Below are 45,251 nucleotides of genomic sequence, written 5' to 3'. Positions count from 1 at the left end.
AAGCTGTCGCCCGTTCTCAAAGCTGAGCTCGATGCCGAAAGATTGCCCATAGGTCGGCGATCCCTTGCGGATATCGACAGCGACATCATAAAGCGCCCCCCGGCCCGCCCGAACCAATTTGCCCTGCGCATGCGGAGGCGCCTGAAAATGCAGGCCGCGCAATGTCCCCACCGCGGACGACAACGAATGGTTGTCCTGCACAAACTCCGGCAACACAACCCCAGCCTCTTCCAGCCGCGCCTTGTTCCAGCTTTCAGAAAAAAAACCCCGCAAATCCCCATGCCGCTGCGGGCGAATAACCAACACACCCGACAACCCCGTCCGCTCAATCTCCATAACACCTAACCTCAACCGTCTGTTGCCTGTGTTAGGCGAGTATTGTCAGGCTGGGTGTCAATGCAAGGGTGATGCGCGAATTGCTGCTCAGATGATCGCAGACGGAAATGGCGGTTCGTTGCTTTACTGATCCCTCAAACCGCTAGGTCGCCTGCTGGTTCAGCATCTCAAGCACGGCGTCGCGTTCCGACAGAACCAGCAGCAAGGCTAGATCGCCCGGTTCCACCTGTTTCAGGATCATCGCAGAGGCTTCGGACGGGGACGCGGCCCTTTGGATCTGGGTCTTGTCATATCCCTGTTCCAGGGCAGACTTTTCGATCAGGTCCGGTATCTCTCCCAATGAGCGGCCCCGTAGATACCCTTCCAGTTCAGCAGCAACGACCACGTCGGGTTGGAAATTCAACGCGGTTGCAGTGACGTCCCGAATGTCCTGATCCGAGCGGTCTCCGGCATGGCTGAGCATGATGAACCGCCGTTTTGCTGGCAGGGCCGACAGCGCATCGCACACGGCAGAAATCGAATGCGGGTTATGCGCGAAATCCACGAAAACCTGAGCGCCGTTGTATAGGAATTCGTTACAGCGACCCGGATTGTCCCTGGCATCCGGTTTGAACCCGGCCAACCCATGCCGCACCGCCTCAAGCGTCAGCTTCAAAGCCAGCGCAAGGCACATAGCCGCCAGAGCGTTCAGGATGTTGTATTTCGCGGCCCCGCCCATGGTCAGGGGCACGTCGGACACAGCTATGACCACCTGCTCGGACCGGCCGTCGAAAAAGACGATATTGCCCTGCGAAACATAAGCGCAGCATGTTCCCGCGTCCCGCGCCCGACGGATCAGATCACTCCCGGCATCCAGAGAAAACCACCAGATATTTGCCGTAGTGTTTTCAGCCTCGGCACGGACAAAAGGATCATCGGCATTCAGGGCCAGAACGCCGCCCTTGGTCAGTGTCCGGTGCACGGCGAATTTCGCCTGAGCCAGCTCGGGCACCGTGTTGACGCCGTATTGCCCCAGATGATCGTTCGCCACGTTGGTGACAGTGGCGGCCATGGCGGCACGTGTCGGCAGGCCGCGGCGCAGGATACCCCCACGGGCCACTTCGAGGCAGCCGATTTCAAGCCGCTTGTCGCGTAGCAACATCCGCCCTCCGCCGGGGCCGGAATAATCGCCGCGATCCAGAATATCATCACCCACCCGCACAAACTCGGTCGAGGTCAGTCCCGCGACCTTGCCCGAGGCGCGGGCGATGGCCTCCAGCAACCGGGTCGTCGTGGTCTTGCCATTTGTTCCGGTGATGAAGGCGACGGGGATGTTGTGAAGGGCGGGCCAGTCCACGTCATCCGGGGCGGGCAATGCGTCGACAGGCCAGGTTTGACTGCCGGTGCCATGCCCGATGGAAATTTCGTCATCGTCGCACAGGATATCCACGCCATGCGCCTCGGCTGCCGTGATCAGGGCGATCAGCGCAGGATTGGCCTCCTTCGCCATGACGCCTTTGACGTCCCGGATCATCTGATCAAAATCGCCCGGCGTCGTCGCCAACAACTCTGCCGCACAGAAATGCCAGGCGGTCTGCGCTGCAAAGATCGCGGAATAAAGCTGATCCATCGGTGCCGAGATTGCCAGATTGACACCACCGGTGAAGGTACGGTGGGTCAGTGCCTGATCCTGCCAGCCAAGCGCATCAAGAACGCGCCGGGCATGTTTTTCCCACAGTGCAATGACCTGCGCGGGGTCGATATCCGTGAAAAACACATCCATCACCGCGCCGGGGTGATCCCATAACAGGCCGGGGCCGGTCAGACGCCGCGCGTCATCCACCTGAATATGATCAGCGGTCGCGCATTCGATGGTCAGCGCGGTTTCAAGCTCTTCGATCCGGTCCATTCCGGTGCCCTCGCTCAATCCGCGTCTTCGCTGACTTCACGCGCCAGTCTTACGCCGCGTTCGTCCCGGATCAGGTTCTGGTCGCTGTCGAACATGTCCTCGAACGTGGTGTCGGCGGGGCTGGTCCTGGGTGCCGCCTCGGTTTCAGAGGTTTCGCCATCGGAATTGAAGTAGATGATCTGTTTCCAGCACCGTGTGGTGTCATCGCCAAAGATCACCAGCAGATCGCCCGGTGCCGCCATTTCCAGCGCGGCGGTCACGGCCTCAACCTCATCCGGGATGATCGTGATCGCCTCATCTGGCGTCCCGCAATCGATCAGGGCCTGCCGCATCATTTGCGGCACTTCGTCATGCCCGCGACCCCGGCGGCGGTCATCGGCCTTGCAGATGAAATGATCAAAATGCCCGGCGAGCGTTGCGGCTCCATCAACGATGTCTTCATCGCGGCGGTCGCCGGGCATCGCAACAACGCACAGCCTGCGGCCCTTGACGTCCAACTGATCGGCCAATGCGGCCATCGCTTTCAGCGCGGCTGGGTTGTGGCCGTAATCAAGAATCACTTTGAAGGGATGTTCATCATAGACGTTCATCCGCCCCGGCGCTTGGAAATAACTGGTGTCGAAAGTGCGCAGACCATGCCGGATATTGTCCAGATCGACCCCAAAACTATAGGCCATTGCCGCCGCGACCATGGCGTTTTGCACGTTGAAGATCGCCTTGCCCTCAAGGGTGGCGGGGATCAGATGCGACCACAGAACTGGGATGTGAAGCCCTTTGTCATAGATGGTCAGCATGTCGCCATTCATGCCTTTTTCCAGCACGATGGCTTTGCCCCCTGTCTTGATATGTTCCTTGACCAGACTGTGACCGGGGTTGGTCGTGACATAGAAGATCTGATCCGCCCCGGCATAATCGGCCATTTTCAGACAATTGATGTCGTCGGCGTTCAGCACGGCCGTATCGGTCGCGCTTTCCACCACCACCCGTTTGACGACGGCCAGCTCCTCTACCGTGTTGATCCCGCCCAGACCCAGATGATCTGCCGAGACGTTCAGACAGGCCGCCACGTTCGAGCGTTGATAGCCCAGACCCGAGCGCACCAGCCCGCCCCGCGCGGTTTCCATCACCGCAAAATCGACCATCGGATCACGCAGGACGATCTGTGCCGATTTCGGGCCGGTCATGTCCCCCTTGACGCTCAGCTTGCCATCCACATAGACGCCGTCGGTCGAGGTCATGCCAACGATCTTGCCGCTGGTTTTCATGATATGACCCAGCATCCGCGACGTGGTCGTCTTGCCGTTGGTGCCGGTTATGGCCGCAATCGGGATGCGGGTCTGTTCATTGGGGGGGAACAGCATGTCGATGACCTTGCCCGCCACATCGCGCGGCTGACCTTCGGACGGGGCCACATGCATCCGGAAACCGGGGGCGGCGTTTACTTCGACAATCGCGCCACCGATATCCTTGTAGGATTTGGTAATATCGTCGATCAGGAAATCGACACCGCCCACATCCAGCCCGACGGCCATGATGGCGCGTTCGGCCATGTCTCGGTTGTCGGGATGCACCACGTCGGTCAGGTCGATGGCGGTGCCACCCGTTGACAGGTTCGCGGTCGAGCGCAGATAGAAAACCTCGCCCTCGGGCAAGACAGTGTCTTCCGTCACGCCTGCATTCTCCATCAAGCGATTAGCCTGATTGTCCAGCTCGAGTCTGGTCAGTACTTTTTCGTGCCCGATGCCCCGACGCGGGTCTTGGTTCACGATGTCGACCAATTCGGCAATCGTATGGGTGCCGTCGCCTATTACATGGCCGGGGACGCGTTTGGCCACCGCAACCAGTTTGTCGTTCACGACCAGCATCCGGTGATCAAAGCCGGTGATGAAGCTTTCAACCAGAATGGCGCGGCTGCGTGAATGCTCCTTGGCCTCGGCAAAGCCCGCCTCGACCTCGGCATCGGAATTCAGATTGATCGACACGCCGCGCCCATGGTTGGCGTCCAACGGTTTGACCACCACCGGAAACCCGATCCGCGCTGCCGCACGCACGGCCTCGCGGGCCGAATAGACCATGCGTTGCTGCGGTACCGGCAGGCCAAGATCGTTCAGCAGATTATGGGTGTCTTCCTTGTCACAGGAAATCTCGACCGAGATATGCTTGGTCTCGGATGTAATTGTCGCCTGAATGCGTTTCTGAAACTTGCCGTGCCCAAATTGCACAAGCGAGCCGGAATTCAGCCTGATCCACGGAATGTCGCGTTCCTGCGCCGCCTTGACCAGCGATCCGGTCGACGGGCCAAATTCCTTGCGTTGCGCCCTCAGCACAAAGCTGCGCAGTTCTTCATCCCAGTTGAAGTCCGGGTCGAATTGGTAATCCACCTGATCTTTCAGGGATTGCGGCAGCAGGTGCATCAGCAACCGCATCGCCAAATTGCCCGCATCCAGACCGACGTCACGCTGGCGGTATTCATAGACCATATTGTACTGGCCCGGCTCACCTGTGCCGCGCGTACGGCCAAAGGTCACGTCGGACCCGGCCACGTTCTGCACTTCGATGGCGCAATGTTCCAGCACATGCCCCAACCAGGTGCCTTCATCCTCGCGCAGGCGGCGGATGAAGCCGCCGGGTTCGCGATAGGAGCAGCCATGTTCCGCCAGACCGGGAAGCGCCTTGATCAAGGCGTCAATAAACTCGGAACCAATTTTTGCCGAGGGCCACTCTTCCAGAACACCCAGATCGATGACGTGGCGAATGACCGGAAAACTTGCCCAGACATTTGGGCCGACAAAGACATTGGTCGAGATTATTTTCATGAGGCTCCCCGTTGGTTAGCTATTATTCCCCCCGCTGGCGGCCTCTTGACCGGACATGTCCGGCAATGTGCAGAACGCCATATGCTCATCCGGCGGAAAAGCCTGGCGAGCCGTCAGATCATAACGGCACCCTTCGCCCAGAACGTCAAGCCGAAGTCCAAGCAGGCTCAGTGCTTCACCGCGGCGCGCGTCCCACATCGACGAATGAGTCAGATGACTGGCGTCAACGACGGTAACCGATCCACTGCCCACGACTTCAAGGACATTATCGGGTCCGATGAAGGCTGCCGTGTCTTCGTCGATACCCAGTCCGATCAAAAAAGGGTTGAAAGATGAAGCAGTTAACAAACGTCCCAGCCGATTGCGCTGTGTGAAATGCTGGTCGATGATGACGGCGTTGGTCAAGCCCATGCCCGGAGCCAGCGTGATATTGCCCTCAGCCGGGGCCGAGTTGCTGCTGCCCCCGGCCACCATGTGTTCGGACATGATTGATGCCCCGGCTGAAGTGCCGGCAACCGGCACACCGGCCGCATTCCGACGGCGAATTTTCTGCGCAACAAGCGTGCCACCCAGAATCGCCGACAGTCGCAGCTGATTGCCACCGGTCATGAAAACCCCTGTGGCGCGGTCTAGCATCTCGGCATAATCGGGATTATCGCAATCGGCCCGACGTGAGATGGGCAGAAATTCGACCTTGCCCGCACCCAGTTCGGAAAAGATGCGATTGTAATCCGGTCCGGTCTCTTCCAGCATCGAGGCTGTCGGGATCACGACAATATCGGCATTCCCACCCCCTGAAAGCTCAACGAACTTGCGGTGAATCTGCATTTCCTTGACGCGGTCTTCGCCGCCGCCGATCGGGATGATGAACCCGCGCGGGGTCTCTGCATCAACGGGTGCAGGGCACATATCTTACTTACCTTCCGGTATAAAAGCAGCCAGCCATCGGGGCCACTCGGACGCTTAATCTGTTCATACATGCCGTGTCGGGCCATCTGACCTTATCGGACATGCCGTTCCCCCCCAGCGACATCACATGCCGCACGGCAGGGATTTCGTCAAGAACCACCGGTTTTGTGCCTGCTTCAGCCCGCCAGTGCCAAAGCCTGCGCGACAAAAGCGATCCCCCCGAAACATCAAAGCTCCGGGGGGATCAGATTGCCCGTCAGTTTGCGCGCTGGTTCAGATGTCGAATTTGACACCCTGCGCCAGCGGGAGCTCTGCCGAGTAGTTCACTGTGTTGGTCTGGCGGCGCATATAGGCCTTCCACGCGTCCGAGCCGCTTTCGCGTCCGCCACCGGTTTCTTTCTCGCCTCCGAATGCGCCACCAATCTCGGCGCCCGAAGGGCCGATGTTGACGTTGGCAATACCGCAATCCGACCCCGCCGCAGTCAGGAATTGCTCGGCCTCGCGCATGTTCAGCGTGAACACACAGGATGACAGCCCTTGCGGCACATCGTTTTGAATCTGGATCGCATCGTCAAAATCGTCATAGCCCATGACATAAAGGATCGGTGCGAATGTCTCGGTTTTCACGACCGCACTTTGGCCGGGCATTTCGACGATTGCGGGCTGCATATAGACACCCGCAGGAAGCCCTTCGGTCACGCGCGCGCCACCAAACACGGTGCCGCCTTCGGCCCTTGCGGCTTCCAGTGCGGCTGTCATGGCGGCACCCGATGCCTCATCTACCAGTGGCCCGATCAACGTGCCCTCAGACAGCGGATTGCCGATGGGCAGACCAGCATAAGCCTTTTTCAGGCGGCTCACCAGTTCCTCGCGGATCGAGTTGTGCACGATCAGACGGCGCAGCGTCGTACAGCGCTGACCGGCGGTCCCAACGGCCGAGAAGACAATGGCGCGCACGGCCATTTCCAGATCCGCCGAAGGGCCAACGATCATCGCGTTGTTGCCACCCAGTTCCAGAATGCACTTGCCAAAGCGTGCCGCTACAATGGGCGCAACTGCACGACCCATACGTGTCGAACCCGTGGCCGAGATGATCGGAACATCTTCGCTGGCCACCAGCGCCTCGCCCAACTCCGCGCCACCGATCAGGACCTGAAGCAACCCTTCGGGGGCATCGCCAAACCGCACCAGCGCGCGTTCAAAGATCTTCTGGCAGGCCATCGCTGTCAGCGGGGTCTTCTCGGACGGTTTCCAGATCACCGGATCGCCACAGACCAGTGCCAAAGCGGCGTTCCACGACCAGACCGCAACCGGGAAATTGAAGGCCGAGATCACCCCGACCGGGCCCGCCGGATGCCAGGTTTCCATCATCCGGTGCCCCGGACGTTCCGATGCGATGGTCAGACCGTAAAGCTGACGCGACAGACCAACGGCAAAGTCGCAGATGTCGATCATCTCCTGCACTTCGCCCAGACCTTCGGACGTGATCTTGCCGGCCTCCCAGCTGACAAGCGCGCCCAGATCGTCCTTGGCGGCGCGCAGCTCTTCGCCCAGCAGGCGGATCAGCTCGCCCCGACGCGGGGCCGGCACAACGCGCCACGCCTTGAACGCGGTTTTGGCGCGGGCAATGATCGCGTCCATTTCGGTGGCCGGAGTTTCATGCACGTCGGCCAGCAGGCTGCCGTCAATCGGCGACGTCACTTTCAGGGTGCCGCCCTTCAATGCGGCACCCGTCAGATCCAGATTTGCAAGCGTGGTTTGGGCTGTCATTACGATGTCTTTCATATCTCAGGCCGCCTTGTTTTGCCGGGTCACGTCACCAGCACGATACAGCTGGCCAAATTCTGTTTTCAGGAAGTCGTTCAGTTTGACCTGTTCCTGCCGGACAAACCCTTTCGAAGGCAGCGTGCCGGTGCGCATCTGGTCAACGACGCCCAGAATACCCGCAGCTGTCGTGACCTGAATGGCACTCCAGACCTGTCCGTTGATGGTGCGGGCAAAGCTCTTGTTGATCAGGGATTTCTCGCGCAGAACGCCATTGATCATACCCTTGGCCGTGCAATAGACCAGCACCACGTCCTGATCGGTGCGGGGCAGGGCGGTCTCGAAGATCTCTTTCAGCAGATCGCGGCGGCGTTCCAGCCCCAGATCGTGCAGCAGCAGCTTCAGGATTTCACAATGGCCGGGATACCGGATCGTGCGATAAGACACGGCCCGCGCCTTGCCTTCCAGCGTTTCCGGCAGCGTGCCCAACCCGCCCGAGGTGTTGAAACACTCGTATTCCACACCATCGTGACCCAGAATCTCGTAATCTTCCAGTGGTGCTGTCTTGACCAGTTTGCCGTTCACAATGGCGTCGCAAGGATTGCAGTACTCGTTGATCAACCCATCGGTCGACCAGGTCAGATTGTACTTCAGCGCATTGGTCGGATAAAGCGGCAGTGCCCCCACCCGCATATGCAGGCTGTCCAGCTCATCGAACTCCGCTGCAAGCGCGGCTCCGGAGATACCCACAAAACCAGGTGCCAGACCACATTGCGGCATGAAAGCTGTCTCACTGCCTTCGGCCAGCTGGCGTACGGCCTCGGTGGCCGCAACGTCTTCGGTCAGGTCGAAATAATGCGCGCCCGCCTCTTTGGCGGCCTTGGCAATGTTCGGGGTCAAAAAGAACGGTGCCGCTGAAACCACGGCGTTAAACCCGGTCAGTTCCTTTGCCAGACTGTCCGCATCCCGGGCATCAATCTGTTTCGTGCCAATACCAAGCCTTGTGATATCACCCAGTGCTTTCAGGTCATGGTCGGCCACAGTCACTGTATAGTTTGGCGAGGCCCTCAGCAGCGTCGCGATCATCTGACCGATCTTGCCTGCCCCGATTACGCAAATATTCCAGGACATCAACGTCTCCGTAAATTTCTGTTCCTGATATTATGGTGCAGGGCTGGCCAGACATTTCATAGACCGCAATTTGACGAAGTGATCGGATATGCCGACATTATGTCGGATCAATTGGCATTATGGCGCAACCGCCTTCAGGGGTTGAAATCGGCAGGCACCCCGAAAGGAAGAGAGCCAACACCAGTGCCCGTCAGGGAATGCAGAAATGCGACAAGGGCGCCGATTTCCGCATCCGAAAGTGTCACTGGCACAATGTCGATCCTGCTGCGCTGGCGTTCCATTTCGAACCGGTCTTCCCACACCGCGAAATCCGCCTCTTGCAACCAGGGGACCTTGGGCAACGCAGCCATGTCGGGTTTCCATTTGGCAAGGCTGGTCTGTGGGTCAAGATGGTGACGGATCATGCTTTCGAGGTCCGCAAAAGCACCGTTATGCCCGTAGGGCGCGGTCAGGGCGACATTGCGCAGCATCGGCGTGCGAAAGCGATAGGCGTCTTCCAGACGGTTGCTTTCCGCCATCCGTCCAACGTCCCGCGCATATGGGTCCCATTGCCGGGTCCGGCCCGGCCCGAAAGGGGGCAAACCTAGCGCGTGAAACTCTTGGTCCGACATCAACGGACCCGCATGGCAGGTCGCGCATCGCGCATTGCCATAAAACAGGTTCATCCCGTCTTTCTGGATGTCTGACAGCGCATCCTTGTCCCCGGCCAAGTACTGGTCGAATGGGCTGTCGGTGCTGCGCCACTCGATGGCCATGAAGGCCGCCAGCGCGTTGGCGATCTGGGTGATCGTGATGTCTTCGGTGGTCTCGATGTTGTCAAAAGCCGCGACTATGGCAGGGCCATAGCGCGGATCGGTCCGCACGCGTTTGGCAAGGATCGGCCAGCCCTTGTCGATCCTGTCGTGAACCGCGCCGGTCACCTGATTTTCAGCGACATTACCGGCCATCTCGAATTGCGCGGTCAGCGGGAACAAGGCCTGCGCCGCCAGAAGCGAGTTCAATCCCCCGGGCAGCCATTCCTGTGCAGGCGAATTGAACCCGTTGCCATAGAGGTCCGAGATGCTCAGGCGGCCATCGTGGAAAACGGTACGGATGTCCTTGGCCCCGAGGTTCCACAACCCCGGCGCATTTCGGGGAATGCGTTTGCGGATCTTGTCCGCCCCGGTACCCGGTGTGCGCTCCGGTCCAAGACCCTGTCCGCCTTCGCCGATCCCCAGGGATAACCCGTCGGAGGTGCCGAAATCGGGGTGGTGGCAATGGGCGCACGAAATGTTCTGATTGCCTGACAGGATCGGATCGTAAAACAGTTGATGACCGATAGTGGCCTGTTCCATATCAAATGGGATAAAGTCATCATCTGTCAGCGGGCGCGGCAGGTCCTGCGCCACCGCGGCCCCCGCCCAAACGAGGACAATCGCCCAATGCGCCAGTTTCTCTTTACCCTTTGTTTTCTTGCGACCCCGGCTCTGGCTGAGCTGGAACAGGCCCGTGACATGATGGAGGCCGGAGAGTTTGAAGCCGCGCGCGCGGAACTGCTGCCCGCCGCCCGGTCGGGCAATGCCGAGGCCGAGGAACTGATTGGTGTGATGTACGGGCTGGGTCTTGGGGTCGAGCAGGACCATGAAAGGGCGTTTGAATGGTATCTGCGTGCCTCGATGAAGGGGCATCCGGGGGCGCAGTCGGGGGTCGGCTGGTACTACGAACTGGGTCTGGGATTGCCCGCCCCCGATCTGGTGCGGGCCTATATGTGGTACACGCTCAGCGCCATTGGCGGCGATCCCGATGCGGCGATCAGCCTTGAGGAAGTGATCAAGAAAATGTCGCCGGAGCAGATCGAGAAGGCGCATGTTCTGGTCAACGACTACAAAGGGTGGATGTACCCGTTTCGATAAGGGCCGGGCCACAAGGCCCGACCCGTCCGTTTAGTTCAGGTCTGCATTGCGCGAGGCGTTCACGTCCGCCTCAGCCGCCGTGACCGCATCGGTCAGCGCGGCAAAGATCTCATCACCACGGGCAACATTGGTCTGGAACCAGTCATAGACAGGTGAAGCCGCGGCTTTGAACGCAGCCTTCTGCTCGGGTGTCGGGACATACAGGTCACCGCCACCTGCGACGAAGTCCTCATAGGCCTGAATCGATTTGCGCTTGGGCGAGGCAAAAGTGGCCTGTTGCAAGGCGTAGAACCCATCGACAACGACCCGGCGCATATCTTCGGGCATCGCCTGGAACTTGGCGTTGTTCATCCACCACAGCGCACCCATATAGGCGTGCCCGTCCAGCGTGACATATTGCAGGCCGGCATCCGGGAACTTCATGCCCATGATGTCGGTGATGCCGTTCTTGGACCCCTCGACGACGCCGGTCTGGAAGCTGGTGAAAAGTTCCGGCCACGGGATCGGCGTAGGTGACGCGCCCAGTGCCTTGACCAGTTCCTGTGGCAGGTCGGCGACAACGGTGCGAATTTTCAGACCTTCCATGTCGGCAGGCTCGGCCACCCGGTGTTTTGTATTGGCGAAGTTGCGCCAGCCGCCGGTGTTGCCGATGGTCATCAGGCGGATCGCGCCACCGGAATCCTCCAGCGCCATGTCGCGCATCTTGCGGGTGAAATCGCCCGACAGAACATGCTCGGCGATCCGGTCATCGGCCATCAGATAGGGCAGGTCCAGAACCTGCACATAGGGGAAGATGCCCGAGGCCCCGCCCGAGGTAGAGATATAGATATCGATGGTGCCATCCGCCACGCCTTGCAGGCATTCTGCACCGTTCGAACACAGCTGGGTGCCGATGAACAGCTCAACCTCGATGGCGCCGTTCGACGCCGCCTCGACATAGTTCTTGAAAACGATCAGACCGTCGTAATCCTCGTCATTTTCGTTCGAATTGGCAGTGGCGCGCAGCGTATAGTCCGCAGCCACCGCAGCGACCGCAGACGCGGCCACAAGCGATGTGGCAATCGCCGCTGTTTTGATGAAGTTTCCGAGCATGCGTTTCCTCCCTGTGATACTCAGTCAGTTTGCAAATCCCGTTATCCTCGGGATCGTCATGGATAGTGCGGGGATGTAGGTGATCAGAAAGATCACGATGATTTCGACCGCCAGAAACGGCAGGATCGCCTTGGCGATCGTCTCGACCCGCTCCCGCGACACGGCGGCGGCCACGAACAGCACCAGCCCCATGGGGGGCGTTGCAAGGCCGACGGTCAGATTGACGCTCATGATGATGGCGAAATGGATCGGGTCTACGCCGAGGCCAGTGAAAATGGGACCAAGGATCGGGCCAAGGATGATGATCGCGGGGCCTGCGTCCAGAAACATACCGACGATAAACAACAACAGGTTGATCAGAAACAACAGGATCAGCGGATTTTCCGACAGGCTGAGGATCAACGAGGCCAATTGTTCCGGGGCATGGCTCAGGCTGACCACGGTCTTGAACGCCATTGCTGCGCCAACCAGCAGCAGCACCACAGCCGACGTCATACCTGCATTGCTCAGAACATCCGGAATTTCCCTCAGGGTCAGTGTACGCAGAACGAAAAATCCGATGATAAAGGCGTAGCCCACAGCAACAGCGGCGGCCTCGGTCGGAGTAAAGATGCCCCCCAGAATGCCGCCCAGAATGATCACGGGCGTCATCAGCGGGAAGAACGCCTTGAGGCTGGCTTTGCGCCGCTCATCCCATGTGTATTTCCGGCTGGCGACGGGAAAATCGTACTTGTCGGCCATGAACTTGATCATCACCATCAGGCCGACACCCACCATGATCCCGGGCACGATCCCCGCAAGGAACAAGGCGGCCACACTTTCGCCCATGACATAGGCATAGATGATCATGATGCCCGAGGGCGGGATGATTGGCCCGATCACCGAACTCGCGGCCGTAATGGCGGCGGCGAATTTTCGGGTGTATCCCTGTTTTTCCATCGCCGGGATCAGCATCGAACCCAGGGCGGATGTATCAGCCACCGCTGATCCTGAAAGGCCCGCGAACAGGATCGAGCTCAGAACGTTTACATGCGCCAGCCCGCCGCGCAGATGGCCCATCAGCGCCTGGCTGAATTCGACAAGGCGGATGGTGATGCCGCCGCGGTTCATCATTTCACCGGCCAGCATGAAGAACGGGATCGCCATCAGCGGGAAACTGTCCATGCCGTTGTAGACATTACGATAAAGCAGGGTGATGTCGTTCGTCTGTCCGTTCAGCCACAGCAAGATGCCGGGTGCCGCCAGAAGCGCGAAAAAGACCGGCAGGCCAATCAGCAGGAAAATCAGGAACGTAGGCAGGAACCAGATCAGCATCTATTCGGCCCCCACGGCTGCGTCGGGAATGTCCGGCAACAGATGCGCGCCGCCAAGAAGGGTGACCACGGAACGCAGAATAAGCTCGATATTGACCGAGATCAGCAGAATGATCCCCACCAGCAGCGAGGCCATCATCCAGCTGCGCGGAATGCGGTACCACTCGTCAAACCCAAGCGATGTCGGCAGGTACAGGGCGGCGGTTGCAAACCTGCCGCCAAAGCCCGTGACCTCGGACCAGCCGATTTTGACCGCAACCAAAAGCACGGCCAGCGAGATCAGTAGGAGGAACAGATTGAGTGACAGGCCGAGCATACGCGGCAGAAACCGTTGCAGCATGTCGATAGCCACAAAACCGCCGCGCCGAAAGGCCGTCGGTGCCATCAACCCGGTCATCCACAACATGCAGAACCGCGCGGCCTCATCCGGCCAGGGCAGGGCGTTGCCCAGAACGTATCGGAAGAACACCTGAATCAGGATTGCGATGACCATGAAAGCAATCGCAACGACGCCAACCGCGCGGCCAAGACGCAGCGCGGTTTCGTTCACGAATGCAATCGGCGCAAGCACCGATGCCAGTCCGCCCATGCGGATCCTCCCTTGTTCAGCCGCAGGTGTGTCCCGCGGTCGTCAGATCGCGCTTAGTGCTGCGCGAATTGGCCCATTTTCCCGGCGTAGAACGTCAGCGCGTCGCCGTCGCTCATGCTGGCCTTCAGGACTTTGCCCACCACGATCACGTGATCGCCCGCGTCGTGATAGGCATGTTGTTCGCATTCGAAACGTGCCAGACAATCCGACAGCAGCGGGGTGCCGTTTGCACAGCGCTCATGCCGGATGTCGCGCAGGGCATGGGCATCTTTCGAGCATCCAAAACACAGCTCGGCCTGCGCCGACGATAACACATGCACCGTGAAATGCCGTGCCGCGCGAAAATAGGGGAACCGTCGCGAGTTGCGGTCGCCAGCCCACATGATCAGTGGCGGGTCCAGCGACAGTGACGAAAAGCTGTTGGCCGTGATGCAGATAGGGCCATCACCGCTGTCGCATGTCACGATGGTAACGCCGGTTGCAAACCGACCAAAAGCATCCCGCAGGGTCCGGGTGTCGTCCTTATGTGGCACAAAGGTGTGGGTCATATTCCTTGAGATTGCGTTCATCATGCTACCTCATGCCCCAGCGCCGCCTCGTACAGGCGGAACCAGGTTTCGCGGTCTATGGTGACGTTCAACGCGTCTGAGATGCGTTTGATACGGTTCAGGTTGTTGGTGCCCAGAACCGGCAGAATGCCCGCCGGATGAGCCAGCAGGAAGGCGACGGCCACAGCGGCCCGGTCTACACCGAACTCCTCCGCGATTTCATCAGCGACAACCCCGACGGGCGGGTTTCCGGCCATCAGCAGCCCACCCCCCAGCGGCGACCACGCCATAAGGTGGTGCCCATGCTGCTGGTGAAACGCCAGATCGCCATTGGTGAAAGGGGCGATCGCGCCCAGTGAGATCTCGATCTGGTTGGTGACCAGCCGGGTTTTCATCGCCGATTGCAGCAGGGTCCAGTCCCACGGGCGGAAGTTCGAAACACCAATCGCGCCCACCTTGCCGCTGGCGACAGCCTCATCCAGCGCAGCCCCGGTTTCGTGGTGGTCCATGAACGGATCAGGGCGGTGGATCAGCAGCAGATCGATGTGGTCGATGGCCATTTCCGACAGGGACATGTCGATGGATTTCAGGATATGCGCGCGTGAGGTGTCATAGTATTTGACCTTCGCATCGGAATGCCGCCCCACAGGTGCGACGATGTCACATTTGGTGACGATCTCCATCTTCTGGCGCAGGCCGGGATTGGCGCGCAAGGCGTTGCCCAGAACGGCTTCGGCCGCGTAACCACCATAAATATCGGCCTGATCGAAGGTGGTGATGCCCTGATCAAGACAGGCCTGAATTTTGGCCTCGACATGCCCTGCTGAGGTGTCGCTATCGTCACCCAGCCGCCACATGCCATAGACAAGGCGGCTCATTTCCAGCGTCGGGGATAGTTTCACGCGTTGCATCAGCGGCGCACTCCGTTGCCCAGCGGTGTGGCTGGGGGTGTCTTGGGCACACGCCTGTAGGCTTCGGGCAGCGAGCATGTTTTCAGATGCGGCATCACACGAGCACCGAAATGCTTGGCCTCATCCATGTGCGGATAGCCTGAGAAGATGAAGGCGCGAATGCCCATCTTCCGGTAATCTTCGATCTTTGACATCACCTGATCGGTTGATCCAACCAGTGCCGCACCACAGCCCGAACGGGCGCGGCCGACGCCGGTCCACAGACCGGGTTCCACATACCCATACTTATCCGCCAGATCACGATTCCTGGCCTGATGCGCTACGCCAAGCGACGTTGCATCCAACGCCCGCTCGCGGATCGCGCGGCCATAGTCGTCATCCAGTTTTGAAACGATGTAATCCGCGTATTCCTGCGCCTCGGCTTCGGTATCGCGAACGATCATGTGAACCCGCAAGCCATAGTCGAGCGTACGGTCATAATTTTCGGCCACTGCATGAACAGCTTTCATCCGCTCGGCCAGTTGATCCTTGGTTTCCGGCCACATCAGGTACACATCGCAATGCTCGCCGCATAGCTCCAGCGCCGCGGGCGAATAGCCTCCGAAATACAGCAGCGGCCCGCCAGTCTGATAGGGTCGCGCCGGGTCGGTTGTCAGACCTGTAAAGTTGTAGACCTCGCCCGCATGGTTGATTTCCTCCTGCGTCCAGGCCTGTTTCAGGATCTCGACCACTTCGCGCGACCGTTGATAACGATAGGCACTGTCGGCCTTTTCGCCGGGAAAATCGGATGAAATGATGTTGACGGTCAGCCGCCCCTTCAACATGTGATCCAAAGTCGCGATCGTGCGGGCCAGCATGATCGGCTGCATCTCGCCGCAGCGCACAGCGGCCAACAGGTTGATCTTCTGCGTGATCGGCGCGCAACCGGCGACAAAGCTCAGCGTGTCCTGCCCAACCTGATACGATGACGGGCACAGGATGTTGCGGAACCCCTGCGCCTCGGCCTCCTTCACGATGGCCGAGCAATGCTCCCAGCTGGACCGCAGATCACCATCAGGCACACCCAGGAACTGATAATCGTCCGAACATAAGGCGGCGAACCACGAAACCTCGGCCGCATCCAGATCAGGGGATGTGATGGGGACGATGGTCATTTGATTCACGCTCCGTGCATCTTTTACTTTCCTCTTGCGTAGCAATCACATTGATGTAGATCAATAGTGTATCAATTTTTCCTGCGACCGAATGAAGCGCCTGAAATGCCCCCCAACACCCGAAACCCCAATGCCCTGCCTATCTACGTTCAGATTGCCGAGCTGCTGATCCGCGATGTCGCTGCGGGCCGCTTGATCGATGGTGAGCGTCTGCCCCCGGAACGCGATATGGCGGCCGAGCTGAACGTGTCGGTCGGCACGCTGCGAAAATCTCTCGCAGAGCTTGAGAAAAAAGGCATGTTGGAGCGTATTCAGGGGTCAGGAAATTACATCCGCGAGACCGGAACTCAGAACAGCGTCTACGCGATGTTCCGGCTGGAATTGCCCCAAGGGGGCGGGTTGCCGCGTGCGGATATCCTGTCCGTCGATCATCTGAAGAAACCTTCCGATCTGCCGGATTTTGGCACTTCAGACACCGGATCGCGCGTACGTCGGATGCGCTATCTGAATGACACAATCATCGCGGTCGAGGAAATCTGGCTGGACGAATCAGCCGGCCTGATCAAGCGAAGCCTGCTGTCGGACTCGCTCTACCGCTATTATCAGCACCAGCTGGGTTTCTGGATATCACGGGCCGAAGATCGCGTATCGATTGGCCAGCTGCCCGATTGGACGCCCGCGGCGTTCACCAAAGCCGCCGGTGAAACGGTGGGCTATATCGAACGGTTCAGCTGGTCGGACAAGGCCGAACCTGTCGAATTTTCAAAGACCTGGTTCGACCCGGACCGGGCCACCTATGTCCAACGTCTGAAGTAAAAGGAAACGCGCATGACCCAGACCATCAATTACGGGCTGATCGGATGTGGCATGATGGGGCAGGAACACCTGCACAACATCGCCCTGCTGGACGGCACGCGTGTTGCGGCGATATTCGAACCCGATCCCGGGATGGCAAAAGCCGCGCAGGCGATTGCGCCGGGGGCGGTTATGGCACGCTCGGTGCAAGAGGTGTTGGATATCGAAGACCTGGACTGCCTTGTCATAGCCAGCCCAAATCACCTGCATGTCGACCAGATCTGTGAAATCGCGCAAACGCGCCCCTTGCCGCTATTGGTGGAAAAGCCCCTGTTCACCAACCCCCAGGACGCCGCAAGGCTAGCGAAGGTACAGCGTGACTATCCACACCCGATCTGGGTTGCGATGGAATACCGTTATATGCCGCCCATCGCGACCCTGATCGACAAGATCGGGGACACAGGCGGGGTCAGGATGCTGTCGATCCGGGAACATCGCTTTCCGTTTCTGCGGAAAGTCGGCGACTGGAACCGGTTCAACCGCAACACCGGCGGCACCTTTGTCGAGAAATGCTGCCACTTCTTCGATCTGATGCGGCTGATCCTGCAATCCGACCCTGTGCGGATCACCGCAAGCGGCGGGCAGGCGGTGAATCATCTGGACGAAACCTACGGGGGTGAAACACCCGATATACTGGATCATGGCTATGTTCTGGTCGATTTCGCCAATGGCGCGCGCGCGATGCTCGAGCTGTGCATGTTCGCCGAAGGCGCCCGCTATCAGGAGGAGATTTCGGCCATCGGACCCAAAGCCAAGGTCGAGGCTCTGGTGCCGGGGCCGGGGCGGTTCTGGCCCGACCATCTGGGAACGCCGCCAGTGCCGCAGGTCATCGTCAGCCCGCGGGACCCCAAGGGGCCAATGTCGCAGGATATCCCTGTCGATCCCCGTTTGCTGGCTGCCGGAGATCACAACGGCTCGACCTATTATCAGCACAAGGGGTTTCTGGATCTGGTGCGCGGGCACAAGGCCGAACCGGATGTGACAGTGCATGACGGTTTGTGGGCGGTGCGAATGGGATTGGCGGCGCAGCAGGCCCTGCAAACCGGCGAAACGGTTCACCTTAAGCACCCTTAGACTGACACCAGGCAGGTTCAGGGCAGAACCCTCTGCGGCGACAAATGTGTCGCTTGTGGGCCAATCTGTCGTAAATCTGCTAGTGACGCGGGGCGCAGTAGGGGACAAAACTGTATGACCTGTCAGTGTATCCCCACCCGTCTTGATCGCCGTGCGACCGGCTGTGATCTGGTCGCGACGCGCCGGTAACCGCCCTTCGGGGCCGTTCTGCCTGCCTGCTTTCAGACGACAACGGAATACCTCATGACAACCGCTCTGCGCCTCGCCATCGATATTGGCGGCACTTTTACCGACACGGCCCTCGTCTCGGGTGATGAGACGATACTTGCCTCCACCAAAACCCTGACCACCCACCAGAACCCGGCAGAAGGCGCACTGGAAGGCGCGCGGCGCGTCATGGCGCAGACTGGCCGGTCGCTGAAGGATGTCACCGGATTCATTCACGGCACAACTCTGGCAACCAACGCGCTGATCGAACGGCGCGGGGCGGTCGTGACCACGGTCTGCACCGAAGGGTTCCGCGATATTCTCGATATCGGGTACGAGCGTCGGTATTCCCAATACGACATCAACCTTGAAAAGCCGGACATGCTGGTGCCGCGCGAACGCTCGTTGACCATACGCGAACGCATGTCGGCAGAAGGCGAGGTGCTGATTGAACTGGATGAAGCGCAAGTAGACCGGTTGCTGGCCGAGATTGACGCCAGCGGGGCCGAGGCGGTGGCCATCTGCCTGATGCACTCCTACGCCAACCCGACCCACGAACGGCGTTTGCGCGATCTTCTCGCGCGACACCGCCCCGGTTTGACCGTCTCGATCTCGTCCGATGTCAGCCCCGAAGCGCGTGAGTTTGACCGGCTCTGCACCACTGTGGCCAACGCCTATATTCAACCGCTGATGGATAGCTATCTGACCCGGTTCGCGGATCAGTTCACGGCCGAGGGCGTAACCTGTCCGATCCTGATGATGACGGCAGGCGGTGGTATGTGCACGATCGACACCGCCACGCGTTTCCCCATTCGTCTGGTGGAATCCGGCCCTGCCGGTGGGGCTATTCTGTCCGCCCGCATCGCCGCGCGTGCCGGGTTGGATCAGGTCCTGTCCTTTGACGTCGGTGGCACCACGGCCAAGCTCTGCCTGATCGACAAGGCGCGCCCTCAGACATCCCGCTCTTTCGAAATCGCCCGCGCGGCACGGTTCATCAAGGGGTCGGGAATGCCGGTGCGCATTCCGGTGATCGAGATGATTGAAATCGGTGCTGGCGGCGGTTCGATCGCGGGTGTTGACCGTCTCGGGCGTCTGACGGTCGGGCCGAAATCGGCAGGCTCGGAACCCGGACCGGTCGCCTTCATGCGCGGCGGCATCGATCCGACCGTGACCGACAGTGACATCACTCTGGGCTATATCGTGCCCGACACCTTTGCCGAGGGGCATATCCAGCTGGACCCTGCTGGCGCCAAGGCCGCCCTGAGACGTGTGATCGGGGAAAAACTGGGGCTGGATGCAACAGGTGCGGCAGATGGGGTCAGCCGCATCGTTGTCGAAAGCATGGCCAGCGCCGGGCGGATGCATGCGGTCGAAAGCGGCAAGGACCTTGGCCCGCGCACCATGATTGCCTTTGGTGGCAACGGGCCGCTGCATGCCACCCGCGTCGCCCGGTCCGCCGGGGTGTCGCGTATCGTGATCCCGCCCAATCCCGGCGTTGGTTCGGCGGTTGGGTTCCTGTTTGCCCCGGTATCCTTCGAAATCGTCCGCTCGCGCTATTCCCTGCTCGACAGCATGGACATGGACGGGATGAACGCCCTGTTCGATACGATGATTGCCGAAGCAAAAGAGGTCGTCGCCCAAGGGGCAGGGGATGCACCCTCCGAAACCCTGCGCACCGCCTTCATGCGCTATAGCGGGCAAGGGCATGAGATCGAGATTACCTTGCCGGACCGCGCCCTCACACGCCGGGATATCGCCCCGCTGACTGCCGCATTCGAAAAGGAATACCGCAAACAATTCTCACGCCCCGTGCCGGGGATGAAGATCGAGGTTCTCAACTGGGCCATTCGCGTTGCCACCCCGGACAAAGCGGTGCCCACGGTGTTGGAAACGCCGGGCAAAACCGCATTTCAGGTCACGCAGACGCGCCCCATCACCTGTGATCTGGATGGCACGGTAAAACAGGCCGCCTTTCTCGCCCGCGCCGATATGCGCCCCGGTGACCATGTGGCAGGCCCCGCGCTGATCCATGAACCACAAACAACCACACTCGTTTCCGCCGATTTCTCGGCCCAGATGGACGCAATCGGCAACCTTGTCCTGATACAGGACCAGAAAGGAGGCGCATGATGACCGCTGATCTGTCCCCCGCCCGCCTGCAAGTGATGTGGAACCGCCTGCTGGCTGTGGTCGAAGAACAGGGCCAGACCCTGGTCCGCGCAGCTTTTTCGCCCATCGTGCGTGAATGCGGCGACATTTCCGCCGGGATATTCGACGTGAATGGCCGGATGCTGGCGCAGGCCGTGACCGGAACACCGGGCCATATCAACACCATGGCCGAGGCCGTGCTGCACCTGCGCGCCCGTTTCGCGGTGCAGGACATGCGCCCCGGCGACATCTACATGACAAACGACCCGTGGCTGGCCTCGGGGCATCTGAACGACTTCCTGTTGATGATGCCCGCGTTCAAGGACGGCAAGGTGGTGGGCTTTACCTCCTGCACCTCGCATCTGGTGGATCTGGGCGGTCTGGGTATGGGACCTGAAGGCTCGGACATCTATGACGAAGGCCTGCTGATCCCGCCTTGCAAACTGGTCGAGGCCGGAACGCCCAATGCGCTGCTGATGGATATCATCCGCGCCAACTCGCGCGAGCCTGTGGCCAATGAGGGCGACATCTACGCCCTGATCGCCTGTTGTGAGGCCGGGGTGAACCGCCTTGTCGCGATGATGGAGGAGTTCGGGATCGACGATCTGGACAGGCTTGGCACCTATATCATCGACACCTCGCGCAAAGGCGCGTTGCAGGCCATCGCCGAGGTGCCCAAAGGCGTTTACAAAAACGTGCTGCACATGGACGGCTATGAGGCCGAGCTGGAGCTGCACGCGACGCTCACCGTGACCAAAGACGGGATGCATGTCGATTTCACGGGCACGTCCGGGTGTTCGAAAAAGGGCATCAACGTGCCTTTGAACTATGCGACCGCCTATACGGTCTTTGCCCTGCGTTGCATCGTCGGGCCGGATATCCCGAACAACGCAGGCTCGTTGGAACCATTCACGGTGGAAGGCCCCAAGGGTTGCATCCTGAACGCCCAGCATCCGGTGCCTGTGGCCATGCGGCATACGCTGGGGCAGGTCACACCGGATCTGGTTCTGGGCTGCCTGCATCAGGCGCTGCCCGATCAGGTGCCCGCCGAAGGGGCGTCGTGCATGTTCGACCTGCCAATGCGCCACGCGCCCGAAGTGGCGGCGAATGGCGGGCGCGAATTTGCGATCGAACCCGTTCACAATGGCGGCACCGGGGCGCGGCCCCACGCAGATGGCCTGTCTGCGACAGCCTACCCTTCGGGGGTGTTCGGCTCGCAGGTCGAAATAACCGAAAGTGTCGCACCCGTGATCATGTGGCGACGCGAATTGTTGCCCGACTCGGGCGGCGCGGGTCAGTACAGGGGAGGATTGGGTCAGCGGATCGAGATGACGGCTGCCAACGATGCCCCCTTCATCGTCTTCTTGTCGGTCGAACGTCTGAAATTCCCGGCTCTGGGCCGCATGGGCGGCCTGCCCGGCGCACCGGGACGTATCCGGTTCCGAGATGGCGGCGCAGACATTCCGGGCAAGGGCGAGCTGCGCGTGGAAAGCGGCGATTACCTGATCTTCGACACCCCCGGCGGCGGCGGCTTTGGCGATCCGGCCGCGCGCGACCCCGAGGCGCTGGCGCTGGACCTCAGGCGCGGGCTGGTCACGGAAGAAGGGGCCAAAGCCTATGGGGGTGCCTCATGATCCGCGCAGTTGATCACATTCGTGCCATGGCGGCCTATGCGCTGGCCGATCTGGGCGCGCCGGACACTGTATCTCTGGCCCAGAATGAAAGCGCTTTCCCGGTCAGCCCTGCCGCAATTGCTGCGGGGCAGGCGGCACTGCACCGGATGCCGCTTTATCCTGATCCCGACTGGTCGGACCTGCGCGCCGCCATCGCTCAGGTGCACGGGGTGCCAGCCGGCAACATCCTGTGCGGTGCCGGATCGATGGAGTTGATCGGCTGCCTGATCCGCGCCTTTTCAGGGCCGGGCGACCATGTACTGGGCACGGATTACGGCTATGCCTATGTGGCCTCAGCCACGACGCAGGTGCGGGCAGACTATGTGAAAGCGCGCGAGGTTGATCTGACCGTCTCGGTCGATGACATTCTGGCCGCTGTCACGCCTGAAACCCGGATCGTCTTTGTCTGCAACCCCGGCAACCCGACCGGCACCCTGATCCCGAATGCCGAGATCATCCGCCTGCGCGACACCCTGCCCGAGGACGTGCTGCTGGTGGTCGATCAGGCCTATGCCGAATTCGCCGATCGCGATCACGACCCGGCTGAAATCTTTGCCCTCGTCGCACGTGGGGATACCGTGGTCATACGCACCTTCTCAAAGGCTTACGGTCTGGCGGGCGCGCGCGTGGGTTGGGGTCTGTTCCCGTCAGAGGTCGCGATTGAGCTGCGAAAGCTGCTCAACCCCAACAACGTATCGACCCTCTCTCAGGCCATGGCAACGGCAGCGATGCAGGATCAGCCCCACATGCGTGACACGGTTGCCAGAACTGCCGCCATCCGGGATCGCTTTGCCGATGGGTGCCGGGCGCTGGGATTATCTGTTCCGCGCAGCCACACCAATTTTGTCCTGATCCGCTTTGCCGATGCCGCGACGGCGCAAAAAGCGGATGCCGCGTTGCGCAAAGCGGGTTTGCTCATGCGCGGAATGGGCGGCTATGGCCTCGCGGATTGCCTGCGCGCCACGATCTGCGACACGGCAGTGATGGAGCGCTGCCTGACTGTTCTGAAAGAGGTGACGTCATGACCTTTGAAACCCGGACACGGGCCAAAATCGGGGTGCTGGTGCCCTTCACCAACACCAATCTCGAAGCTGACATGATGCTGATGCGCTGCCCGGACACGACGGTGCATTTTCAGCGAATGGGTGGCTATGACGTGGATGAGATCCCCGGATCGGATCAGATGGCTGGTCTGGGGGCCTCGGATATCAGCCATGACCTCAAGATGATCTCGGGCGTTCGGCCCGATGTGGTGCTCTATGGCTGTACTTCGGCCACGCTGACCCATGGCCCGTCCTTTGACCACCAGCTGGAACAGGACATCAGGGCCGCGTCGGGGGCCGTGTGTATTACCGCCGCTGGGGCGCTTGTTGCTGCGATCCATGCGCTCGACCTGTCCCGGGTCGGTTTTTCTTCGCCCTATCTGGGCGAGATCAACACGCAGGCCATGGATTTTCTGACGCAGAACCGGATCACAACGGTGAAATGTGCCGATATCGGCCGCGAGCTGGGCAATTACGGGCAGGGCGAACTGACCCCGGACGAGGTTTTCGACCTTGCCATGCAGGCCGACCACCCAAAGGCCGAGGCCGTTATACTCAGCTGCACCGACATGCGCGCGGTCGAGGCCATCGACCGGATCGAAGCGGCCCTTGATAAACCTGTTGTGACGTCCAATCAGGCCATGATGTTTGCCCTAATGCGGGCGCTTGACCTGCCAAGGCACAGAAATGTTCCGGGGCGGTTGTTTGATCTGCTATAGCCGCGGATCAGGCAAAAGCATGGAACCCACGTCGGATGGCTGCCTGCCTCAAAGGCAGGTTCGCCCCGACACATGGGGCGGGTATTCTGGCCTACTCAACACGCCGTGTCGCAGACGTGACTGTATTTACGTCGCAAAAGAACAAGATACCGCGCCCTCGACGCCATAGTCGGAATAAGGGCCGCTCGGGAATGAAGCACATGTTGAACCATCCGCACGGTTACGGGAGATTTGGCCAGCCCTGCGGGGAAACCATCTTAGGCTTGTCTGAAACATCATACGTTCACAAAACACAAAGGTGCCGCTTTTCATGAGTCAAATTTCGGAAAACCTGCTGAACCAGATCCGCAACCGTTTTGCCCAGATCGATCACTGCCCCGAACAGGGCGAGCGGATATTTTTCGAAAACGCCGGTGGGGCTTTGACACTGAAATCCGTGCTGGACAGCTCGGCGCGTCACGCCGCAATTCCCGACAATCAGGGGCGTGACAATCCGGGGTCTCATGCTCTGGTTTCCACGATCAACGCGGCCAAGGCCGATATGCGGGATTTCATGAATGCACCCGGTGGTCAGTTCTTTGTGGGTGAAAGCGGCACAGAACTTCTGTTCCGGCTGATCATGAACGCCTGTCTCGGAACCGGTCCGGGGATTGTGCTGGGGTCGACACTGGAACACCCCGCCACACGCTCAGCCTGTGATCGCTGGGCCCGTATTGCCGGGCAGACCCATGTGCTGGTGCCCCACGATGACAACACCGGCACCGTGACAGCCGGGGCCTATGCCGCAGCTGTTACACCCGACACCAAAGTGGCGACAATCCTGCACACCTCACCCGTGACGGGCATGGGCGTTGATGTGGCCGCAGTTTCACAAGCGATCCGCGCCGTGGCGCCAGATTGTTTCATAATTGTCGATGGCATCCAGCACGCCGCCCATGGCCGGATCGATCTCAGCGCGTATGACGTCGACGGCTACGTGATCTCGCCCTACAAGGTGTTTTCGCGCCATGGCTACGGCGTGGCGTGGATTTCCGACCGGCTGACGCGGCTTGAACACAATGCCCTTTTGGACGGCCCGGCAGATAACTGGGAAATGGGCACGCGCGACACCGGGGCTTATGCGACCATGTCCGACGTTGTGTCTTATTTCGAATGGCTTGGCAGTCAGGTCAGCGACGCCACCGACCGGCGTGCCAGATTTCTGGCAGCGGGTGACGCCATTCACGCGCAGGAAAAGGCACTGACCGACGCGATGATCCACGGCACCGGCAACCTGAGCGGTCTGGCCGAGATGGAGAAGGTCACCATTCTGGGCGGTGCCGACAACCCCGCACGCGAAGGGCTGGTGTCGCTGCGCGTACAGGGCGTGGCCTCGGCGGATGTCGTCAAACGGCTGAACGATGAAGGTATTCGCACCCATTTGCGCAAGGCCGACCACTATTCTGGCAACATATTGACGCCGCTGGGTTATGACGCCTGCGTCCGGGTCTCGATGTGCCACTACAACTCAATCGGCGAAGTCGCCAAATTTCTGGCTGTCATGAAAGAAATCGCCGCCTGAGCTGCGGCGGACCAAGGGACAAGCACTCATGAAAACCCATGCACAAGCTGTCGTGATCGGAGGGGGCCTTGCCGGCTGTTCGATCCTGTACCATCTGGCCAAACTTGGCTGGACCGACGTTGTCCTGCTGGAACGGAACGAGTTGACCTCCGGTTCGACCTGGCACGCAGCGGCGAATATTCACGGGCTGCACGATAACAACAACATCACCCGCATCCAGCACTATACGATGAATCTGTATAAACAGCTGGAACAGGAAACCGGCCAAAGCTGCGGCGTATTCCAGCCCGGCTCGCTCTATCTGGCCCAGACCGAAGAGCGTGAGCAACAGTTGCGCCTGCAAGAGGCCAAGGCCCGGTTCTATGGTCTGAACTTCTACGAAGTCAGCCGTGAAGAAGCCAAGGAACTGCATCCGCTGGCGCAGTTCGATGACATCCGCTGCATCATGTACGAACCCGATGGCGGCAATGTCGACCCGTCGGGCGTGCCGCACGCCTATGCCGCCGGGGCCCGCGCCATGGGGGCCACCATCGAACGGTTCTGCCCGGTGACAGGAACCGAACAACAGCCCGACGGCAGCTGGATCGTGCGCACGCCCAAAGGCGATATTCACACCCAGTGGGTTGTCAACGCCACCGGTCTCTGGGGGCGCGAGGTGGCGGCGCTGGCGGGTCTGACCCTGCCGCTGCAACCGACCGAGCATCAGTATTTCGTGACCGAAAGCATCGACGAGGTCGCCAGCCTGGGGCGCCGTCTGCCCTCGATCGCTGACCGCGACGGCGAATACTACTTCCGGCAAGAAGGCAACGGCCTGCTGATCGGGGCTTATGAGAAAGACATGAAATTCTGGGCCGAAGACGGCACGCCGCTGGATTTTGCCCATGATCTGTTCCCCGACGATCTGGACCGGATCATGGAAAACGTGATCCGCGCCACCGAACGCGTGCCGGTCGCGGCAACAGCCGGGGTGAAACGCGTGATCAACGGGCCGATGATCTGGTCGCCCGACGCCAACATGCTCTGGGGGCCGTTGCCTGAGCTGAAGAACTATTTCCTCTGCGGTGGTTTGATCCCCGGTTTCTCGCAATCCGGTGGGTTGGGTCTGCTGGCGGCGCAATGGATGATCGAGGGCGAGCCGCAATATGACATGTTCGCCTGGGATCTGGCCCGCTTTGGCGACTGGGCCGACAAGAAATTCACCAGGGCCCGCGTTCAGGATGCCTATACCCACCGCTTCAAGATCCATTTCCCCAACGAGGAACGCAGCGCAGGCCGTCCGGCCCGTGTGCGCCCCGCCTATGAGATGCAGAAGCAGATGGGGTGTGTCTTTGGCCTCAATTGCGGCTGGGAACATCCGCTCTGGTTCGCCGATGAACCCGAGGTGGAAGAGACCACCGGCTTTACCCGCCAGAACTGGTGGGTGCCCGTGGGCCGAGAGGTGCAGATGCTGCGCGACAGCGTGGGCGTGATCGACATTTCGAACTTCGCCAATTACGTGATCAAGGGCCCCGGTGCCCATGACTGGCTGGACCGTCTGGTGGCCAATCGGGTGCCCACCGAAGTGGGGCGCAGCTGCCTGACGCCGCTGATCTCGGTTCGCGGTGGCGTGGCGGGCGATTTCACCATCACCAAGCTGGCCAAGGATGAATACATGATGATCGGGTCCGGCATGGCCGAACGCTATCATCAGCGCTTCTTCAACATGGTCGATATGCCCAAAGGCACCACGCTTGAGGTCGCCACCGACCGCATCGCAGGGTTCAACATCGCAGGCCCCAGGTCACGCGAAGCGTTGGCACGCCTGACCAATGCCGATCTGTCGAACGAGGCGTTCCGCTTCATGCGGTCGCAGAAAATCACGGTCGCTGGCGTCGAATGCGTGGCCATCCGGGTCAGCTTTACCGGCGATCTGGGCTGGGAACTGCACTGCGCCGAGGGGGATCAGGTGGCGCTCTACACCGCCCTGCTTGAGGCCGCCAAAGACTGTGGTGGCGGTCCGGTGGGCGCGCGCGCGCTGGGGGCGCTGCGGATCGAAAAGGGCTATGGCTCGTGGGGGCGCGAGTATTCTCAGGAATACTGGCCGCAAGAGGTCGGGCTGGCGGGTCTGATCAAACTGGACAAGGATTTCCTGCACAAAGACGCCTATCTGTCCGTCAAGGACAACCCCGCGCGCGAGGTGCTGTCCGTCTTCGAGCTGGATGTGACCGAAGATGCCGACGCAACCGGGGGTGAGCCGATCTTTACCCCCGACGGCGCGCCCGTGGGTCGTGTCACCTCGGGGGCGTTCGGTTACTCGGTCGGGAAATCGCTGGCGCTGGGGTTCCGCAACCCAAACACCGCGCTGCCGGGCGATGAGGTTGTCATTCAGGTCATCGGCAAACCGCACAAGGCGCGCGTACTGGCCGAGGCACCGTTTGACCCGACAGGCGCCAGACTGCGGTGTTAACGCTCAAAACCCGTCTACAGGCAGGCAAGGCCAATAAGACGCTCCAAAAGATGTCTCGTCTCGGCACTTCAGGCGACTTCATCTTTTTCCAAATACTCCCGCCGGAGGCGTCCGAACTCACTCACCTGCGCATTGCGGGCGCCATTGCTGCGCCACCGGGTCACAAATGCGCAGGCAGTCCACCGCGCGTGCAGCGACCTGGGACACGATATCCATCAGGGTGTCAGGCTTCAGATAAAACGCAGGAACCGGGGGCAGGATGATGGCCCCCATTTCTGCCGCCGCCGTCATGTTGCGCAGATGGGCCAGGGTCAGCGGTGCTTCTCGTGTCAGTAAAACCAACGGCCTGCGTTCCTTGAGCTGAACACTGGCGGCGCGCGTCAGCAGGTTATCGTCCAGCCCATGCGCAATCGCGGCAAGCGTTCGCATGGAACAGGGCGCAACGATCATGCCGGATACCGGAACCGACCCGGACGCAATGCTGGCACCGATATCGGCGCTCGGGTGATGCCGCGTCACCAGTTGCCGCAGGTTTTGCAAAGCGTCCGGGCCGCATTCCTGCGCAAGTGTCCGCATCCCGGCTGCGCTGACCACAAGATCGGCCTCGATATCCGATGACGCCAGGCACCGGGCCACGGCAAGGCTCAACGCCGCGCCTGACGCACCGGATACCCCCAAAACAACACGGGCGTTTGTCATGCTCTCAGCTCCGGCATCAATCGGTTTACAAGGTCTTCCGCAAAGGCGTGATCTCCATCCGCGGTGTGCATCACAGTCCCCCATTCCCGCAGCGTTTCACTGCCCAGTTTCGTCGTCGCGTCGATGCCGATTTTTCCGGCCAGACCGGGTTCGGGTGATGCAAAATCCAGATAATCCATAGGTGTCCTGTCCAGCACCATCACGTCCCGGCCCGGGTCCATGCGAGTGGCAAGCGCCCAAGCAATATCCTCCCAGTTTCGGGGATCGATATCGGCATCGACCGCGATGATCATTTTCGTATAGCTGAATTGCGGCAGCATTCCCCACAGGGCCATCATCACGCGCCGGGCCTGCCCCGGATACCGTTTGTCGATGGCAACGATTGCCATTCGATAGGAACAGGCGGCGGGCGGCAGCCAAAGATCGTGGATTTCGGGGATCTGCGCGCGGATGGTCGGCAGGGCCAGGCGGTTGAACACCTCGCCAATGATTGACGGTTCGTCCGGTGGCCGCCCGGTATAGGTCGAAAGATACAGCGGCGCGTCCCGATGGGTGACAGCGCTGACCTGCATCACCGGAAAGGGTTCAGCCGGGTTGTAATAGCCGGTGTGATCCCCAAAAGGCCCCTCGGGAGCGGTCTCGCTTGGTGAAACCCAACCTTCCAGAACAATCTCGGCGTCAGCAGGGACCAACATGGGGATGGTTCTGGCCGGGATCAGATGTGGGCGCTTCTGGTTCAGGGCACCGGCAAATGTCAGCTCGGATACCGTTTCTGGCAAGGGCAAGGCCGCCGATAACAAAGTCGCGGGGTTTGCGCCCAGCACAATGGCGACGGGCATCTTTTCGGCGCACCTCGCCCAGCTCCTGTGATGCGCCGCGCCGCCGCGATGAGGCAGCCAGCGCATGATGACACGGTTCCGGTCCAGCACCTGAACACGGTAAACCCCCGCGTTATAGCCTTGCGCCGCGTTTGCATCGCTGCCGTAGGGCCGGGTAAGAACCACGGGCCACGTGATCAGCGGCCCCGCATCGCCGGGCCAGTGGGTCTGGATTGGCAGCGCGGTCAGATCCACATCCGCTCCGCTGTGGCAGAGGCTTTGCACCGGGGCAGTTCTGACCAGTTTCGGTCGGGTCGACAGGGCCGCCTTCAGCATCGGCCATCTGGCCAGCGCGTCCCGCACTCCGTCCGGCGGCGTCGGGGACCGCAGCGCGGCCAGAAAGGCCCCCAGATCGTCCAGCCCGGCGGGTGTGACACCCAGCCCGGCAGCAACCCGTTCCGCTGTTCCGAACAGGTTGACGACGACGGGGGTATCGAACCGATCAGTGGACACGTCTGTCGGGTGGTCAAATTGCAGAACCGGCCCACCCGCCTCAAGCACGGCGCGGTGAACAGCGGTCATCTGATGGCGTACGGAAACCGGATCAGGGATGCGCCTGAACTGTCCGGTGTCTTCGCACCATTTCAGAAAATGCCGAAGGCTGGGATATTGCGGCAGGGTGCGAATGGGACTGCTCCGACGGTGGTTTCCACCCTCTAGCAACGAAAGCGAGGGGTCGAATTGACAACCGTCAAGTCACCCCAGCCGCGATCGCCCTAGGAAGGCATCCAAGGTCATAATGTTGAGACAGCAGGAGGTCTCATTGCCCGTTCCTCAGAACCCGATACCGCGCTGCCCGGCGGCTTTGGCGGCCATGTTTCGGATAGTGCCGCTTGGCCCCTTGTCGCTGTCGCTGACGGTCTTCACGCGCCGGGTCGCAAAGAAAAACCCGGAAATGTTTCAACGGCTTGGCGCATACGGAAGATCAGTTTTCGTTCTTGATCCGACGGATTTGCCTGTTGTCCTGCTGCTTGATCCGAATGGCGGTGCCCCAAAGGTGACACTGACCCGGCGCAGCGGGTCAGGGGTTGCGCGTATTTCCGGCCCTCTGGCGGCCCTTCTTGGGCTGGTTCACGGTGCATTTGACGGCGATGCACTGTTCTTCTCACGTGATCTGGTGATCGAGGGCGATACGGCCGCGGCGCTGGCCCTGCGCAACGCAATAGACGACGCGGAACTGGACCTCGCGCACGAGGCCGCAGCCCTCTCCGGCCCGCTTGCGCGCCCGCTGAAGCAGCTGATCGCGTTGGTGGAACGTCGAACCGGCCTGTACCTGACTCGACCGGAAGATGCTGGACTATGGTGATGGAAATCGTCTGCCCGGCAGGAACGCCCGCCGCCTTGCGCGCAGCCGTCAAGGCCGGGGCGCATACAGTCTATTGCGGCTTCAATGACGAAACCAACGCGCGCAACTTTCCGGGCCTGAACTTCGACCGGGCCGAAATGCGCGCGGGTGTTGCCTTTGCCCATGACCACGGGGCCAAGGTACTGGTTGCGATCAACACGTTTCCCCGCGCCGGCAGCGAAGCAATCTGGCATCGCGCGGTGGCCGACGCGGAAACCTGCGGCGCGGATGCCGTGATCCTCGCCGATATCGGGCTGCTGGATTATGCCGCGCGCAACCATCCGGGGCTGCGCAGGCACCTGTCCGTGCAGGCCGCGGCGGCGAATGCCGATGTGATCAACTTCTATGCCGAAACCTTCGGCGTCAAACGTGTGGTCCTGCCGCGCGTGCTGTCGGTTCCCGAAATCGCCGCCATCAACGCCGAAACAGAAGTCGAGACTGAGGTATTTGTGTTCGGCGGGCTCTGCGTGATGGCCGAAGGTCGCTGTTCACTGTCCTCTTACGCCACCGGGCTGTCTCCGAACATGAACGGCGTCTGTTCGCCCGCCAGCCATGTCGAATACCAGAACGATCAGGGCGCGTTGAACACGCGCCTGGGCGGTTACCTGATCCACCGGGTCGAACGAAATCAGCCTGCACCCTATCCGACATTGTGCAAAGGGTGCTTTTCCGCAGGTGAAAAGACGGGCCATTTGTTCGAAGACCCCGTCAGCCTGAATGCGGAACGGCTGATCCCGCAATTGCAGAAGGCCGGTGTCACCGCGCTGAAAATCGAAGGGCGCCAGCGCTCGAAATCCTACGTTGCGCAGGTGGTTCGGAACTTCCGTGCCGCTGTCGACGCGCTTGAGGCCGGGCGCCCTCTGCCCGAGGGGATGCTGGCCCGTTTGTCCGAAGGGCAGGCCATGACAACCGGCGCATACAAAAAAACCTGGAGATAGCGCGATGGAACTGACCGTTGGCCCCAACCAGTTTTTCTGGCCCGCCGATAGCTGGACATCCTTTTACGAGGATTTGGCCCAAACCCCCGTCGACCGCATCGTGCTGGGCGAGCTGGTTTGTTCCAAGCGCCTGCCGTTTTATCAGGACCGGATTCCCGACGCGATTGCCCGGCTGGTTGAGGCAGGCAAACAGGTTGCGCTGACCAGTCTTGCACTGGTGACGCTCAAGCGTGAACGCAAGCTGACCGCCGATCTGGCGGATCTGGGGGTCACGGTCGAGATCAACGATCTGACTGCGCTGGCGCATCTGCCCGAAAACACCGATTTCGATGTCGGACCGCTGATCAATGTCTATAACGAAGGCACATTGGCATGGCTGGCGTCACGTGGGGCGCGTCGCATATGCCTGCCGCCGGAACTGCCAATCGCCTCGGTCAGGGTTCTGGCACAAGCCGCCGCCAGTTTGGGTGTCGCGGTCGAGGTTTGGGGCCACGGTCGCCTGCCGCTGGCCATCTCCGGCCGGTGTTACCACGCGCGCCTGCATGAGCGCAGCAAGGATAATTGCCAGTTTGCCTGCGAAAACGATCCCGACGGGCTGGAAGTGCTGACCGGCGATGGACAGCCGTTCATGGCCATGAACGGTGTGCAGACCCTGTCAGACAGCTATGCCTGCACGGATCATCAGATCGAGTTGCTGCAAAGTGCTGGCGTCGCGGCCCTGCGCCTGTCGCCGCAATCTCAGGGGTTCCCAAGGCTCTGCGCGCTCTACCGACAGCGGCTGGATGGGCAACTTGACCGGGGCGATCTGGAACATGCGCTGCGCGTCGCCGATCCCGGTATAAGGCTAAGCGACGGGTTCCTGACCGGCGCATCCGGCGCTGAATGGTCGGGTTCGGCATGCGCGCCCACCGAAGCAGCACGCTGATCATTCTGGAAAAGACCGGCATCCGATAGCGAATTTTCAGCACGACCTGAGCGGGCGATCCGGAAAATCTATGGATCGTCCTGCACAGTCAGGTGGTCACAGGCAGGCGTTGCCGCACCAGTTCGGCCCACAGGTTTGCTCCCAATGGCAGCAGCGCGTCGTTGAAATCATAGTCATTCGCGTGCAGGGGGCGGCCATTCGACCCCTCGGTTCCATTGCCGATCAGCAGAAAACACCCCGGAACCGCTGCCGCAAATTCCGCGAAATCCTCAGAAAACGACATGGCGGTCCGGTCGCCGTCAACCTCCAGACCCAGCGTTGTTGCTGCTGAAACCACATGGGTTGCGGCGTCGGCATCGTTGATCGCCTCGATAAATTCAGTCCGGAAATCCACCGTCACCGCGACACCGTGGCTTTCCGCCACGCCTGCCGTAATCTGCCGCATGTGGTGTTCAATCCGCGCGCGGTCGTCGGGCGACATCGCCCGTGCGTCCCCTTTCAACACTGTTCGACCCGGCAGGACGTTGCGCTGCCCATCGGTGATGAACTCGGTCACAGAAACGACCGCGCCAGACGCCGGGGCAAGCTTACGCGAAACGATGGTCTGCAAGGCCAGAACTAGCTCTGCTGCAGGCGTAAGTGTCTCGCGCCCAACATGGGGCATCGAGGCATGGCCGCCCTGACCGGTGATTGTGATCTCGAATAGGCTTTCGCTGCAACAAACAACACCGGCGCGGGTTGAAACCCGCCCAACGGGTTCGCCCGGCAGATTGTGCGCGCCATAGATTTCGTCAATCGGAAAATCCCGCAGGACGCCTTCATCAATCATCGCCCGCGCACCCAGCCCGTGCTCCTCATTGGGCTGGAACAGGAAGACAACGGTGCCGTCAAAGCCCTGATCCCTGGCCAAAAGCTCGGCCGCGCCCAGCAGCATGGTCGTATGGCCGTCATGGCCGCAGGCGTGCATCACGCCCGGATTCTGAGACTTGTAGGCAAAGTTGTTGGCCTCGGTAATGGGCAGGGCGTCGAAATCCGCGCGCAGACCGATGGACCGGTTGCCATGGCCCGCTCGCAGAACACCAACAACGCCGACACCCTCATGCACTTCGATGCCAAGGCTTATCAGGTGATCGGCGATCCGGGCCTTGGTCCAGTCCTCCTGAAAGCCAAGCTCGGGGTTGCGGTGAAACTCATGCCGCAGGGCGCGCAGGTTCTCAGAAAAACTCGTCAAGGCAACTCTCCTTCGTCCTGCTTTCTTTCGTCATTGCTACAGGGTTTTGCAATCCCGCTCAAAGATAGGTTCCGATTGATGCACGTTGCCCCCGGATGAGAGCCCTGAACAATTTCGATCCCGCGAGGGGAACACCAGCCCACGCATCACAAGACGGCAGGTCTGTAAACCATTCTGCGCCTACATCCCGTTGCGGGGGATGACAAAAGACTGTTCTTCCTCAAAGATCAGGTCGTCACCCGACCACGCCTTTAGGCGAGCGGTCAGGTGAAATTCGGTCGCAGTCGCCCTTTGTTCGGAACAGGTCCAGATCTTGGCGGACCACCCCTCGCGGTCGAAACCGGCGGTTTGCTCCATTGTGGCTACTGCCGACAACGGATCATCCGGCTGGATGGTATAGCGTCGATCCGACATATCGCTCAGCACCGTGCCGATATCGTCGAGGCGAATATCGCCCACCGGCCCAAAGACACCCCCGTCAAGGAAATACCTGTGTGTCACCTCGCCATTGGTCAGATCGGTGTGGACCGAACGCTCCATCGAACCGGAGCGAACGTTCGTCTTCCGCGGGGCGACGTCGGGACCCCGAGGTTCGGGCAAGGGGCGTGGGGCTGGCGCGTCATCATGCTGGCTGCGCACGGGCAGGATCAGCCGCGATGTGCCGGGTTGGATCGTCAGCGTAACCGGCTCGGGCGCTGGCCACAGGACCGGCCAATAGGCGGACGCGATTTGCAGAACGATGCGATGACCCGCCAACACCCGATAACCGGTTCCATAAAGCGGGACAGTCACGTGCATGTCTTCGCCGGGTGTGATCGGTGTCGGTTCAGTGTCGCTGATCCGGTGGGTCAGATTGCAGAACCCGCGTGCAATCAATGTCTGCGCGCCATCCGGGGCCTCATCCACCAGCAAGGCCGCAACAAAACCCTGCGCCCGATCGGCAGAAACTGTCAGGTCTACCGAGGGCTGGCCCAGGATATCGATCGGCTCTCCAAGTGGCTCTGCTTTGAATTGCAGCGCCCCTGCGGCTTCGATCCGGCAATCTGCCGCCATATCTCCGGGTATTGCAAAGGAACACATGTCGCCCGCTGCGGCCCCGAAATTCTGCGGCGAACAGATCGACATTTCCCCGCCCGACCCGGCGGAGGCGTCCAGCGTTCCGTCATTCAGCCACAAGGGCTGGTCCTTGACATGTGGCGATGGCCAGCTTGGCTCCTCGATCCACCGCCCGTCGCGGTGCACATGTGTTCCGGACGGGGCGGCACTGTCCTGCAGGAAAAACCGCAAGGGCGGCTCGTCCATCAGGCCCGTGTCGATCCCCTTCAGCCAATGGTCCCAGAACCGGATCACCTCGCCGACGAAATCGACCCGGGGCCCCGGCACCCCTTCTTGCGGGTACAGATGCGCCCAGGGGCCCATCAGGATCTTGACCGGCCCGCTCAGGTGTTCCGCGATGCGGAACGGAGTGTCGCGATACAGGTCCATCCATCCGCCAAAGAAATACACCGGCACATCGACATCCGCGTAGTTTTCGCAGATCGAACCGCGCCGCCACATGTCATCATGGGTCTGATGTTCCAGCCACATGGCGGGCCAGAATTCGCCCCCCTCCAACCGTGCACGCCACATGTCGATCCAGCGATCTGCGCCCACGATCTCGGGGTCGGGCGGCATGGCATTGTACAGCTGCATGATCGAGCCCCACCAGAAATTGTCATTGGCCAGACTGCCGCCGTAAAAGTGAATATCCTCGCGCCAGCGGTCATCCGTTCCCATCACCGGCGCAATCGCCTTCAGCGCAGGCGGGCGGGTAGCGGCCACTTGAAAGGCGTTATACGCCCCCCAGCTTTTGCCGAACATTCCGACATTTCCGTCGCACCAGTCCTGATCGGCAATCCACTGGATGATGTCGTGCCCGTCCTGAATCTCCTGATGCGAATACTCGTCTTCGGGAATCCCGTCGCTGTCGCCATAGCCGCGGATGTCCACCCGGATCGACGCATAGCCTTCAGCGGCGAAATGCGGATGCATGCTTTCATCCCGCATCCGGGTGCGATCCCGGCGGCGATAGGGGATGTATTCCAAAACACAGGGAACGGGCGTTGCTCGGGCCGAGCCGGGCAGCCAAAGCCGTGCCGCAAGTTTTGCGCCGTCCGGCATGGGAATCCAAACGGTTTCGATGACCTCTGTGTTGCTCATGTCCGGTCCTTTGACTGACTGTCAGGTGAAAAGCTGTTTGTGGCGTGCTTGGCCGGGGGGTTTTTCAATGGCCTCACCATCGAAGCCCCAAGCGCAGCGCATCATAAATGGCGGCATGCGTGTTGCGCGATGAAACGGCATCGCCGATCCGGTACAGATCAAACCCCGCCTCTGGGACCGATTGCGGAAACACGGGGCCGGACCCGCCGACCAGCGCTTCATAATCCACGGCGCCCAGGTTGCGCGACAGCGGTTTCAGATCGAAGTACAGATCATCCAGCGGCAAAACACCCTGATTGACAACCACCTGATCATACAGGCGCTTTTCTATCAGGTCCGAGTAATCCGTACCAATGGCTGCCTCCAGCTGATTGCCTGATCGCACCAATGATTTCAGCGTCCGGGCGACTGTGAACTCGGCACCGGTCTTTTGCAGGGCGCGCATGTAGGGCACCAGGTTCATCCCCATGATTTCGGGGGCAAAACTGCGGTCTCGGGTCATGATTTCTACCCGCCCCCCCGCTTGCGCGATAGCCTCAGCCGCCATCAGGGCCGGGTGATCCCCTGCATCGTCATAGATAAGGACATTGTCGCCGGGGCGCACATCACCGGTCAGGATATCCCAGGCAGTAACCGCCAGATCGTTACCCGCCTCCAGAACCGTCACCTCGGGCAATCCGCCGGTTGCGATCACCACCATGTCCGGCGCAAGCGCAGTTACAGCATCGGCGTCCGCAAAGGTGTTGAAACAAAATGTCACGTCGCGTGCGGCGCATTGGGCCATGCGCCAGTCGATGATCCCGATCATCTCGGCCCGGCGCGGGGACTGCGCGGTCAGCCGCACCTGACCGCCGGGTGCGGGGGCGGCCTCAATAACGGTGACGTCATGCCCGCGCTCGGCCGCGACCCGCGCCGCCTCAAGCCCGCCGGGGCCTGCGCCCACAATCACCGCGCGGCGGCGCGTTTCAGCGGCGGGGATCAGATGCGGCATCGACAATTCGCGCCCGGTGGCCGGGTTGTGGACACACAGCGCCTCACCCGCCTGATAAATGCGGTCAAGACAGTAAGTGGCACCGACACAGGGCCGGATGTCCTCTTCCCGTCCAGCCCGGATTTTGGCAACGATCATCGGATCTGCCATATGCGCGCGGGTCATGCCGACCATGTCCAGCAGGCCCGAGGCCACCGCATGCCGCGCCGTCGCCACATCGGGAATGCGCGCGGCGTGAAAGGTCGGCATCCCAACCTCGGCCCGAACCCGCCCGGCAAAATCCAGATGGGGTGCGCTTTTCATGCCCTGAACCGGGATCACGTCCGTCATGGCCGGGTCGGTATGAATACGCCCGCGAATGATGTTCAGGAAATCGACCTGACCGCTGTCGCGCAGCCTTCGGGCAATCTCCAGCCCTTCCGCTTCGGTTATGCCGCCCTTTTCCACCTCATCGGCGGTGTAACGGACCCCTATGATGAAATCGCTCCCGACGCGGTCGCGGATTGCGTCCAGAACCATGAAACCAAAGCGCATCCGGTTGTCCAGATTGCCCCCAAAGGGCGCCTCCATCCGATTGGTCATCGGCGACCAGAACTGATCGATCAGATGACCGTAGGCCTGCAATTCAATTCCATCCAGCCCGGCGGCCTGCATCCGTTCGGCGGCATCGGCGTAATCGGTCACGATCCGCGCGATGTCGAAATCTTCCATCTTCTTGGCAAAGGCCCGGTGCGCTGGTTCCCGGTCGTGCGACGGCGACAGGGACGGCAGCCAGTCACCCTTGTTCCAGCCCGTGCGCCGCCCCAAATGGGTCAGCTGGATCATCACCGCACAGCCATGGGCATGGCAGGCATCCGTCAGCTCCGCCATCCAGCGGACCACCTCGTCCTTGTATGCCAGGATATTGTTGAACGCAGGCGGGCTGTCGCGGCTGACAACGGCCGACCCCGCCGTCATGGTCATCGCAACCCCCGCTTTGGCCCGCACCTCGTGATAGGCACGATAGCGTTCCGTCGGCATCCCACCTTCGGGATAGGCGGGTTCATGACTGGTTGTCATGATCCGGTTTTTCAGCGTCAGGTGCTTTAGCTGATAAGGTTGCAGCAAGGCATCGCGGCTCATGATTGCGCCTCGTGATCAGTTTGATTGCGCAAGGCGGCAACAGGGTCGGATGACATGCAGCTCTCCGGTTATCTGGGGGCAAGAGGTGATGGTCTTCGCCGATTGAAATCAAACTGGAATTGCCAAGTCAAATTTGTTTTCAATCAGACGTTTTCGACCAATTTTCCCCGTGCCTTTCGCCCTAGTGGACACGACAAGCGCGGCCGTGCGCCCCCGGCTGGCGCATGTCTTCGGTTAATAAACGGGGTGCCCTCGCGCAAACAGGCGACGAGGCCGGGCTCAGGGCACTTCGGAATGGACGCTCAGCAGGGTTTCCAGAAACAGTTTGGCCGCGCGTGTCGGATCCGGCTGTTTCCGCGTCACCGCCGCAAAGCGCGTTCTGTATTTGATTTCCTGCGGCATCACCTGCCTCATAAGCCCCTTATCAACAAATTCCTGCGCCAGATGGTCCGGAAGAAAGCCCAGATAGCTGCCCGACAGAATAAGTATTGCAAGGGCTTGTTCGTTCTGCACTTTGGCGGCGCGCCGAAACCCCAGTTGCTGGCCGTAGATCAGGTTGGGCGAGTTCACGTTCAGACCCGCATAGTTGAACGCCTGAATGTCCCGCAGGCTCAGCGTGTCAGCGGACTGGCTGAACAACGGATTGGCCTGCCCGCAATACAGAAACATGTTTTCCCCATAAAGCGGCGCATAATGCAGGCTTGCCGAGGGGCGGTGCAGGGCGATGATCCCGACATCCAGCTGCCCGCTGATAACCATGGTCTCAATGACGTTAGGCGGTTCAATCGACAACTCGATCTGGATGGCAGGGGCGGCTTCGTTGAAGCTGTGAATGGCGCGCGCAAGGCGCGCTTCGGGGTTCGTGGTGCATTGATCGAACAGCGCCACGCGGATACTTCCTGCCAGTTGCTGCTTGATCTCGTTGACTTCGGTTCTGAACTGCGAAACCGAAATCAGCAGGTCTTCTGTCGCGGCCAGCACTTTCTCGCCGTCTTCAGTCAGGGAAAAACCCGCCGGGCCACGGTTGCACAGCTTCAGATCCAGCCGAAGCTCCAGATCCGATATGTGTTTCGAGATTGTTGATTTCCCGATGTTGAGCTCAATTTCTGCTGCCGAAAACCCTCCGCTTTCCGCAACGGTTTTGAAAACCCGAAGAAGGCGAATGTCCGTGTCCCCGATGCGGGTGGCCAGTGGGTTCTGTCTCATATTATAAGTTCGACATTTGTGAAACCTTTCGCGCAAATATTAACAACGACGAAACCATGTTGGCAAGATAGCCTCTTGTGGCCGAGGCAGAATCGGACTGGCCACCTTCTCCCCAGGCCATCGCGCACCTCGAAACACGACAAATGGGAGGACATCCATGTCATTTATCAAAAAGCTTGGCACCATCAGCGCCGCCGTTTCCGTTGCTGCACTGATGGTTGCAGGCACGGCTGATGCGAAGAACTTCAAGATCGCGGTGGGCGATAGCGCAGGAAGCGCACAGGAAGCTCTGGGCATCGCCTTCGTCAAGGCGTTGGAAGAGAAATCGGGCGGTGCCCACACCGCTACGCTGTTCCTGAACGGTCAGCTGGGGTCCGAACAGGACACCGTGAACGAGGCGGCGATCGGCACGCTGGATATGTCGCTGCTGGCAATCAACAACATCACGCCGTTCTCGCCTTCGGTCGGTGTTTTCACGCTGCCTTACGTGATCCTCAGCCTGGAAGATGCCGAAAAGCTGACTCAGGGCCCAATCGGTCAGGAACTGGTCGAAAACACCATCCGTGATGCCGGCGTGCGCATCATCGGCTGGACCTATACCGGTTTCCGCCGCCTGACCAACTCGAAAAAACCGGTCAAATCGGTTGCTGACCTTCAGGATCTGGTCATCCGCGTTCCCAAGAACGAGATCATGATCGAAACCTACAAGGCATGGGGCATCAACCCGACGCCAATGGCCTGGTCGGAAACCTTCACCGGACTGCAAACCAAGGTGGTTGACGGGCAGGACAACCCTTACCTGACCATCAACGCGATGAAGTTCTACGAGGTTCAGGACCACGTCACCAACCTGCGTTACATCTTCTCGATCGAACCGCTGATCGTTTCAGAAGCGGTCTTCCAGGACCTGTCCGCAGAAGATCAGGCAATTATCCTTGAAGCGGGACAGGAAGCCACCCTGGCTTCCGCACAGTTCCTGCGGGATTCCGAAGCCGCCATCAAGGAAGAGCTGACCGCCAAAGGTATGGAGATCATCGATCCCGAAAACGACGAAGCCGAGTTCATCGAACTGGCGACAGGTGCCGTATGGCCCCAGTTCTACGACTCCATCGGTGGCGTCGAAAAACTGAACACCGTTCTGGAAGCCATTGGCCGCGAGCCGGTGCAGCAATAATCGCCGCAGAGCGATACCGGGAAGAGCGCCACGGCGCTCTTCTCATCTCAGGGAGGAGTGAAACCACATGTTCTGGAAATTTCTGGACAACATAGAAAGTGTCATCTGCCGGATACTCTTATCCGGCTTTGTCTGCCTTTTATTCGTGCAGATCATCGCGCGCGAAGTCTTCGGCTTTTCGGTCAGCTGGATCGAAGAACTCTCGGTCTACATGTTCGTATGGTTCGTCTATTTCGGCGCAAGTTACGCCGCCTTGAAAGGGGCGCATAACCGCGTGACATTCCAGTTCAAGTTCCTGCCTGAGGGGGCGATCAAGTACATCGAAGCCTTCGCCGATCTCTTCTGGCTCTTCTTCAATGTCTACTTCCTCTATCTGGCGACAGATTTTGTCTTCAACAAGATGAACAAGTTCTGGAAATCCCAGACCCTGGGTGTCGAGATGAAGTATATCTACATGGTGCTGCCCATCGCGTTTGCGCTGATGACCGTCCGCATCATTCAGGTGAATTACCTACGCCTTGTCAAAGGCGAGGACATTCACGATCCCGATCAGATCGACCTCGACGAAATCAAAGCTGCGACCGAAGCAGCAAAGAAATCCTAAGGGCAGGGGGTTAAATCATGGAATCCGAAATCGTCACGGTCCTGTTTGGATCATTTCTGTTCTTGCTGCTCATTGGCGCGCCGATCACGGTGGCGCTGGGTGTCGCGTCGCTGATCTCGTTTCTCTATCTGGGCGATAACCCGATCAAATTCGTGCAGATCGCCTTTACATCCGTGGGCTCGTTCCCGCTGATGGCGCTGCCAGCCTTTATCCTCGCCGGGGCCTTGATGGAGGCTGCCGGTATCTCAAAACGCCTGATCAACGTTGCCGAAAGTCTGGCCGGTCCTTTCACCGGTGGTATTTCGGCCGCAACGGTCATGGCCTGTCTGTTCTTTGGTGCAATTTCGGGCTCGGGCCCGGCAACAACCGCGGCTGTTGGGATGCTGATGATCCCGGCAATGATCGACCGCGGCTATGAGCGCGGCTATGCCTCGGCGATCACTGCGTCCTCTGGCGGCCTCGGGATTATCATTCCTCCCTCCATCCCGATGGTGATCTTCGGCATTGCCGCGCTCGGTATGGCCCCGCCGCCCGAAGCGGTCGAGAAATTCGGCACCTTCCAGTCGGTTTCGATTTCGAAATTGTTCATTGCCGGGTTCGTACCCGCCTTCCTGATCGCCACTAGCCTTCTGATCCTGAACTACTTCATGTCGAAAAAGCGCGGCTACAAAGGCGTCGCCGAAGGCTGGTCGATCCGCCATGTGGGCTGCGAAATGTATCGCGGGTTCTGGTCTTTGATGGCGCCGCTGGTGATCTTGGGCGGTATCTATACCGGCTTCTTCACCCCGACCGAGGCTGCAATCGTCGCGATCTTCTATACCCTGTTCGTGGGGGTAGTCATCTATCGCGAACTGACCTGGCAGTCGCTGTTCCAGTCGCTTGAAGCCACCACATGGCTGACCGGTCGCGTCCTGCTGATCCTGTTCACCGCTACGGTGTTCGGACGTCTTTTGGTGGAAAACCAGATCCCGGCGATCATCGCAGATTCGATGCTCAGCTTCACCGACAACCTCTATGTAATCTGGGCGCTGATCATCTTCTTCCTGCTGTTCGTCGGCATGTTCATGGAAACACTGGCCACCATCCTGATCCTTGTTCCGGTAATGCTGCCGGTGGCGTATTCGGTTGGTATCGATCCGATCCACTTTGGCGTGGTGATGGTCTGTACGCTGGGCATCGGGTTCCAGACCCCGCCGCTGGGCGAGAACCTGTTCATCGCATCGGGTATCTCGAACATCTCGATCGAACAGATCTCGTTGCGCGCGCTGCCTTTTGCGGCGGCAAACACGGTGGCGATCTTCATTATAGCCTTCTTCCCTGAACTGTCGCTGTGGCTTCCACGGCTGTTTGGCTACTGATCTGAAAGGATGACGACATGAAACAGATGGTCTCCAACATCCTGTTTGCCACCGACCTGTCCGAAAACTCGGGTCACGCCATGCGCCATGCCGCAAGCATCGCGCAGGCCACCGGGGCGGAGATTCACGTGTTGCACGTGAATGAACCCCTGTCGGACGACGCCAAGATCACGATGGAAATCTTCATCATGAACGAAGAGACCCGCAAGACCGCCATTGAGCGTCGTCACGAGATGGTGCGCAAGGTTCTGGCCGAACGGCAAGCCAAGTTCTGGGCGCAGTTCGACGGCGACGACGGGAAAATTCGCGATCAGGTCACCTCGGTCGAGGTGACTGATGGCCATCCGGCAGAAGTGATCCTGCGCCGCTCGGTCGAACTGGGTTGTGATCTGATCGTGCTGGGCGCGCATGATCACGGCTTTTCGCATACCTTCCTGGGCACGGTCGCAAAACGCGTTTTGCGGCGCTCCAGGATCCCGACACTGATCGTTCCGAACCCGGACGAAATGTAACAACCCCACTGACAAGGAAGTACAAAATGAACAAAACCCTGACCACGCAGGACCTGGCGGATACGTTTGACGCGTTTAACCGCCACGACATCGACGGCGTGATGACCCACTTCGCCGACGACTGCGTGTTCTACACCGTGGCCGGTGACGAGAAATACGGCAACAAGGTTGAAGGTGCCGAAGCCATCGCCGCCGCGTTTTCGGGCGTCTGGGCAGGCATGAAAGACGCCCATTGGGATCATCACAGCCACTTTGTCCACGGTGATCGTGCCGTATCCGAGTGGACCTTCTCGGGAACCGACGCAAACGGAATGCGGATCGAAGCCGAAGGTGCGGATCTGTTCACCGTTCGTGACGGTAAAATCATTGTAAAACAGGCGCTTCGCAAAGCGCGCCCAATGTTCAAAGCCTGATCCGCCGCCCTGCGCGCAGCCTCGGAGAAAAACAAGAATGGTGGATAACAGCATCCCGCGTCACTGGCCCAAGGCCAGTTATGACCCCAAATATGACCCGATCATTGATGCGGGTCCGGGTCACAATCGCGACCACGCGCCCACGTATTGGATTGGAACGGCCGGAACACCTCCGGCCGATGATGGACCTGTGTCCAGCGATATGGATGCGGATGTGGTGGTGATCGGATCGGGGTATACCGGTCTGTCGACCGCCATTCATCTTGCCAAGGAACACGGCATTCAAGCCGTTGTTTTAGAAGCAAATACCGTCTCCTGGGGCTGCTCCACCCGCAATGGCGGGCAGGCCCAGATCTCATCCGGGCGGCTCAAGCGGTCGCAGTGGATCGAACGGTGGGGAACGGACGTGGCCAAGCGCATGCATGCCGAGGTCACAGAAGCGTTTCAGCTGTTCAACGATCTGATTGCGTCCGACGATATCGAATGCGACCCGCAGCCGGGTGGCCACTACTACATCGCGCATCGCGACAAGGTCATGCCGTCCCTCAAGAAAGAGAGCAAGCTGCTCAACGACGTGTTCGGCTATGGTTCGCGCATCCTCTCCCGGGAAGAACTGCATGAAAAACACGTGCGCGATATGGAAGCCGCAGGCGCCATGTGGGAACCTGACGGGACCTGTATCCATGCGGGTAAACTGGCGTTCGGTTATGTCAACATGGCGCGTCGTTTGGGGGTGAAAATTCACACCGGCAGCCCGGTTATGGGATGGCAGACGAAGAACGGCGTGCATCACCTGCGCACACCGGGCGGCATCGTCCGCGCCAAAACGGTGGCCTTGGCAACCGCGGGCTATACCCCGCCGGGTCTGAACACGCGCACAAAGCACCGCTTGATGCCTATCCTGTCCAACTCGATGGTGACACGGCCGCTGACCCAGGCCGAGCTGGATGAGTGTGGCATTCAGACCAAATCGCCCCTGACGGACACGCGCACCCTGCGCCATTATTATCGTTTATTGCCTGACAACCGGATGCAGATCGGCAGCCGCAGCGCGGTAACAGGACGAGACGCCGAGAACGAAAAACATTTGGAGCTTCTGAAAAAGGGCCTCGCCCGAAAGTTTCCGGCGCTGACGGATATCAACCTCGATTACTCGTGGTGGGGCTGGGTCGATGTTAGCCACGATATGATGCCGCGTATCTTTCAACCGGACCCGGAACAGCGCGTGTTCTACGCGATGGGATATGGTGGCAACGGCGTGATGTACTCGGCTCAGGCCGGGCGTCGTATGGCACAGCTGATCGCGGGCAAGAAAGACAAGGCCTTTGCCCTGCCGATCTTCACGTCCCCGCTTCCGAGTCACGGCATCCTGACACCCTTCCGCCGTCTGGGTCAGCGCATGGCGTATGTCGGCTATTACCTAAGAGACGAAATACTGTAATTTACCAACGCTTTAGCGTTCTGAAGATAAGGAAACACCCCTATGAAGATGACGACGGAAGAGGCCTTTGTTAAGGTTTTGCAGATGCATGGAATTGAGCATGCGTTTGGGATCATTGGCTCGGCGATGATGCCGATTTCGGACCT

At 60.1% G+C, this 45,251-nt stretch carries 37 protein-coding genes; 18 read left to right on the top strand and 19 right to left on the bottom strand.

Annotated elements, in window-relative coordinates:
• The 7 genes from AC2FLZ_RS13765 to AC2FLZ_RS13735 form a co-directional block, all read right to left on the bottom strand.
• Positions 1-336, bottom strand: a 336-nt coding sequence (locus AC2FLZ_RS13765; RefSeq protein WP_496882291.1) for a dTDP-4-dehydrorhamnose 3,5-epimerase family protein, incomplete at its 3' end; no start/stop codon positions are given.
• 142 nt (positions 337-478) lie between these two features.
• The gene (locus AC2FLZ_RS13760) at positions 479-2,242 is read right to left on the bottom strand and encodes a Mur ligase family protein (protein WP_496882290.1); all 1,764 of its coding nucleotides are present in this window, start codon (positions 2,240-2,242) and stop codon (positions 479-481) included.
• The gene (cphA, locus tag AC2FLZ_RS13755; RefSeq protein ID WP_496882289.1) at positions 2,239-5,040 is read right to left on the bottom strand and encodes a cyanophycin synthetase; all 2,802 of its coding nucleotides are present in this window, start codon (positions 5,038-5,040) and stop codon (positions 2,239-2,241) included. The genes AC2FLZ_RS13760 and cphA overlap by 4 nt, the downstream gene beginning before the upstream one ends.
• A 15-nt stretch (positions 5,041-5,055) precedes the next feature.
• The gene (locus AC2FLZ_RS13750) at positions 5,056-5,949 is read right to left on the bottom strand and encodes a cyanophycinase (RefSeq protein ID WP_480521098.1); all 894 of its coding nucleotides are present in this window, start codon (positions 5,947-5,949) and stop codon (positions 5,056-5,058) included.
• 273 nt (positions 5,950-6,222) lie between these two features.
• Positions 6,223-7,734, bottom strand: coding sequence for an L-piperidine-6-carboxylate dehydrogenase (gene amaB, locus AC2FLZ_RS13745; RefSeq protein ID WP_496882288.1), 1,512 nt, complete (start codon positions 7,732-7,734; stop codon positions 6,223-6,225).
• A gap of 3 nt (positions 7,735-7,737) precedes the next feature.
• Positions 7,738-8,844, bottom strand: a complete 1,107-nt coding sequence (locus AC2FLZ_RS13740; protein WP_496882287.1) for a saccharopine dehydrogenase family protein — start codon at positions 8,842-8,844, stop codon at positions 7,738-7,740.
• 134 nt (positions 8,845-8,978) lie between these two features.
• Positions 8,979-10,232 (bottom strand): cytochrome-c peroxidase, encoded by a 1,254-nt coding sequence (locus tag AC2FLZ_RS13735; protein ID WP_496882286.1) that lies wholly within the window; start codon positions 10,230-10,232, stop codon positions 8,979-8,981.
• Between the two features lie 33 nt (positions 10,233-10,265).
• Between AC2FLZ_RS13735 and AC2FLZ_RS13730 the strand changes: the two genes are divergently transcribed.
• Positions 10,266-10,736: a tetratricopeptide repeat protein gene (locus AC2FLZ_RS13730; protein WP_480477549.1), complete on the top strand. Its 471-nt coding sequence runs from the start codon at positions 10,266-10,268 to the stop codon at positions 10,734-10,736.
• A 30-nt stretch (positions 10,737-10,766) separates the two neighbouring features.
• On the opposite strand, the gene AC2FLZ_RS13725 is transcribed toward AC2FLZ_RS13730, so the two are convergent.
• The 6 genes from AC2FLZ_RS13725 to AC2FLZ_RS13700 are packed head-to-tail and all read right to left on the bottom strand — an operon-like array spanning position 10,767 to position 16,343.
• Positions 10,767-11,828 carry a TRAP transporter substrate-binding protein gene (locus tag AC2FLZ_RS13725; protein ID WP_480555887.1) on the bottom strand — a complete coding sequence of 354 codons (1,062 nt, stop codon included), beginning with the start codon at positions 11,826-11,828 and terminating at the stop codon, positions 10,767-10,769.
• A 24-nt stretch (positions 11,829-11,852) separates the two neighbouring features.
• On the bottom strand, positions 11,853-13,142 hold the full coding sequence (locus AC2FLZ_RS13720) for a TRAP transporter large permease (RefSeq protein ID WP_480477545.1): 1,290 nt from the start codon (positions 13,140-13,142) through the stop codon (positions 11,853-11,855).
• Positions 13,143-13,730: a TRAP transporter small permease gene (locus AC2FLZ_RS13715; protein WP_480477543.1), complete on the bottom strand. Its 588-nt coding sequence runs from the start codon at positions 13,728-13,730 to the stop codon at positions 13,143-13,145. It lies immediately after the preceding gene.
• A 53-nt stretch (positions 13,731-13,783) separates the two neighbouring features.
• The gene (locus AC2FLZ_RS13710; RefSeq protein WP_480477541.1) at positions 13,784-14,299 is read right to left on the bottom strand and encodes a flavin reductase family protein; all 516 of its coding nucleotides are present in this window, start codon (positions 14,297-14,299) and stop codon (positions 13,784-13,786) included.
• Positions 14,299-15,189, bottom strand: coding sequence for an aldo/keto reductase (locus AC2FLZ_RS13705; RefSeq protein ID WP_480625462.1), 891 nt, complete (start codon positions 15,187-15,189; stop codon positions 14,299-14,301). The genes AC2FLZ_RS13710 and AC2FLZ_RS13705 overlap by 1 nt, the downstream gene beginning before the upstream one ends.
• On the bottom strand, positions 15,189-16,343 hold the full coding sequence (locus AC2FLZ_RS13700; RefSeq protein WP_496808461.1) for an LLM class flavin-dependent oxidoreductase: 1,155 nt from the start codon (positions 16,341-16,343) through the stop codon (positions 15,189-15,191). The genes AC2FLZ_RS13705 and AC2FLZ_RS13700 overlap by 1 nt, the downstream gene beginning before the upstream one ends.
• A 105-nt stretch (positions 16,344-16,448) precedes the next feature.
• Between AC2FLZ_RS13700 and AC2FLZ_RS13695 the strand changes: the two genes are divergently transcribed.
• From AC2FLZ_RS13695 to AC2FLZ_RS13660, 8 genes are all read left to right on the top strand, one after another.
• Positions 16,449-17,159, top strand: coding sequence for a GntR family transcriptional regulator (locus AC2FLZ_RS13695; protein ID WP_480477535.1), 711 nt, complete (start codon positions 16,449-16,451; stop codon positions 17,157-17,159).
• Between the two features lie 12 nt (positions 17,160-17,171).
• On the top strand, positions 17,172-18,272 hold the full coding sequence (locus tag AC2FLZ_RS13690) for a Gfo/Idh/MocA family protein (RefSeq protein WP_480625460.1): 1,101 nt from the start codon (positions 17,172-17,174) through the stop codon (positions 18,270-18,272).
• Positions 18,273-18,515: 243 nt separating this feature from the next.
• Positions 18,516-20,609, top strand: coding sequence for a hydantoinase/oxoprolinase family protein (locus tag AC2FLZ_RS13685; RefSeq protein ID WP_496882285.1), 2,094 nt, complete (start codon positions 18,516-18,518; stop codon positions 20,607-20,609).
• Entirely contained in the window at positions 20,609-22,261 is a 1,653-nt protein-coding gene (locus tag AC2FLZ_RS13680; RefSeq protein WP_496882284.1) for a hydantoinase B/oxoprolinase family protein, read from the top strand. The genes AC2FLZ_RS13685 and AC2FLZ_RS13680 overlap by 1 nt, the downstream gene beginning before the upstream one ends.
• Positions 22,258-23,325: a pyridoxal phosphate-dependent aminotransferase gene (locus tag AC2FLZ_RS13675; protein WP_496882283.1), complete on the top strand. Its 1,068-nt coding sequence runs from the start codon at positions 22,258-22,260 to the stop codon at positions 23,323-23,325. Before AC2FLZ_RS13680 ends, AC2FLZ_RS13675 begins: the two co-directional genes overlap by 4 nt.
• On the top strand, positions 23,322-24,062 hold the full coding sequence (locus AC2FLZ_RS13670) for a maleate cis-trans isomerase family protein (protein WP_496882282.1): 741 nt from the start codon (positions 23,322-23,324) through the stop codon (positions 24,060-24,062). Before AC2FLZ_RS13675 ends, AC2FLZ_RS13670 begins: the two co-directional genes overlap by 4 nt.
• A 310-nt stretch (positions 24,063-24,372) precedes the next feature.
• Positions 24,373-25,623, top strand: coding sequence for an aminotransferase class V-fold PLP-dependent enzyme (locus tag AC2FLZ_RS13665; RefSeq protein WP_480477523.1), 1,251 nt, complete (start codon positions 24,373-24,375; stop codon positions 25,621-25,623).
• 28 nt (positions 25,624-25,651) lie between these two features.
• Positions 25,652-28,069, top strand: coding sequence for a GcvT family protein (locus tag AC2FLZ_RS13660; protein ID WP_496882281.1), 2,418 nt, complete (start codon positions 25,652-25,654; stop codon positions 28,067-28,069).
• Between the two features lie 117 nt (positions 28,070-28,186).
• Here AC2FLZ_RS13660 and AC2FLZ_RS13655 read toward each other — a convergent pair whose 3' ends face one another.
• Together AC2FLZ_RS13655 and AC2FLZ_RS13650 are read right to left on the bottom strand one after the other, a co-directional pair.
• The gene (locus AC2FLZ_RS13655) at positions 28,187-28,768 is read right to left on the bottom strand and encodes a UbiX family flavin prenyltransferase (RefSeq protein WP_480477519.1); all 582 of its coding nucleotides are present in this window, start codon (positions 28,766-28,768) and stop codon (positions 28,187-28,189) included.
• Positions 28,765-30,273, bottom strand: a complete 1,509-nt coding sequence (locus AC2FLZ_RS13650; protein ID WP_496716425.1) for a UbiD family decarboxylase — start codon at positions 30,271-30,273, stop codon at positions 28,765-28,767. Before AC2FLZ_RS13650 ends, AC2FLZ_RS13655 begins: the two co-directional genes overlap by 4 nt.
• A 136-nt stretch (positions 30,274-30,409) precedes the next feature.
• On the opposite strand from AC2FLZ_RS13650, the gene ubiT reads away from it, so the two are divergent.
• From ubiT to ubiV, 3 genes are read left to right on the top strand one after another with little or no spacing between them, the layout of a single operon-like run.
• Positions 30,410-30,952, top strand: coding sequence for a ubiquinone anaerobic biosynthesis accessory factor UbiT (gene ubiT, locus AC2FLZ_RS13645; protein ID WP_496882280.1), 543 nt, complete (start codon positions 30,410-30,412; stop codon positions 30,950-30,952).
• The gene (ubiU, locus tag AC2FLZ_RS13640) at positions 30,952-31,929 is read left to right on the top strand and encodes a ubiquinone anaerobic biosynthesis protein UbiU (protein WP_480496099.1); all 978 of its coding nucleotides are present in this window, start codon (positions 30,952-30,954) and stop codon (positions 31,927-31,929) included. The genes ubiT and ubiU overlap by 1 nt, the downstream gene beginning before the upstream one ends.
• Positions 31,930-31,933: 4 nt before the next feature.
• Positions 31,934-32,854 (top strand): ubiquinone anaerobic biosynthesis protein UbiV, encoded by a 921-nt coding sequence (ubiV, locus tag AC2FLZ_RS13635; RefSeq protein WP_496882279.1) that lies wholly within the window; start codon positions 31,934-31,936, stop codon positions 32,852-32,854.
• Between the two features lie 88 nt (positions 32,855-32,942).
• On the opposite strand, the gene AC2FLZ_RS13630 is transcribed toward ubiV, so the two are convergent.
• From AC2FLZ_RS13630 to AC2FLZ_RS13615, 4 genes are all read right to left on the bottom strand, one after another.
• On the bottom strand, positions 32,943-34,085 hold the full coding sequence (locus AC2FLZ_RS13630) for an amidohydrolase (protein WP_496882278.1): 1,143 nt from the start codon (positions 34,083-34,085) through the stop codon (positions 32,943-32,945).
• Positions 34,086-34,265: 180 nt separating this feature from the next.
• Entirely contained in the window at positions 34,266-36,284 is a 2,019-nt protein-coding gene (locus AC2FLZ_RS13625) for a CocE/NonD family hydrolase (RefSeq protein WP_496882277.1), read from the bottom strand.
• Between the two features lie 73 nt (positions 36,285-36,357).
• Positions 36,358-38,397, bottom strand: a complete 2,040-nt coding sequence (locus AC2FLZ_RS13620) for an oxidoreductase (RefSeq protein WP_496882276.1) — start codon at positions 38,395-38,397, stop codon at positions 36,358-36,360.
• A gap of 279 nt (positions 38,398-38,676) precedes the next feature.
• A complete protein-coding gene (locus tag AC2FLZ_RS13615) occupies positions 38,677-39,603 on the bottom strand; it encodes a LysR family transcriptional regulator (protein ID WP_480496059.1) in 927 nt (308 codons plus the stop codon).
• Positions 39,604-39,760: 157 nt separating this feature from the next.
• Here AC2FLZ_RS13615 and AC2FLZ_RS13610 point away from each other — a divergent pair, with 157 nt between their 5' ends.
• From AC2FLZ_RS13610 to AC2FLZ_RS13585, 6 genes are all read left to right on the top strand, one after another.
• Entirely contained in the window at positions 39,761-40,777 is a 1,017-nt protein-coding gene (locus AC2FLZ_RS13610; RefSeq protein ID WP_480496057.1) for a TRAP transporter substrate-binding protein, read from the top strand.
• Between the two features lie 67 nt (positions 40,778-40,844).
• Positions 40,845-41,381, top strand: a complete 537-nt coding sequence (locus tag AC2FLZ_RS13605; protein WP_480496055.1) for a TRAP transporter small permease — start codon at positions 40,845-40,847, stop codon at positions 41,379-41,381.
• A gap of 17 nt (positions 41,382-41,398) precedes the next feature.
• Positions 41,399-42,739 (top strand): TRAP transporter large permease, encoded by a 1,341-nt coding sequence (locus tag AC2FLZ_RS13600; RefSeq protein WP_480496053.1) that lies wholly within the window; start codon positions 41,399-41,401, stop codon positions 42,737-42,739.
• Positions 42,740-42,756: 17 nt separating this feature from the next.
• A complete protein-coding gene (locus AC2FLZ_RS13595; RefSeq protein WP_480496051.1) occupies positions 42,757-43,251 on the top strand; it encodes a universal stress protein in 495 nt (164 codons plus the stop codon).
• A 26-nt stretch (positions 43,252-43,277) separates the two neighbouring features.
• Positions 43,278-43,664 (top strand): nuclear transport factor 2 family protein, encoded by a 387-nt coding sequence (locus AC2FLZ_RS13590; protein WP_480521060.1) that lies wholly within the window; start codon positions 43,278-43,280, stop codon positions 43,662-43,664.
• Between the two features lie 37 nt (positions 43,665-43,701).
• A complete protein-coding gene (locus tag AC2FLZ_RS13585; RefSeq protein WP_496882275.1) occupies positions 43,702-45,105 on the top strand; it encodes an NAD(P)/FAD-dependent oxidoreductase in 1,404 nt (467 codons plus the stop codon).
• Positions 45,106-45,251: the final 146 nt, after the last annotated feature.

It is taken from the genome of Ruegeria sp. YKSF131, assembly GCF_059612645.1.
The sequence above is the reverse complement of the archived record's forward strand: the minus strand, read 5'-3'. Positions and strand labels throughout refer to the sequence as shown.

What these genes read in the sequence shown, in the direction of transcription:
- AC2FLZ_RS13705 (WP_480625462.1), bottom strand. Translation starts at nt 15,189, where the DNA reads ATGCAACGCGTGAAACTATCCCCGACGCTGGAAATGAGCCGCCTTGTC.
- AC2FLZ_RS13595 (WP_480496051.1), top strand. Translation starts at nt 42,757, where the DNA reads ATGAAACAGATGGTCTCCAACATCCTGTTTGCCACCGACCTGTCCGAA.
- AC2FLZ_RS13725 (WP_480555887.1), bottom strand. Translation starts at nt 11,828, where the DNA reads ATGCTCGGAAACTTCATCAAAACAGCGGCGATTGCCACATCGCTTGTG.
- AC2FLZ_RS13695 (WP_480477535.1), top strand. Translation starts at nt 16,449, where the DNA reads ATGCCCCCCAACACCCGAAACCCCAATGCCCTGCCTATCTACGTTCAG.
- AC2FLZ_RS13710 (WP_480477541.1), bottom strand. Translation starts at nt 14,299, where the DNA reads ATGAACGCAATCTCAAGGAATATGACCCACACCTTTGTGCCACATAAG.
- AC2FLZ_RS13625 (WP_496882277.1), bottom strand. Translation starts at nt 36,284, where the DNA reads ATGAGCAACACAGAGGTCATCGAAACCGTTTGGATTCCCATGCCGGAC.
- cphA (WP_496882289.1), bottom strand. Translation starts at nt 5,040, where the DNA reads ATGAAAATAATCTCGACCAATGTCTTTGTCGGCCCAAATGTCTGGGCA.
- AC2FLZ_RS13720 (WP_480477545.1), bottom strand. Translation starts at nt 13,142, where the DNA reads ATGCTGATCTGGTTCCTGCCTACGTTCCTGATTTTCCTGCTGATTGGC.
- amaB (WP_496882288.1), bottom strand. Translation starts at nt 7,734, where the DNA reads ATGAAAGACATCGTAATGACAGCCCAAACCACGCTTGCAAATCTGGAT.
- AC2FLZ_RS13655 (WP_480477519.1), bottom strand. Translation starts at nt 28,768, where the DNA reads ATGACAAACGCCCGTGTTGTTTTGGGGGTATCCGGTGCGTCAGGCGCG.
- AC2FLZ_RS13700 (WP_496808461.1), bottom strand. Translation starts at nt 16,343, where the DNA reads ATGACCATCGTCCCCATCACATCCCCTGATCTGGATGCGGCCGAGGTT.
- AC2FLZ_RS13730 (WP_480477549.1), top strand. Translation starts at nt 10,266, where the DNA reads ATGCGCCAGTTTCTCTTTACCCTTTGTTTTCTTGCGACCCCGGCTCTG.
- AC2FLZ_RS13750 (WP_480521098.1), bottom strand. Translation starts at nt 5,949, where the DNA reads ATGTGCCCTGCACCCGTTGATGCAGAGACCCCGCGCGGGTTCATCATC.
- AC2FLZ_RS13665 (WP_480477523.1), top strand. Translation starts at nt 24,373, where the DNA reads ATGAGTCAAATTTCGGAAAACCTGCTGAACCAGATCCGCAACCGTTTT.
- AC2FLZ_RS13585 (WP_496882275.1), top strand. Translation starts at nt 43,702, where the DNA reads ATGGTGGATAACAGCATCCCGCGTCACTGGCCCAAGGCCAGTTATGAC.
- AC2FLZ_RS13615 (WP_480496059.1), bottom strand. Translation starts at nt 39,603, where the DNA reads ATGAGACAGAACCCACTGGCCACCCGCATCGGGGACACGGACATTCGC.
- AC2FLZ_RS13670 (WP_496882282.1), top strand. Translation starts at nt 23,322, where the DNA reads ATGACCTTTGAAACCCGGACACGGGCCAAAATCGGGGTGCTGGTGCCC.
- AC2FLZ_RS13740 (WP_496882287.1), bottom strand. Translation starts at nt 8,844, where the DNA reads ATGTCCTGGAATATTTGCGTAATCGGGGCAGGCAAGATCGGTCAGATG.
- AC2FLZ_RS13620 (WP_496882276.1), bottom strand. Translation starts at nt 38,397, where the DNA reads ATGAGCCGCGATGCCTTGCTGCAACCTTATCAGCTAAAGCACCTGACG.
- AC2FLZ_RS13680 (WP_496882284.1), top strand. Translation starts at nt 20,609, where the DNA reads ATGACCGCTGATCTGTCCCCCGCCCGCCTGCAAGTGATGTGGAACCGC.
- ubiU (WP_480496099.1), top strand. Translation starts at nt 30,952, where the DNA reads ATGGAAATCGTCTGCCCGGCAGGAACGCCCGCCGCCTTGCGCGCAGCC.
- ubiV (WP_496882279.1), top strand. Translation starts at nt 31,934, where the DNA reads ATGGAACTGACCGTTGGCCCCAACCAGTTTTTCTGGCCCGCCGATAGC.
- AC2FLZ_RS13600 (WP_480496053.1), top strand. Translation starts at nt 41,399, where the DNA reads ATGGAATCCGAAATCGTCACGGTCCTGTTTGGATCATTTCTGTTCTTG.
- AC2FLZ_RS13685 (WP_496882285.1), top strand. Translation starts at nt 18,516, where the DNA reads ATGACAACCGCTCTGCGCCTCGCCATCGATATTGGCGGCACTTTTACC.
- AC2FLZ_RS13605 (WP_480496055.1), top strand. Translation starts at nt 40,845, where the DNA reads ATGTTCTGGAAATTTCTGGACAACATAGAAAGTGTCATCTGCCGGATA.
- AC2FLZ_RS13715 (WP_480477543.1), bottom strand. Translation starts at nt 13,730, where the DNA reads ATGGGCGGACTGGCATCGGTGCTTGCGCCGATTGCATTCGTGAACGAA.
- AC2FLZ_RS13690 (WP_480625460.1), top strand. Translation starts at nt 17,172, where the DNA reads ATGACCCAGACCATCAATTACGGGCTGATCGGATGTGGCATGATGGGG.
- AC2FLZ_RS13660 (WP_496882281.1), top strand. Translation starts at nt 25,652, where the DNA reads ATGAAAACCCATGCACAAGCTGTCGTGATCGGAGGGGGCCTTGCCGGC.
- AC2FLZ_RS13675 (WP_496882283.1), top strand. Translation starts at nt 22,258, where the DNA reads ATGATCCGCGCAGTTGATCACATTCGTGCCATGGCGGCCTATGCGCTG.
- AC2FLZ_RS13590 (WP_480521060.1), top strand. Translation starts at nt 43,278, where the DNA reads ATGAACAAAACCCTGACCACGCAGGACCTGGCGGATACGTTTGACGCG.
- AC2FLZ_RS13610 (WP_480496057.1), top strand. Translation starts at nt 39,761, where the DNA reads ATGTCATTTATCAAAAAGCTTGGCACCATCAGCGCCGCCGTTTCCGTT.